This is a genomic window from Rhizobium phaseoli (assembly GCF_003985125.1).
Lineage (GTDB): Bacteria > Pseudomonadota > Alphaproteobacteria > Rhizobiales > Rhizobiaceae > Rhizobium > Rhizobium phaseoli.
Map to the genome: position 1 here is coordinate 57,672 of NZ_ML133572.1, position 56,878 is coordinate 114,549.

At 62.6% G+C, this 56,878-nt stretch carries 53 protein-coding genes and 1 pseudogene (2 of these 54 only partly in view); 29 read left to right on the top strand and 25 right to left on the bottom strand.

The genetic code is table 11. The features are described from left to right. Both EFD56_RS15475 and EFD56_RS15480 read left to right on the top strand, forming a co-directional pair. Positions 1-435, top strand: partial view of an ABC transporter permease gene (locus tag EFD56_RS15475; protein WP_004674679.1) — the 3' portion only. Its footprint begins 393 nt before the window's first position; only the last 435 of its 828 coding nucleotides appear in the window; its start codon lies off the left edge, out of view; the stop codon is at positions 433-435. Further along, the gene (locus EFD56_RS15480; RefSeq protein ID WP_004674680.1) at positions 428-2,059 is read left to right on the top strand and encodes an ABC transporter ATP-binding protein; all 1,632 of its coding nucleotides are present in this window, start codon (positions 428-430) and stop codon (positions 2,057-2,059) included. Before EFD56_RS15475 ends, EFD56_RS15480 begins: the two co-directional genes overlap by 8 nt. A gap of 58 nt (positions 2,060-2,117) precedes the next feature. Here EFD56_RS15480 and EFD56_RS15485 read toward each other — a convergent pair whose 3' ends face one another. After that, entirely contained in the window at positions 2,118-2,903 is a 786-nt protein-coding gene (locus tag EFD56_RS15485) for a helix-turn-helix domain-containing protein (RefSeq protein WP_004674681.1), read from the bottom strand. A gap of 120 nt (positions 2,904-3,023) precedes the next feature. On the opposite strand from EFD56_RS15485, the gene EFD56_RS15490 reads away from it, so the two are divergent. Further along, positions 3,024-4,604, top strand: coding sequence for an ABC transporter substrate-binding protein (locus EFD56_RS15490; protein WP_004674682.1), 1,581 nt, complete (start codon positions 3,024-3,026; stop codon positions 4,602-4,604). 21 nt (positions 4,605-4,625) lie between these two features. Continuing rightward, positions 4,626-6,629 carry a CocE/NonD family hydrolase gene (locus tag EFD56_RS15495; protein ID WP_004674683.1) on the top strand — a complete coding sequence of 668 codons (2,004 nt, stop codon included), beginning with the start codon at positions 4,626-4,628 and terminating at the stop codon, positions 6,627-6,629. Between the two features lie 3 nt (positions 6,630-6,632). On the opposite strand, the gene EFD56_RS15500 is transcribed toward EFD56_RS15495, so the two are convergent. After that, positions 6,633-7,544 (bottom strand): alpha/beta hydrolase, encoded by a 912-nt coding sequence (locus tag EFD56_RS15500; protein WP_126905694.1) that lies wholly within the window; start codon positions 7,542-7,544, stop codon positions 6,633-6,635. Positions 7,545-7,809: 265 nt separating this feature from the next. Between EFD56_RS15500 and EFD56_RS15505 the strand changes: the two genes are divergently transcribed. Further along, positions 7,810-8,334, top strand: a complete 525-nt coding sequence (locus EFD56_RS15505; protein ID WP_126905695.1) for an RNA polymerase sigma factor — start codon at positions 7,810-7,812, stop codon at positions 8,332-8,334. Then, positions 8,331-10,430, top strand: coding sequence for a vWA domain-containing protein (locus EFD56_RS15510; RefSeq protein WP_126905696.1), 2,100 nt, complete (start codon positions 8,331-8,333; stop codon positions 10,428-10,430). Before EFD56_RS15505 ends, EFD56_RS15510 begins: the two co-directional genes overlap by 4 nt. A gap of 101 nt (positions 10,431-10,531) precedes the next feature. On the opposite strand, the pseudogene EFD56_RS15515 reads toward EFD56_RS15510, so the two are convergent. The 3 genes and pseudogenes from EFD56_RS15515 to EFD56_RS15525 all read right to left on the bottom strand — a co-directional run bounded on the left by EFD56_RS15515 (position 10,532) and on the right by EFD56_RS15525 (position 12,688). Then, positions 10,532-11,127: pseudogene (locus tag EFD56_RS15515) on the bottom strand (mobile mystery protein B). Continuing rightward, positions 11,124-11,585, bottom strand: coding sequence for a mobile mystery protein A (locus EFD56_RS15520; RefSeq protein WP_126905697.1), 462 nt, complete (start codon positions 11,583-11,585; stop codon positions 11,124-11,126). The pseudogene EFD56_RS15515 and the gene EFD56_RS15520 overlap by 4 nt, the downstream one beginning before the upstream one ends. A gap of 176 nt (positions 11,586-11,761) precedes the next feature. Beyond that, positions 11,762-12,688: an SMP-30/gluconolactonase/LRE family protein gene (locus EFD56_RS15525; RefSeq protein WP_126905698.1), complete on the bottom strand. Its 927-nt coding sequence runs from the start codon at positions 12,686-12,688 to the stop codon at positions 11,762-11,764. Between the two features lie 180 nt (positions 12,689-12,868). On the opposite strand from EFD56_RS15525, the gene EFD56_RS15530 reads away from it, so the two are divergent. After that, positions 12,869-13,939, top strand: coding sequence for a LacI family DNA-binding transcriptional regulator (locus EFD56_RS15530; RefSeq protein WP_126905699.1), 1,071 nt, complete (start codon positions 12,869-12,871; stop codon positions 13,937-13,939). An 11-nt stretch (positions 13,940-13,950) separates the two neighbouring features. On the opposite strand, the gene EFD56_RS15535 is transcribed toward EFD56_RS15530, so the two are convergent. Both EFD56_RS15535 and EFD56_RS15540 read right to left on the bottom strand, forming a co-directional pair. Continuing rightward, positions 13,951-14,982 (bottom strand): L-idonate 5-dehydrogenase, encoded by a 1,032-nt coding sequence (locus EFD56_RS15535; RefSeq protein WP_126905700.1) that lies wholly within the window; start codon positions 14,980-14,982, stop codon positions 13,951-13,953. 10 nt (positions 14,983-14,992) lie between these two features. After that, the gene (locus EFD56_RS15540; RefSeq protein ID WP_037146593.1) at positions 14,993-15,934 is read right to left on the bottom strand and encodes a 2-hydroxyacid dehydrogenase; all 942 of its coding nucleotides are present in this window, start codon (positions 15,932-15,934) and stop codon (positions 14,993-14,995) included. A gap of 135 nt (positions 15,935-16,069) precedes the next feature. Here EFD56_RS15540 and EFD56_RS15545 point away from each other — a divergent pair, with 135 nt between their 5' ends. The 7 genes from EFD56_RS15545 (at position 16,070) to EFD56_RS15575 (ending at position 22,528) form a co-directional block, all read left to right on the top strand. Continuing rightward, a complete protein-coding gene (locus tag EFD56_RS15545; RefSeq protein WP_064826033.1) occupies positions 16,070-16,834 on the top strand; it encodes an SDR family oxidoreductase in 765 nt (254 codons plus the stop codon). A 13-nt stretch (positions 16,835-16,847) separates the two neighbouring features. After that, complete coding sequence (locus EFD56_RS15550) at positions 16,848-17,402, top strand: gluconokinase (protein WP_126905824.1); 555 nt, start codon at positions 16,848-16,850, stop codon at positions 17,400-17,402. Beyond that, the gene (locus EFD56_RS15555) at positions 17,392-18,285 is read left to right on the top strand and encodes an NAD(P)-dependent oxidoreductase (RefSeq protein ID WP_126905701.1); all 894 of its coding nucleotides are present in this window, start codon (positions 17,392-17,394) and stop codon (positions 18,283-18,285) included. The genes EFD56_RS15550 and EFD56_RS15555 overlap by 11 nt, the downstream gene beginning before the upstream one ends. 107 nt (positions 18,286-18,392) lie before the next feature. Continuing rightward, complete coding sequence (locus EFD56_RS15560) at positions 18,393-19,889, top strand: sugar ABC transporter ATP-binding protein (protein WP_126905702.1); 1,497 nt, start codon at positions 18,393-18,395, stop codon at positions 19,887-19,889. Positions 19,890-19,907: 18 nt separating this feature from the next. Then, on the top strand, positions 19,908-20,948 hold the full coding sequence (locus EFD56_RS15565) for an ABC transporter permease (protein ID WP_126905703.1): 1,041 nt from the start codon (positions 19,908-19,910) through the stop codon (positions 20,946-20,948). A gap of 50 nt (positions 20,949-20,998) precedes the next feature. Continuing rightward, positions 20,999-22,096, top strand: a complete 1,098-nt coding sequence (locus tag EFD56_RS15570; protein WP_126905704.1) for an ABC transporter substrate-binding protein — start codon at positions 20,999-21,001, stop codon at positions 22,094-22,096. Between the two features lie 93 nt (positions 22,097-22,189). Then, positions 22,190-22,528 (top strand): hypothetical protein, encoded by a 339-nt coding sequence (locus tag EFD56_RS15575; protein ID WP_004670767.1) that lies wholly within the window; start codon positions 22,190-22,192, stop codon positions 22,526-22,528. Between the two features lie 32 nt (positions 22,529-22,560). Here the strand turns inward: EFD56_RS15575 and EFD56_RS15580 are convergent, their stop codons facing one another. After that, positions 22,561-24,159, bottom strand: coding sequence for a GGDEF domain-containing protein (locus EFD56_RS15580; RefSeq protein ID WP_245440596.1), 1,599 nt, complete (start codon positions 24,157-24,159; stop codon positions 22,561-22,563). A 653-nt stretch (positions 24,160-24,812) separates the two neighbouring features. Here EFD56_RS15580 and EFD56_RS15585 point away from each other — a divergent pair. Then, complete coding sequence (locus tag EFD56_RS15585; protein WP_126905706.1) at positions 24,813-26,783, top strand: HAMP domain-containing methyl-accepting chemotaxis protein; 1,971 nt, start codon at positions 24,813-24,815, stop codon at positions 26,781-26,783. A 68-nt stretch (positions 26,784-26,851) separates the two neighbouring features. On the opposite strand, the gene mctP is transcribed toward EFD56_RS15585, so the two are convergent. The 5 genes from mctP to EFD56_RS15610 form a co-directional block, all read right to left on the bottom strand. Then, positions 26,852-28,327 carry a monocarboxylate uptake permease MctP gene (gene mctP, locus EFD56_RS15590; RefSeq protein WP_064811896.1) on the bottom strand — a complete coding sequence of 492 codons (1,476 nt, stop codon included), beginning with the start codon at positions 28,325-28,327 and terminating at the stop codon, positions 26,852-26,854. Next, entirely contained in the window at positions 28,317-28,514 is a 198-nt protein-coding gene (locus EFD56_RS15595) for a DUF3311 domain-containing protein (protein ID WP_003591841.1), read from the bottom strand. The genes mctP and EFD56_RS15595 overlap by 11 nt, the downstream gene beginning before the upstream one ends. A 248-nt stretch (positions 28,515-28,762) precedes the next feature. Then, the gene (mctR, locus tag EFD56_RS15600; RefSeq protein WP_085743834.1) at positions 28,763-29,434 is read right to left on the bottom strand and encodes a two-component system response regulator MctR; all 672 of its coding nucleotides are present in this window, start codon (positions 29,432-29,434) and stop codon (positions 28,763-28,765) included. Beyond that, positions 29,431-30,816, bottom strand: coding sequence for a two-component system sensor histidine kinase MctS (gene mctS, locus EFD56_RS15605; protein ID WP_085743835.1), 1,386 nt, complete (start codon positions 30,814-30,816; stop codon positions 29,431-29,433). The genes mctR and mctS overlap by 4 nt, the downstream gene beginning before the upstream one ends. A gap of 81 nt (positions 30,817-30,897) precedes the next feature. Then, positions 30,898-31,362, bottom strand: a complete 465-nt coding sequence (locus tag EFD56_RS15610; RefSeq protein WP_016737033.1) for an Lrp/AsnC family transcriptional regulator — start codon at positions 31,360-31,362, stop codon at positions 30,898-30,900. Positions 31,363-31,519: 157 nt separating this feature from the next. On the opposite strand from EFD56_RS15610, the gene EFD56_RS15615 reads away from it, so the two are divergent. The 5 genes from EFD56_RS15615 to EFD56_RS15635 all read left to right on the top strand — a co-directional run bounded on the left by EFD56_RS15615 (position 31,520) and on the right by EFD56_RS15635 (position 35,583). Then, positions 31,520-32,299 (top strand): ABC transporter ATP-binding protein, encoded by a 780-nt coding sequence (locus tag EFD56_RS15615; RefSeq protein WP_064832007.1) that lies wholly within the window; start codon positions 31,520-31,522, stop codon positions 32,297-32,299. A gap of 47 nt (positions 32,300-32,346) precedes the next feature. Then, on the top strand, positions 32,347-33,120 hold the full coding sequence (locus tag EFD56_RS15620) for a transporter substrate-binding domain-containing protein (protein WP_064832008.1): 774 nt from the start codon (positions 32,347-32,349) through the stop codon (positions 33,118-33,120). A 12-nt stretch (positions 33,121-33,132) separates the two neighbouring features. Then, the gene (locus EFD56_RS15625) at positions 33,133-33,858 is read left to right on the top strand and encodes an ABC transporter permease (RefSeq protein ID WP_064819680.1); all 726 of its coding nucleotides are present in this window, start codon (positions 33,133-33,135) and stop codon (positions 33,856-33,858) included. A gap of 13 nt (positions 33,859-33,871) precedes the next feature. Continuing rightward, the gene (locus EFD56_RS15630) at positions 33,872-34,561 is read left to right on the top strand and encodes an ABC transporter permease (protein WP_020922876.1); all 690 of its coding nucleotides are present in this window, start codon (positions 33,872-33,874) and stop codon (positions 34,559-34,561) included. 113 nt (positions 34,562-34,674) lie between these two features. Continuing rightward, the gene (locus tag EFD56_RS15635) at positions 34,675-35,583 is read left to right on the top strand and encodes a homocysteine S-methyltransferase family protein (RefSeq protein ID WP_085743836.1); all 909 of its coding nucleotides are present in this window, start codon (positions 34,675-34,677) and stop codon (positions 35,581-35,583) included. 91 nt (positions 35,584-35,674) lie between these two features. Here EFD56_RS15635 and EFD56_RS15640 read toward each other — a convergent pair whose 3' ends face one another. Beyond that, on the bottom strand, positions 35,675-36,109 hold the full coding sequence (locus tag EFD56_RS15640) for a MarR family winged helix-turn-helix transcriptional regulator (protein ID WP_016737028.1): 435 nt from the start codon (positions 36,107-36,109) through the stop codon (positions 35,675-35,677). A gap of 206 nt (positions 36,110-36,315) precedes the next feature. On the opposite strand from EFD56_RS15640, the gene EFD56_RS15645 reads away from it, so the two are divergent. Further along, the gene (locus EFD56_RS15645) at positions 36,316-38,130 is read left to right on the top strand and encodes a chloride channel protein (RefSeq protein ID WP_126905707.1); all 1,815 of its coding nucleotides are present in this window, start codon (positions 36,316-36,318) and stop codon (positions 38,128-38,130) included. An 85-nt stretch (positions 38,131-38,215) separates the two neighbouring features. Here EFD56_RS15645 and EFD56_RS15650 read toward each other — a convergent pair whose 3' ends face one another. The 5 genes from EFD56_RS15650 to EFD56_RS15670 all read right to left on the bottom strand — a co-directional run bounded on the left by EFD56_RS15650 (position 38,216) and on the right by EFD56_RS15670 (position 43,347). After that, positions 38,216-38,986, bottom strand: coding sequence for an ABC transporter ATP-binding protein (locus tag EFD56_RS15650; RefSeq protein WP_064836746.1), 771 nt, complete (start codon positions 38,984-38,986; stop codon positions 38,216-38,218). A 9-nt stretch (positions 38,987-38,995) separates the two neighbouring features. Next, the gene (locus EFD56_RS15655; protein WP_037146622.1) at positions 38,996-39,979 is read right to left on the bottom strand and encodes an ABC transporter substrate-binding protein; all 984 of its coding nucleotides are present in this window, start codon (positions 39,977-39,979) and stop codon (positions 38,996-38,998) included. A 39-nt stretch (positions 39,980-40,018) separates the two neighbouring features. Beyond that, positions 40,019-40,870, bottom strand: coding sequence for an ABC transporter permease (locus tag EFD56_RS15660; protein WP_037146624.1), 852 nt, complete (start codon positions 40,868-40,870; stop codon positions 40,019-40,021). 10 nt (positions 40,871-40,880) lie between these two features. After that, a complete protein-coding gene (locus tag EFD56_RS15665; protein WP_126905708.1) occupies positions 40,881-42,233 on the bottom strand; it encodes an LLM class flavin-dependent oxidoreductase in 1,353 nt (450 codons plus the stop codon). A gap of 328 nt (positions 42,234-42,561) precedes the next feature. After that, a complete protein-coding gene (locus EFD56_RS15670; protein WP_004670822.1) occupies positions 42,562-43,347 on the bottom strand; it encodes an IclR family transcriptional regulator in 786 nt (261 codons plus the stop codon). Positions 43,348-43,569: 222 nt separating this feature from the next. On the opposite strand from EFD56_RS15670, the gene EFD56_RS15675 reads away from it, so the two are divergent. Genes EFD56_RS15675 through EFD56_RS15710 form a run of 8 tightly spaced genes read left to right on the top strand, consistent with a single transcriptional unit; the run spans position 43,570 to position 51,757 of the window. Next, positions 43,570-44,643 carry an ABC transporter substrate-binding protein gene (locus EFD56_RS15675; RefSeq protein ID WP_126905709.1) on the top strand — a complete coding sequence of 358 codons (1,074 nt, stop codon included), beginning with the start codon at positions 43,570-43,572 and terminating at the stop codon, positions 44,641-44,643. A 21-nt stretch (positions 44,644-44,664) separates the two neighbouring features. Further along, entirely contained in the window at positions 44,665-46,179 is a 1,515-nt protein-coding gene (locus EFD56_RS15680; protein WP_126905710.1) for a sugar ABC transporter ATP-binding protein, read from the top strand. Beyond that, entirely contained in the window at positions 46,176-47,138 is a 963-nt protein-coding gene (locus EFD56_RS15685; protein ID WP_126905711.1) for an ABC transporter permease, read from the top strand. Before EFD56_RS15680 ends, EFD56_RS15685 begins: the two co-directional genes overlap by 4 nt. Next, a complete protein-coding gene (locus EFD56_RS15690) occupies positions 47,135-48,076 on the top strand; it encodes an ABC transporter permease (protein ID WP_037146637.1) in 942 nt (313 codons plus the stop codon). Before EFD56_RS15685 ends, EFD56_RS15690 begins: the two co-directional genes overlap by 4 nt. Beyond that, positions 48,073-49,029, top strand: coding sequence for an amidohydrolase family protein (locus EFD56_RS15695; protein WP_126905712.1), 957 nt, complete (start codon positions 48,073-48,075; stop codon positions 49,027-49,029). Before EFD56_RS15690 ends, EFD56_RS15695 begins: the two co-directional genes overlap by 4 nt. Continuing rightward, a complete protein-coding gene (locus EFD56_RS15700; RefSeq protein WP_126905713.1) occupies positions 49,022-50,332 on the top strand; it encodes an alanine racemase in 1,311 nt (436 codons plus the stop codon). Before EFD56_RS15695 ends, EFD56_RS15700 begins: the two co-directional genes overlap by 8 nt. A gap of 35 nt (positions 50,333-50,367) precedes the next feature. Then, complete coding sequence (locus EFD56_RS15705) at positions 50,368-50,712, top strand: RidA family protein (protein ID WP_020922890.1); 345 nt, start codon at positions 50,368-50,370, stop codon at positions 50,710-50,712. 31 nt (positions 50,713-50,743) lie between these two features. After that, positions 50,744-51,757, top strand: coding sequence for a succinylglutamate desuccinylase/aspartoacylase family protein (locus EFD56_RS15710; protein WP_126905714.1), 1,014 nt, complete (start codon positions 50,744-50,746; stop codon positions 51,755-51,757). Here the strand turns inward: EFD56_RS15710 and EFD56_RS15715 are convergent. The 6 genes from EFD56_RS15715 to EFD56_RS15740 all read right to left on the bottom strand — a co-directional run. Next, on the bottom strand, positions 51,754-52,938 hold the full coding sequence (locus tag EFD56_RS15715; protein WP_126905715.1) for a hypothetical protein: 1,185 nt from the start codon (positions 52,936-52,938) through the stop codon (positions 51,754-51,756). The genes EFD56_RS15710 and EFD56_RS15715 overlap by 4 nt on opposite strands. Before the next feature lie 96 nt (positions 52,939-53,034). After that, positions 53,035-53,709 carry a 4-carboxy-4-hydroxy-2-oxoadipate aldolase/oxaloacetate decarboxylase gene (locus EFD56_RS15720; RefSeq protein WP_004670866.1) on the bottom strand — a complete coding sequence of 225 codons (675 nt, stop codon included), beginning with the start codon at positions 53,707-53,709 and terminating at the stop codon, positions 53,035-53,037. A gap of 88 nt (positions 53,710-53,797) precedes the next feature. Further along, positions 53,798-54,634, bottom strand: coding sequence for an ABC transporter substrate-binding protein (locus tag EFD56_RS15725; RefSeq protein ID WP_126905716.1), 837 nt, complete (start codon positions 54,632-54,634; stop codon positions 53,798-53,800). Between the two features lie 31 nt (positions 54,635-54,665). Beyond that, positions 54,666-55,430: an amino acid ABC transporter ATP-binding protein gene (locus tag EFD56_RS15730; protein ID WP_126905717.1), complete on the bottom strand. Its 765-nt coding sequence runs from the start codon at positions 55,428-55,430 to the stop codon at positions 54,666-54,668. Continuing rightward, entirely contained in the window at positions 55,427-56,182 is a 756-nt protein-coding gene (locus EFD56_RS15735) for an amino acid ABC transporter permease (protein ID WP_126905718.1), read from the bottom strand. The genes EFD56_RS15730 and EFD56_RS15735 overlap by 4 nt, the downstream gene beginning before the upstream one ends. After that, positions 56,179-56,878, bottom strand: partial view of an amino acid ABC transporter permease gene (locus EFD56_RS15740; protein ID WP_126905719.1) — the 3' portion only. Its footprint extends 8 nt past the window's final position; the window shows 700 of its 708 coding nt (coding positions 9-708); the start codon falls outside the window, past its right edge; its stop codon occupies positions 56,179-56,181. Before EFD56_RS15740 ends, EFD56_RS15735 begins: the two co-directional genes overlap by 4 nt.

Genomic DNA, 56,878 nt, shown 5'->3' on the forward strand with positions numbered 1-56,878 from the left:
ATCATCGTCCTGATCCTTGTCATGGCGATCCTCGATTCCACTCGCGTCTATCGTCTCGGCCGCGCCGTGGCGCTCGATGTCGCGGTGATGGAATTCGTCGAGGCGGCCAAGCTGCGCGGCGAAGGCAAGCTCTGGATCATTTTCCGCGAAATTCTGCCGAACACGCTGTCGCCGCTGCTGGCCGAGTTCGGATTGCGCTTCGCCTTCTCGATCCTGTTCCTCTCGACGCTCTCTTTCCTCGGCCTCGGCATTCAGCCGCCGGCGGCCGACTGGGGCGGCATGGTCAAGGATAACAAGGACGGGATCATCTTCGGCATTTCAGCCGCATTGGTGCCGGGTACGGCGATTGCGGTGCTTGCCATCTGCGTCAACCTCGTCGTCGATTGGCTGCTGAAACGCACATCCAGCCTCAAGGGAGGGCGTGGCGATGCCTGAGCTTCTTTCCGTTCGCAATCTCAAGATCGAAGCGACCAGCTATCCGCCGGGCGAACCGCCCAAGCGGGTAACGATCGTCGACGGCGTTTCCTTCGACCTCAAGAAGGGCAAGGTTCTCGGCCTGATCGGAGAATCGGGCGCCGGCAAGTCGACGATCGGGCTCTCGGCGCTTGCCTATGGCCGCGGCGGCGCCGAAATCACCGGCGGCGAGGTTCGGCTCGACGGCACCGATATTCTGGCACTCGGCAAGCACGGTGTGAGGAAAATCCGCGGCGCCCGCGTCTGCTATGTCGCGCAATCGGCGGCGGCCGCCTTCAATCCGGCGCACCGGCTTGGCGACCAGGTGATCGAAGCCTCGCTTAAACATGGGCTGATGACGAGGGAGGAGGCGCGCAAACGGGCGCTTTATCTGTTCCGCGTGCTCGGCCTGCCCAACCCCGAGACCTTCGGCGAGCGCTTTGCCCATCAGGTCTCCGGTGGCCAGCTGCAGCGCGCGATGACGGCGATGGCGCTCTGCTCCAACCCCGAGCTCATCGTCTTCGACGAGCCGACCACGGCACTCGACGTCACCACGCAGATCGACGTCCTGGCGGCGATCAAACATGCGATCGAGGAGACCCATACGGCCGCCCTCTACATCACCCACGATCTTGCCGTCGTCGCGCAGATTTCCGACGACATCATGGTCCTCCGCCATGGCAAGCAGGTGGAGTATGGCAGTGTTCAGCAGATCATCGAGGCGCCGCGCGAGGACTATACCCGGGCGCTGGTCAATGTCAGGCAGGCCTATCGCGAGGAAGCCGCCGATCAGTCCACGGCCCTTCTCAAAGTGGAGAATGTCAGCGCCGAATATTCCAACGGCTTCAAGGTACTGCACGGTGTCTCGCTGCATGTGCCAAAGGGGCAGACGCTGGCCGTCGTCGGCGAATCCGGCTCCGGAAAATCGAGCCTGGCACGCGCCATTACCGGCCTCTTGCCGCCGAAGAGCGGACGCATCGTCTTCGGCGGCAAGCCACTGGTGCCCGATCTGAAGAACCGGCAAAACGACGACCTCAGGCGTATCCAGCTGATCTACCAGATGGCCGACACGGCGATGAACCCGAGGCAGACGATCCGCGACATCATCGGCCGTCCGTTGACCTTCTATTATGGCCTCAGAGGTGCGGAGAAGACGGCCAGAGTGAAGGAATTGCTCGATCAGATCGAGATGGGCAATGGGTTCATCGACCGCTACCCGGCCGAACTCTCCGGCGGCCAGAAGCAGCGCGTGGCGATCGCAAGAGCCCTTGCCGCCAAGCCCGAGCTCATTCTTTGCGACGAGCCGACCTCGGCGCTCGACCCGCTGGTGGCCGAGGGTATCCTCAAGCTGCTGCTGCGCCTGCAGCAGGAGGAACAGCTGTCCTACATCTTCATCACCCACGACATCGCGATCGTCCGGGCGATTGCCGACAGCGTGGCGGTGATGCATCGCGGCAAGCTGGTGCGCTTCGGGCCGAAATCGACGGCGCTGTCGCCACCCTTCGATGATTACACCGATCTGCTGTTGAAATCGGTGCCGGAAATGGAAATTGGCTGGCTGGAACGGGTGCTGACGACGCGGAAGATGGCAAGCGCCGGGAATTGAAGGCGCGAAATCTTTTGGCACTCATCGGATATGATGGCTTCGTTGGAAATCGGTGTCTTCAATACTCTGCCGGCACCGCATACACTTCCGCGGATGGATCTGCGAGGAACGAGCGCACCGTCGGTGGCAGCTGGCGTGAAGACAGCGGCAGTGGCCCGCAACGCGACAGAAGCTCGCGCAGGTTGGGCTCGGCGCCGACATGCCGCCAGATCATCCGCGACGCATACGGGAGATTTTCCCGTCGCCACGAAACGCCCATTGTCGTCCCGCGCAGATAGACGCGCTGGTACTCATCGAATGGCAGGAGGATCGTCTGTGAAAGTACTGGATTCGGGCCGACGATTCGCTCCGTTATGAAGATCCGGTTTCGATAGAAGGCCGCAAGGCCGACATATTTCGAAAATTGCTGGATGCCGTTTCCAGCGTCCCGCAGACGCTCCATTGATTTGACATGCACAAGCCCACCCTTCTCCACAAAGCGGCTGCACGAACAGACAACCATTCCCGGCCAGGACGGGGAGCGGTGATAGGTCTGGAAATAGCCAATATGGCGCCGGAGCGCGGTCAGATCGCCTGGGAACGCCTTTAGTAGTTCGGAACTTGGATTGAGGTCTAGAGTCGGTTTGCGAAGCCGCTCGCGAAAGAGCCTGGGAGCGAGACCAAAGTCGGCTGCGTCGAGATCGAAATACTTGGCTATGCGCGCGAGATTATGGGCAGACGGCCTCGTCTGGCCGTTGATATATCGATTGAATTGCTGTCGGTTGATGTCGATCGCGCGGCAAAGATGCGAAATGGAACGCTGCGTGGCACAGGCGATCTTGAGGTTCTCGACTAGGTGAGGCATCGGCGGTTCCGTCTGAATGATAGCAGCGTAAACTCGCTCAAAGATGCGTCAAGTCGCGAAATTGCGTGACGCAGCCTGATCTCTACGTTCTCTTCTAATAACGTTGAAAAGGGAACTGAAATGACACGTGAAAAGGATCAATCTTCGCCCCTGAGTATCGGCCGCCGTCACTTCGTTGGCGGTGCCGTCGCGCTGGGTGCCTTGCCAGTCCTCACCTCCGGCCTCTTGATGCCGCGCGATGCCCGCGCGCAGGAAGCGAAGCGCGGTGGTCATCTGAAACTCGGTCTCAAGGGCGGCGCCACCAGTGATGCGCTCGACCCCGCGACCTATAGCGCCTCGGTGTTGTTCGTGATTGGCCGTCTCTGGGGCGACACCCTTGTCGAATCCGACCCTAAGACCGGTACGCCCTTGCCGTCGCTGGCGACTTCCTGGACGCCATCGGCGGACGCATCCGTCTGGACTTTCAAAATCAGGAACGACGTGCAGTTTCACGACGGCAGCAAGATGACGGTCGCGGACATCGTCGCGACACTGAAGCGACACGCGGACAAGAATTCGCAGTCGGGCGCTCTGGGGCTCATGGCCTCGATCACCGGTATCGAAGAAAAAGCGGGCGACCTTGTCCTCACACTTTCGCAAGGCAATGCGGACCTGCCTTTGCTTTTGACCGACTATCACCTGATCATCCAACCGAAGGGCGGCCTCGACAAGCCTGCGGCGGCCATCGGTACAGGTCCTTACATTCTGAAAAGCTTCGAACCGGGCGTTCACGCAACCTTCGAGAAAAACCCGAAGGATTGGCGCTCCGACCGCGGCTTTGTCGACAGTGTCGAAATCCTCGTCATCAACGACAACACCGCCCGCGTTGCCGCACTTGCCTCCGGCCAAGTTCATTTCGTCAACAATGTCGACCCCAAGACAGTCCCGATGCTGCAGCGAGCACCGACCGTCGAAATCCTCCGGAATGCAGGCAAGGGCTTCTATTGTTTCCTAATGCATTGCGACACGGCTCCCTTCGACAACACCGATCTTCGGCTTGCGCTGAAATATGCCATCGATCGTCAGGCGATCCTCGACAAGGTTCTGGGCGGCTACGGAGCCATCGGCAACGACTATCCGGTCAATTCCAACTACGCTCTCGCCCCGACCGATATCGAGCAGCGCCCTTATGATCCAGACAAGGCCGCCTTCCACTTCAAGAAAGCGGGTCTCGACCGCTCCATTCAGCTGCTCACGTCAGACGCAGCCTTTCCGGGCGCTGTGGATGCGGCGATCCTGTTCCAGCAAAGCGCGCGCAAGGCGGGCATCACGATCGACGTCAAGCGCGAACCGGAAGACGGCTACTGGACCAATGTCTGGAATAAGCAGCCCTTCTGCGCCTCGTTCTGGGGCGGTCGTCCGACCCAGGATTCGCGCTATTCCACCTCTTACCTGTCGACCGCAGAATGGAACGACACGCGTTTCAAGCGCCCTGACTTCGACAAATTGGTTCTGCAAGCAAGGTCAGAACTTGATGAGGCCAAGCGCAAGGTGCTTTATCGGCAATTGGCCCTGATGGTGCGAGACGATGGCGGTCTGATCCTGCCCGTCTTCAACGACTACATCATGGCCTCTTCGAAAATGCTGAAGGGATATGTTGACGATATCGGCAACGATATGTCCAACGGCTACATCGGCAGCCGCGTGTGGCTTAATGCCTAAAGCTCTTCTGGATATATGACAATGTCAGACCGCAGCTTCACAACCATCGAAAATCAGTGGATCACCTTGAAGGATCGGACGCGGCTGGCGGCACGCATCTGGATGCCCGACCGCGCTGAGCAGAATCCCGTTCCTGCCGTGTTCGAATTCCTGCCCTACCGCAAGCGGGACGGGACCAGCCCCAGGGACGAGTCGACCTATCCGGTGTTCGCCGCCGCCGGCATTGCCGGCGTGCGCGTCGATATCCGCGGATCGGGCGAATCCGACGGCGTCATCGACGGCGAATATACGGAGCGGGAGCTTGCCGATGCCTGCGAGCTGATCGCCTGGATCGCGGCGCAGCCATGGTCGAACGGCTCCGTCGGGATGATGGGCATCTCCTGGGGCGGCTTCAACAGCCTGCAGGTCGCCGCATTGCGGCCGCCGGCGCTCAAAGCCGTCATCTCGATCGCCTCGACCGTCGACCGCTATAATGACGATATCCATTATAAGAACGGCTGCCATCTTTCCGCCCAGCTCTCATGGGCGGCGACGATGCTTGGCTACCAGTCACGCCCGCCCGATCCGGCACTTGTCGGCGAGCGCTGGAAGGAGATGTGGCTGGAGCGCCTGGCAGGCGAACCCTTTTTCATGGAGGAGTGGCTGGCCCATCCGCGGCGCGATGATTTCTGGCGTCACGGCTCGATCTCGGAGGATTTTTCGAGCGTCGAGATCCCGACGCTCGTGATTGCCGGTTGGGCGGATGGCTACCGCAATACGCCGTTGATGGCGGTCGAGGGTCTGGGCGAGAAGGCGAAGGCACTGATCGGTCCCTGGGTGCACAAATATCCGCACTTTGCCTGGCCGAAACCGCGCGCCGATTTCCATGGCGAAGCGATCGCCTGGTGGAACAAATGGCTGCGTGGCGAGGACAATGGCATCGACAGACTGCCGCAGGTCCGCGCCTATATTCTCGATGCCGTCCGCCCGGCGCCGCGGCGCGACAGCGATCCCGGATTCTGGATCGCGCGGGATGTCTGGACGTCGCCGCACATGCAATGTTTCTACGTCGAGCAATTCGGCAGGCTGACCGAAGGCATGCCGATCCCGCATGCTCCCGAGCATCCCGTCTATGTCAGGTCTCCTCTCGATACCGGCACGGCATCGGGTGAATATTTCACGCTGAAGCCCGACGCCGAAATGGCGATCGATCAACGCTTGGACGATGCCGGTTCGCTGGTCTTCGATACCATGCCGCTTGCCGATGATTGCGACTATCTCGGTCGGCCGGTGCTGACACTGCGGCTGCGGTCCCGGGCGGCGCATGCGAACCTCTGCGCCCGGCTGATCGACGTCCATCCCGACGGCACCGCCATGCGGGTCGCCTTCGGCGTCGTCAATCTCACCCACCGCGACGGCAATGCCGATCCGAAGCCGCTGATCCCGGGCGAGATGGTGTCGATCCGATTGGTGCTCGATGCCTGCGGCTATCGCTTCCGCAAGGGGCATCGCATCCGCCTTTCGCTGTCCACCGCCTATTGGCCGATGATCCTGCCGCCGCCCGAGGACGAAGGGATCGACATCGATATTGCCTCGCTCGGTCTGGGGCTGCCGATGCTCGGCGACCATCGCAGGATCGAAGTCGACGAGCCAGCCAACCCCGATCCCCTGCCGAAATATATTGAGCATGCGGCTGCCGCGACGAAACGGCAGATCGTCCGGGATCTCTCGGCCAATCGGACGGACTATCGCATCCATGAGGAGACCGGGCTTTACGAACATCCCAAGACGGGCCTGTCGACCCGGCAATTGCGCGAGGAAGTCTGGTCGATTTCGCCGGATGATCCGCTGTCGATGACCGGTGTGTCGACCTGGACCTGCGACATGCACCGTCCCGGCTGGTTCGTGCGGACCGTGGCCACGGCGCGGATTGCCTGTACCGCAACCGATTGGATCGTCAGCGCCGTCGTCACGGCGTTCGAGGACGACGTGCAGATCTTCGAAAAGATCGTCGCGGAAAAGAAGATTGGCCGCGATCTGATGTGATCGTCATAGCATCGCGAAATGCCTGACGGCCTCGCAGACAGCGCGGAAGCCGTCGCGCGCGCCATCACTCATGTGGCGGGCGCGCAGCCAGGCATGCACCATCTGCGGCTCCTCCCGGAACCAGACTTCGATACCCTCCGCGGTCAGCCGGGCGGCATAGTGCCGGCCGTCATCGCGAAGCGGATCGAAATGCGCGACGGTGATGAAGGCCGGCGGCAGTCCGACGAGCGAAGCTGCCTGCAGCGGCTCGGCGATTTCACTTCCTTCAGGTGCCCGCAGGATCTCGCGATAATAGGCGACATCGGCCGTCGTCAGGCCGGGTGCCGCGGTCATTTCCACATAAGACCCCGCATTGAGGTCGCCGCCGAGGCTAGGGTAGATCAGCACCTGGCCGACGACGCCCGATAGCTCCTCATTGCGCGCCCGCAAGGCAAGGCCCGCTGCAAGATTGCCGCCGGCGCTGTCACCGATCAGCACGACTTTGTTGCTGGCGGCAAGCAGATGTTTGAGCACGGCGAAGCCGTCATCCGTCTGCGCCGGCCAGCGATATTCAGGGGCCAGCCGGTAATCGACGGAAACGAGTTCGGCGCCGGCAAAATCAGCGATCTCGGCGCAGATGGCGTGATGGCTCTCAAGCGAACCGACAACGAAGCCGCCGCCATGGATATAAAGCAGAACAGTCCGCGTGATGATTTTCCGCGGACGATAGCGCCGGATCGGTATGCGCTGAACCATGCCGTCCGCAAAGAACATATCCGGGGGCAGCGGGCGGTCGAAGCGCGCACAAAGAGCATCGTACCAATGCCGCTGCTGCTCGACCGGCGCTTCGACGGCATCTGCGGGATAGAAGCTATCGCAAATCTGGAGAAACTGCAGAATGCCCTTTTCGGTGGGGGCAGGCGATGGAGCGGACATTGAGGGTCCTTTCGATTTTGGACATGCGGATCATGCCCTTGGCCGACTCTGCGTCCATCATGCCCCTTTGCGGTGGAGGCAATCTGTCTGGCCGCGACCCATGTATGTCGCGATGCCTTCTTATTTTGACTCGCATTTCCAGGGCTTTGCCGCTTTTTCCAAAAAGATCCGATAAATTTTCGGCGACGACCCAAAGGAAAGCCCTCGGAGAAACGTCTCAATCCTGAAATAGCATCTTGCTTGATAGCTTGGGGGTAGGTGCGCATTGGATGCGGAGCTCATAGAACGAGCACAGCGCGGCGACAGGGAGGCCTTCGGGCAACTGGTCTCGCGCCATTATGATTTCGTCCGCGCGACGGCGTGGCGATGGTCGGGCAATTCCACCGATGCGGACGATATCGCCCAGGAGGTCTGCGTCAAAATCGGCGCCGCCATCCGCGGCTTTCGCGGCGCCAGCAGCTTCAGGACATGGCTTTATACGCTGACGCTGAACGCCGCTCGCGATCACAGACGCAAACGCGCACGAGAGCAGCAGACGTTCCGCGCCTATGCGGCCGAACCGCAGGCGGATGCGCCGGGCGGAGACGACAACGAGATATCAAGCGCTTTATGGGCGGCCGTGCGCGCTTTGCCGGAACGGCAATGCGACGCCGTGCTGCTCGTCTATGGCGAAGGCCTCAGCCATTCGGCTGCCGCCGATGTCATGGGCTGCTCGGAGGCGACTGTCTCCTGGCAGGTCCACGAGGCGCGCAAGCGGCTGAAGGCCATGTTCGGCAAGGAAGAGGTATGATGGACAAGGAACTCGAAAAACTCTCCCGCCTCACCCCACCGGCCGTTGATCCGCAGGCGCGAGCCCGCGCCCTTGCCGCGGCGATGCAGGCCTTCGACAGCGCAGAAAATAATGCAGCGGCAGCCCAAGGAAATGCCAAAGGCTGGCGTCCAAGCTCCATCATCAACTGGATATGGAGCCCTGCTGTGAATAAGAAATTCCTCGCCGGTTCAGCCCTTGCGACGCTGCTCGTCATTCCCGCCGCCGGTTATCTCACCTTCGAGCTGGCCCGCAACCAACCGATCGTCGACCAGGAGAAGATCGCCGGCACCGTTTCGAAAAATGAAGTGCCGAAACCGTCCGAACCTCGGCTTTCCGAAGCGCCGGCCGAAGAGAATCGGCCGGCTCAATCGTCGGCGGCTGATAGCGCTCAAATCTTGCAGGACAAGGAGCCTCAGGCGGCAAAGTCCGCTGCGGAGTTGCGCGCTGAATTCGATGCAGGCGAAATCGCCGCTCTCAAGAGCAAGTCGGAGGATTCCGTGGCGGCTCTTGGCATGGCCAAACGTGCTGCGCCGGCCGCTCCTGGTGTGGTTGCTCAGGGCCAGCTGTTGGCTGAACCGATGGCCGTTGCCCCCTCGCCTGTTCCGCCAGCAGATGGGCGTATGCAGATTCAGCTCGATCCCAGCCGCGAACGCTTTGCCAATGCCGCGGCTAATCCGATCAAGAGTGTCGCGACGGATCCGGTTTCGACCTTCTCCGCCGATGTCGACAGCGCTTCCTATTCCTTTGTCCGCCGGTCGCTCACCGGCGGGGCGATGCCGGATCCGCAATCGGTTCGCGTCGAAGAGATGATCAATTATTTCCCCTATGACTGGCCGGGTCCCGAGAAGGCCGACCAGCCTTTCAAGGCGACCGTGACGGTGATGCCGACCCCGTGGAACCACGACACGGAACTGATGCACGTGGCGATCAAGGGTTATGACATCGCGCCGGCGACCGCGCCGCACGCCAATCTCGTCTTTCTGATCGACGTCTCGGGCTCGATGGACGAACCGGACAAGCTGCCGCTGCTGAAGAGCGCCTTCCGGCTGCTGGTCAACAGGCTGAAGGCCGACGACACCGTGTCGATCGTCACCTATGCCGGCAACGCCGGCACGGTGCTCGAGCCGACGCGGGTGGCAGAGAAATCGAAGATCCTGTCGGCGATCGACAGGCTGGAGGCTGGAGGCTCGACCGGCGGCGCGGAGGGCATCGAGGCGGCCTACGATCTTGCCAAAAAGGCTTTCGTCAAGGACGGCGTCAACCGGGTGATGCTGGCGACGGACGGCGACTTCAATGTCGGCCCGTCGAGCGACGAGGATCTGAAACGCATCATCGAGGAGAAACGCAAGGACGGCATCTTCCTGACCGTTCTCGGCTTCGGCCGCGGCAATCTCAACGATTCCCTGATGCAGACGCTCGCCCAGAACGGCAATGGCAGCGCCGCCTATATCGACACCCTGGGGGAGGCGCAGAAGACCTTGGTCGAAGAAGCCGGATCGACGCTGTTTCCGATCGCCAAGGACGTCAAGTTCCAGGTCGAGTTCAACCCGGAACGGATCGCTGAATACCGGCTGATCGGTTATGAGACGCGCGCCCTCAAACGCGAGGACTTCAACAATGACCGCGTCGATGCCGGCGATATCGGCTCCGGCCACAGCGTCACGGCGATCTACGAGATCACGCCCAAGGGAAGCCCCGCGGTCATGAATGATGACCTGCGTTACGGCGTACCCAGCAAGGCGCCGGCCGAGGCATCGGGCAGCGCGCATCAGGGCGAGTTCGCCTTCGTCAAGATGCGCTACAAGCGGCCGGGCGAAGAAAAGAGCGCCCTGATCACCACGCCGGTCGGTGACGGCAACGCGGTCGCCACCATCGACGCCGCGCCTGAGGACGTTCGCTTCTCGGTGGCCGTCGCCGCCTTCGGCCAGAAATTGAGCCGCACCAGCGCCCTCGATGCCTATTCCTATCAAGCGATTGCCGATCTCGCTGCGGCATCGCGGGGGGCGGATCCCTTCGGCTACAGATCGGATTTCCTCGGTCTCATCAGGTTGGCTGACGGACTCAGCCAGCGATAACGGAGGAAGAACCGCAGCAGAAGCCGCCCGAGAAAGGCGGCTTTTGCTGCGGGTTGTTTGAAGATCAAGCTGGATTTTTAGAAGTATGGGAGCTTCGCAGTTCAACTGCGGGCAAATTCGAGAAGAGGACCGATGTCGTGATTGTCGGCGGCCTGAAGTGCTGCGACATAGCACCTGCGCAGCTCGCCCATGTCGCTGAGGCTCCCGCTCCCCAACTAAAGGGCTCTTTGTTCATCTTTCCCACGAGAAGATCGGCCGCCAGTCGCGCATGGCGCCCGTTGCCGTTTGGGAAGGGGTGGATGGAGACCAGACGATGGTGGAATGGGATTGCAATCTCGTCCGCGGCGAAGGCCTCATGCTCGATCCAGTATCTTACGTCGGCAAGCAAGGCCGCGAGCTCGACCGGGATGCGGTAGGCCTCAACACCAATGTTACGCTCCGTCGCACGGAAGTGACCTGCCCATTGCCAAACCTCACCAAACATGCGGCGGTGCAACGTGCGCATGAAGTCTTCCGTCAGCATTCTGTCGACCGGTATGCGTCGTCGTCCGCGGACCCAGGCTGCGCCCTTGACGATGTTTTCCTGTTCGGCCTCGTTGAGGTCGTTTCGATGCGTGACCCAGCTCTGAAGCAGGCCCTCGCGTTCCTGCGGTTCAAGCGGTGTTGCGTCCTCGGGTTCCTGGAAGAGGTCAGTCATTTCTCTGACCAGAGATCGCGCTCGGAAAGCTGGTCACGGATGTAGGCCTGGATACGGGACTCAAGATCGGCGTCGTCGGTTCCCTGCGCCTCCAGGCGCATCGTATGTGCGACCCGCTGAAGTTCGCGCAAAGCGATCTTTCTCGCCCGCGCATTGAGCGCAATCTCGAGCGATGTATTCGGGACCAGCGCGTAGACGAGCGTGCAGTCGAGCGCCTCGGCTGCGCGGCGCAAGGTGCCAAGTTGGATCGTGCCTGATGCCTCCGACTTCTCGATCGTTTCCACTGTCTGCGGCCGGATCCCCATCCTGGAACCGAGTTGCGCTCCGGTCATGCCGAGTGCATCTCGCAATGCGCGAACCCAACCTTTAGGGGGCGCTCGGAAGTTTTCCGCAGGCTGCAGCACACTAAGACGTTCATCAAGCCGTTTCCGCGCTCGTTTCCGCACCTCGCCCTTCATCACGACACTCTTGCCCCGAAATCATATTATAGGCTGATCTGACGTTAATAAATATCAGTCTATAGACTGATGCACAAGGTAAAAATATCAGCCTATAGCTTGAGCAGAGCATACATTAACACAGGTCGTGGGCTGATTTTCCATCAAGCCTACCCAAGAACGGGACGATGCGTGTGCTATCCCGGCCTGGAGCCATTAGCCGTGAGATATACGGCGTAGAGCGACGTGGTTGCGGTGATGAAGAGGCGGTTCCGTTTCTCGCCGCCGAAAGCGACGTTGGAGACGATCTCGGGAATATGGATCTTGCCGATCAGCGTGCCATCCGGGTCATAGCAGTGCACACCGTCGCCGGCGCTCGTCCAGATTCTTCCCTTCCGATCGACGCGAAAACCATCGAAAAAGCCCGCGGTGCATTCGGCAAAAATGCCGAGATCGCTCAGCTTGCCGGCATCGGACACGGCGAGCTTTCTGATATGGCGCGGACCGCCGGACAGGTGCGATGCCCCGGTATCGGCGATATAGAGCACTGTTTCGTCGGGGGAGAACGCCAGCCCGTTCGGCTTGACGAAATCGGACGCCACCCGCTCGGTTGCGCATGTTGCCGGGTCGTGCCGGTAGACGTGGCATCCGCCGATTTCCTCCTCGCCGTAGTCGCCCTCGTAGTCGTGGAGAATGCCGTAGCTCGGGTCGGTGAACCAGACGGTGCCGTCGGACTTCACGGTGACGTCGTTCGGCGAATTGAGCCGTTTGCCCGCGATCCGATCCGCCAGCACGCTGATCCCGCCGTCGAAATCGGTGCGCGTGACACGGCGCGCCAGATGCTCGCAAGTGATCAGCCGTCCCTGATTGTCGACCGTGTTACCGTTGGAGTTGTTGCTGGGTGAGCGGAAGACCGACGTCTGGCCGCTGGTATCATCGTAGCGCATCATGCGATTGTTGGGGATATCCGAGAAGACCAGGTAGCGCCCGGCGGCAAACCAGGCCGGTCCCTCCAGCCAGCGGCCGCCCGTCCAAAGCCGCTCGACGCGGGCATGGTCGACGAAGCAGCTTTCAAAGCGCGGGTCGAGAACCTCGAACCCCGTACCCTCGATTTCCCCGAACATGATGCCTCCTCGTCTCAAATTGTTATCGATACCATTCTGCCCTGCTTCGCGACCTTCGTATAGAGATCGATGGACTGTGGAACGCAGCATTTCAGTAATAATATTGATTGTGCGATGATAGCGATAACTTTATCGTATCCCAAGTTGCCAACTCGGAAGCTGTTTTAAGGGCGGAGACCAGTGAAAAACGAGGATGAGCCAAAAGACAAGCGCCTCAAGGGAGGAGACGCCCAAAAGCTGACGATGGCTGAGGTCGCCAAATATGTCGGCGTATCGGCCATGACCGTTTCGCGCGCCTTTCGCCAGGATGCGAGTGTTTCCGAAGAGACGCGCAAGCGCATCATGGAAGCGGTCGATGCGCTCGGCTACGTGCTCGACCTTTCGGCCGGCAGTCTTTCCTCGCGGCGCAGCGGCTTCATCGCGGCGCTGGTGCCCTCCATCAACAATTCGAATTTTTCCGACACCGCACGCGGCATTACCGATGCGCTGGAGAATACCGGTCTTCAGCTTCTGCTCGGCTATACCGATTATGCCGCCGAGAAGGAGGAAAAGCTGATCGAAGCGATGCTGCGCCGGCGTCCCGAGGGCATCATCCTCACCGGCGGCTCGCATACCGACCGGGCGCGGCGCATGCTTGATAAGGCCGGCATTCCGGTGGTTGAAACCTGGGAAATTCCGGAGGAGCCGATCAATCATGTCGTCGGCTTTTCCAACAGCGAGGCGATGTCGCTGCTGGTGCGGACGCTTGCCAGCCAGGGCTATCGCAGGTTCGGTTATATCGGCGGTACGACGGCGCGCGATACGCGCGGCAGCCAGCGGCGAAGCGGTTTCCTGAAGACTGTCGAAGAACTGGGCCTCGGACCGGGCCGGGCGATTTCCTTCGGTGTGCCGCCGATCACCATGGAACAGGGCGGCCAGGCGATCGTGAGCCTCCTGGAGCGCTGGCCGGACACGGAAGTCGTTCTCTGCGTTTCCGACCTGTCCGCCTTCGGCGCGATCATGGAGTGCAAGCGCAGGGGGATGCGTGTGCCTGAAGATATCGCCATTGCCGGTTTCGGCGATTACGAGATCTCGTCGATCTGTCATCCCAGCATCACCACAATCAATGTCGACTGTTACGGCATCGGCCGCCAGGCCGCCGTCCGCCTGCTGGACGCCCTGCAGGCGGGCAGCGAGACGACCGGCGACGAGATCACGTTGACCAGCTACAGGGTCGTCCTGCGCGAAAGCACGGATCGCGGCGTCCGATAGTCGAGACCTTGTCAGAAGGCGATCTGCACTTTCATCGACTTGCTGCGGTCGCTCGCCAGTTCGAAGGCGGCGACAGCCTCTTCAATGGCAAAAACACCTGTGAGCAGCGGCTTCAGGTCGACGCGGCGCGCGTTGATCAGCTCGACAGCGAGCGCAAATTCCTCGTGAAAGCGGAATGTTCCGCGCATCTCGATTTCCTTGGCGACGATCATGTTCTGCGGGATGGAGACGTCGCCGCCAAGGCCGAGCTGCACGAGGACGGCACGGGGTTTCAGCGCCTCCAGACCGGCGCGCACTGCCCGCTCATTGCCCGACGCTTCGAACATGACGTCGAAATATCCCTTGTCCGCGCCGTAGGCTGCCAGGTCGGCGGCATGCGTGGCAACATTGATCGTTCGATCTGCGCCGCTGGTGCGGGCAATCGCCAGGACGCTGTCGGTCACATCGGTCGCGACGATTTCGCGGGCGCCGAGAACCCGCGCCGCAACGATCGCCAGCATGCCGATCGGGCCGCAGCCGGTGACGAGCACGCGTTTACCCAGCAGCGACCCAGCGCGGCTGGCCGCATGCAGCGTCACGGCAAAGGGCTCGGCGAAGGCCGCCTCGTGAATGGAGATGCCGTCGGCAACCTTGTGGCATTGCCAGCGCTCCGCCACCAGCCGCTGGCGAAAGCCGCCTTGAATATGTGGCATCGGCATGGCGCTGCCATAAAACCGCATGTTGAGGCAGTGGTTCTGCTGTCCCTTCAGGCAATATTGGCAATGATTGCACGGTCGGCTCGGGGACACCGCAACGCGGTCGCCGACGGCAAGGTCGCTCACGCCGGCACCCAGCGCCTTGACCGTGCCGGCGATCTCGTGGCCGAGGATCATCGGCTCGCGCAGGCGAACGGTGCCGAAGCCGCCATGATTGTAATAATGCAGATCGGAGCCGCAGATGCCGCCGGCTTCAATGGCGATCTCCACCTGCCCAGCTCCGGCAACCTCCGGCTCGCGCTCCTCGATCCTGAGATCCTTGGCGGCATGAATGACGATGGCTTTCATAGCGAAACCCTCACACCACGGGAGTTGGAAGCGGGTTGCCGGCAAAATGCGCGGCGAGATTGTCTCTGACCAGCTGGCCCATGGCCTTGCGGGTCTCGACGGTACCGGAGCCATGATGGGGCTGCAACACCACGTTTTGCAGCGTCAGGAAACGCGCATCGATCTTCGGTTCGTTGAGGAACACGTCGAGGCCGGCGGCCTGGATGGTGCCGTTCTGAAGGGCCGCGATCAGCGCCTCTTCATCGACGGTCGTCCCGCGCGAAACATTGATCAACATGCCGTTGGGACCGAGCGCTTTGAGTACCTCGGCATTGATGATCTTCATCGTCGCCTGCCCGCCGGGGACGATGACGATCAGGAAATCGGCCCAATCGGCAAGCGCCACCAGGTTCGGCTGGTAGGCATAAGGAACATCCGTGTGCTCGTTGCGGGCGAAGTAGGTAATATCGCAGCCGAAAGCGGCAGCCCGCCTGGCGATCGCCTTGCCGATCCGCCCCATGCCGGCGAGTCCGACTTTCTTGCCGGCGACGCGCGTTACCAGCGGCATGGCGACATTGCCCCACTGGCCGGCGCGGACGAAAACGTCGGCCTGCGGAATCTGCCGCGCCGTGGCAAGCAGCAGTCCGATGGCGATATCGGCGACGTCTTCGGTCAGTACGTCAGGCGTATTCGTCACGCGAATGCCGTTGGCGCGGGCATAGGTGAGGTCGATGGCATCGGTGCCGACGCCATAACAGGAGACGATCTCCAGCTTCGGCAATTGCTTCATCAGCTCGGCGGAGGCGCCGAGTTCGCCACGCGTCGCAATGGCGCGAACATCCTTGCCGACGTTCGCAATCAGTTCCTGCTTGTCGGCCGCTTCCCACAGGCGGTGAACGCGATACTTCGCCTCCAGATCGACCATATCCCATTCCGGATAGGCTCCGGTCATCAAGATCTCTACCTCAGGCATTCCGTCTCCGTCCCGCATTTTGACAGTTGATTATGTTATCGATAACATATAATCCGGAAAAGCGATGTCAAGTGAGTTTCACCTGAAGTGGCGGTATAAGCCGTCATTCGCAGCGACACCGGAGGAGTTATTTGCATGAAGAACCTGTTTGATCTGACCGGGCAGCTTGCCCTGATCACCGGCTCGAGCCAGGGGATCGGTTATGCGCTGGCCGAGGGCCTGGCGCAGCATGGCGCCGCGGTGGTCATCAACGGCCGGACGCCCGAAAGCGTTAAACGCGCGGTCGAGAGCCTCAAGGCGCAGGGACTGACTGCCCATGCGGCCATCTTCGACGTAACCAGCAAGGACGCCGCCAAAGCGGGTATCGACGCGATCGAGGCCGATATCGGCCCGCTCGACATCCTGATCAACAATGCCGGCATGCAGTTTCGCACGCCGTTGGAAGATTTCCCGGCGGACAAATGGGAGCTGCTGCTGACCACCAATATTTCGAGCGTATTTTACGTCGGCCAGGCGGCTGCCAAAGCCATGATCGCCCGCGGCCACGGCAAGATCATCAACATCGCCTCGGTGCAGAGCGAACTGGCCCGCCCGGGCATCGCCCCCTATACCGCGACAAAGGGCGCGGTGCGCAACCTGACGCGCGGCATGTGCGCCGACTGGGCCAAACATGGCCTGCAGATCAATGCGATCGCGCCCGGTTATTTCAAGACGCCGCTCAACCAGGCGCTCGTCGACAATCCCGAATTCTCCTCCTGGCTGGAGAAACGGACGCCGGCCGGACGCTGGGGCAATGTCGAGGAACTGGTGGGGGCCGCCGTTTTCCTCTCGGGCCGCGGCTCGTCTTTCATCAACGGCCACACGCTTTATGTCGATGGCGGCATCACCACCTGCCTCTGACAGGGACGCGACGATGGAGCTCGGGAAAGAAGTGCTGCCTCTGGCCGTCGTGGTCATGGGCGTCAGCGGCTGCGGCAAATCCTCGGTTGGAGCGGGCGTCGCCGCGCGAAATGGCATGCGGTTTGTGGAAGGCGACCAACTCCACCCCGCCGCAAATGTCGAGAAGATGGCGAAGGGCATACCGCTCACCGACGACGACCGCCTGCCCTGGCTCGACCGGATCGGCGCGGATATAAAGACCGCGCAAGGCGCATCGCAGGGATTGGTGATTTCGTGTTCGGCGCTGAAAAGAAGCTATCGGGACAGGCTGCGGCAGGCGGCTGGCGGACGGCTGGCCTTCGTATTCCTCGAAGGATCCCGCGATCTGCTGCTGTCGCGGATGCAGGCCCGTCAGGGCCATTTCATGCCGGCCTCCCTGCTCGACAGCCAGCTGCAGACGCTGGAGCCGCCGACCGGTGAAGTCGGTGTTGTGACGGTGGCGATCGACATGGCTTTGGATGATATGGTGGCGCTGGCCTGTGAGGGGCTGAAAAGCGCGGCCATCAAGGGAGGGTTTCATGCAGGATGATTATCGAGCAGACGTCGCCGTCATCGGCGCCGGCATCATGGGAACGGCGATCGTCACGCGACTGATCGAAACCGGCCACAAAGTCTCCGTCTTCGATCTCGATGCCGAAAAGGTCGCGGCATTGACGGGCAAAGGCGCTCACGCGGCGAGTTCCGTGGCGAGTGCCGTCTCGGCGTCGCAATTCTGCATTCTCAGCCTCAATCACGCCAGCATCGTGCGCGCCGTCGTCTTCGGCCAAAAGGGGGTTGCGGCGGCGGCGAGTGCCGACAAGCTGCTGATCGACATGTCCTCTATCGACCCTGCCGAGACCGCCGACATGGCGAAGCGGCTGCGTGGGGAAACGGGAATGGCATGGGTGGATTGCCCGCTGTCGGGCGGCGTGCCTGGCGCGCTTGGCGGAAAACTGACGATCATGGCCGGCGGCAGCCCCGAGGATTTCGAGCGTGCGCGGGTGGTGATGCGGCATCTTGCCGCCAATTATACGCTGATGGGCGCCTCCGGCGCTGGGCAGACCACCAAGCTGATCAATCAGTTGTTCTGCGCCGTGCTGTTCCAGGCGGTGGCGGAAGCCGTCAAGCTCGCCGAGGCCGGCGGCGTCGATCCCGCAGCCATTCCGGCAGCGCTTGCCGGCGGCAGGGCGGACAGCCGGATATTGCAGGAATTCATGGCAAAATTCGCCGCCCGGGATTTCTCACCGACAGGCAGGATCGACAATATGCTGAAGGATCTGGATTCGCTTCAGGCCTTTGCGCTGAAGACCAAGACGCCGCTGCCGATGACGGGCGCGGTGGTCGAGATTCACCGCCTGCTTTGCGCCGCCGGTCTTGGGCCGAAGGACTCGGCCGAGATGATGCGCCTTCTCGATGGATTGCAGGCCGACTGACATCATCTTCGACGGCGTTGGAGATTGTCACTTTCCGCTTGACTATCGATGAATGTTATCGATAACATATTTTCATCAGGACAGCTGCAGCTTTGGGAGGAGCCACAGTGGAAGCCAAGAGACTGCTGGAGTTCCAATCGATCACCAAGAGCTTCGGCGGCACGCAGGCGCTGCGTGACGTATCGATCGATCTGCGCGAGGGCGAGATCCTGGCGCTGCTCGGCGAAAACGGCGCCGGGAAATCGACGCTGATCAAAACGCTGGCCGGCATCTACAAACCGGATCATGGCGACATCCTCTTTCGCGGCCAGAGCTACCATCATCGCCCGCCGAAACCGAACGAGCGCCAGCCGGTCGCCTTCATCCATCAGGATCTCGGTCTGATCGAGTGGATGACGGTCGGCGAGAATATGGGCTTGTCGCAGGGCTTCTCGATGCGCAGCGGCCTGATCGACTGGGGAAGGACGCAGGCGCGGGCCAAGGAAGCGCTAAAACTGGTCGGCTGCGACTTCGATCCGACGACGCGCGTCTCGGCCCTGTCGCGCACCGAAAAATCGCTCGTCGCCATCGCCCGTGCGCTTGCCGTCGAAGCCGATGTTCTGGTGCTCGACGAGCCGACGGCGAGCCTGCCCGCCGATGAAGTCGATCGGCTGTTCAACGCCATTCGCCCCCTGAAGGAGCGCGGCGTCGGCATGATCTATGTTTCCCACCGGCTCGACGAGATTTTCCGCATCGCCGATCGTGTCGCCGTGCTGCGCGACGGATGCATGGTCGGGCAGAAGCCGGTCAGCGAGACCACCCCCGACGAACTGGTGACGATGATCATCGGCCGCAGCAGTGACAGCCTCTTTTCCAAAGCCGAGATCAAACCCGGCAAGGCGATCGCCGAGGTTCGCGACCTCGTTTGCACCGGCACGAGCCCGATCTCCTTCGATATCCGCGAGGGTGAACTGCTCGGACTGGTTGGATTGCGCGGCGCCGGCCAGGAAAGGATCGGCCGGGCGCTGTTCGGCTGCGAGCCCTTCAACGGCTCGGTTCTGCTGCGTGGCGAGGCGCCGGATCTTTCCAGTCCGCGGCAGGCGATGGCCTCGGGCATCGGTCTGATTGCCCGTGACCGGACGGAGGAATCCGTCGCATTGTCGCTGTCCATTCGGGAAAATACCTATCTCAATCCGGGCGCTGTCGGCCGCGGGATTTTCTCCTTCCTGTCGCCGCGTGGCGAAGCCGATCTTGCCCATGCGATCGGCCATTCCGTCGGCCTCAGGCCGAACGATCCGGATCTGCCGGTGGAGGCGCTGTCGGGCGGCAATCAGCAGAAGGTGGTCGTCGGCCGCTGGCTGGCGACCGGCCGCAAGCTGCTGGTCGCCGAAGACCCGACCGCCGGCGTCGACATCGGCGCGCGCGCCGAAATCTACCGCCTGATCACCCAGGCTCTGGAAGCCGGTCTCGCGGTCGTCGTGGTCTCGACGGATTTCGAGGAAATCGCCCATATCTGCCACCGCGCGCTGGTTTTCTCGCGCGGAAAAATCGTCAGCGAACTGAGTGGAAGCGCTCTGACCACGGAGGCGGTCATCACGGCCGCCTCGGCGTCGGAAGCGGCTTGAGCCATCGGGAGAACAGCCATGCAATCCATTGAATCCACCGCGCTGGAGCCGACCAAGAGCGAGATGGCCGGCCTGTCCACCGGCCAGAAGATCGGCCGCCTGATCCCGGTTTACGGGCTCGTCATCCTGACCGCCGGTCTGATCGTGCTCTTTTCGATCCTTCTGCCGGATACGTTTCCGACGGTGCTGAACGTCCGCTCGATCGTCTCGGACAAGGCGATCATCGCGCTTCTGTCGCTCGCCGCGATGATCCCGATGGCATCGGGCCGCATCGACCTGACCGTCGGCTACGGCATCGTGCTCTGGCACATTCTCGCCATCAGTCTGCAGACGGCCTACGGCCTGCCCTGGCCGGTCGCCGTCCTCATCGTCCTCGCGCTTGGCGTCCTCACCGGCTTCATCAACGGCCTGCTGGTCGAGGTCGCCAAGATCGACAGCTTCATCGCCACGCTCGGCACGGGAACCGTTCTCTACGCGCTTGCGCTTTGGCATACCGGCGGTCGGCAGGTGGTCGGCGTCCTGCCGGACGGCTTTTATGCGCTGAACGGCACCATGCTGTTCGGCCTGCCGATCACCGGCTTCTATGTGCTCCTGATCGCGATCTGCATGTGGATCGTGCTCGAATATCTGCCGATCGGCCGTTATCTCTACGCCATCGGCGCCAATCCCAAGGCCGCCGCCCTCAATGGCATCCCGGTCCGCAAATTCGTGATCGGCGCCTTCGTCACATCGGGCCTGTTGGCGGCTCTGACCGGGGTCCTTCTCGCCTCGAAGCTGCGCATTGGCCAGGCGAGCGTCGGCCTCGAATATCTGCTGCCAGCGCTTGTCGGCGCATTCCTGGGATCGACGACGATCAAGCCGGGCCGAGTGAACGTCTGGGGTACGCTGATCGGCGTTATCATCCTGGCGGTCGGGATATCTGGAATTCAGCAATTCGGCGGGTCGTTCTTCGTCGAACCGCTGTTCAACGGCGTGACCCTGCTGATTGCCATCGGCATTGCAGGCTACGCCCAGCGCAAGCGCGGAGCTGTGAGGAGGATCACACCCGCATCCAAATGAGGATGCCGGCTCACCCGGCATTTCAGAACAAACAAAATGGAGGAGTGAACATGAAGCGCAGGACTTTATTGCAGGCAACGGTCGCAACCGTCGCCCTTATGCTGAGCGTGCCGGCCATGGCGGATTCGATGGCTGACGCCAAGGCAGTGGTCGACAAATATGCGTCCAAGGTGAGCGCCTGGGACGGCCCAACGAGCGGCCCGAAGGGTGCGAGCGGCAAGAACATCGTCATGCTTGCTGCCGATATGAAGAACGGCGGCATTCTCGGCGTCGTCAACGGCGTTCAGGAAGCGGCAGGCGCTTTGGGCTGGACGGTGAAGGCGCTTGACGGCGCCGGCTCGATCGGCGGACGGACGGCGGCCTTCGGCCAGGCCATGGCGTTGAAGCCCGATGGCATCATCATCAACGGCTTCGACGCCGTCGAGCAGAAGCCGGCGATGGAAGCGGCCAAGGCGGCCGGCATTCCGATGGTGTCCTGGCACGCCGCCTCGGCCGTCGGCCCGGTTCCTGAGGTCGGTGTTTTCGCCAATGTGACCACCGACGCGATGGAAGTGTCGAAGTCCGCAGCCGATTGGGCCTTTGCCGATGCCCGCGGCAAGCCGGGAGTCATCATTTTCACCGACTCGACCTATGCGATCGCGATTGCCAAGGCCGACCGCATGAAGAAGGAGATCGAAGATCTCGGCGGCACGGTGCTCGAATATGTCGACACGCCGATCGCCGAAACCTCGCAGCGCATGCCGCAGCTGACCACCTCGCTGCTGCAGAAGTACGGTGCGAAGTGGACGCATTCGCTGGCGATCAACGACCTCTATTACGATTTCATGGGCCCGTCGCTCGCTTCGGCCGGCATTGCCGGCGACGGAAAGCCGGTGAATGTCGCGGCCGGCGACGGCTCGGAGAGCGCCTATCAGCGGATCCGCGCCAAGCAGTATCAGGCCGTCACTGTCGCCGAGCCGCTCAACCTGCAGGGCTGGCAGCTCGTCGACGAGCTGAACCGCGCCTTTGCCGGCGCCCCGTGGTCGGGCTATGTGTCGCCTCTGCATGTGGTGACCAGCGCGAACGTCGAGTTCGACGGCGGACCGAAAAACAGCTTCGATCCCGATAACGGCTATCGCGATCAATACAAGAAAATCTGGGGCAAATAAGCCTATCAAGCAGGGCGTATCGACCGGTACGCCCTGACTCCCGACATCAATCAATACCGATCCGGCTCCGGCGAGTTTTGGAAGAGAGAACCTATGATCATTCGTTATGCTTTGTTTGAGGGCGAAATCCATCCCGGTCGGGAAGAGGAATTCCGCGACTTCGTGCGACAGCGGCTCGTTCCTCTCTGGACGCAATTTCCGGGGGCGGAGGAAATCCGGGTGCTGGACGGCATGGAGCGCGACGAGGGTGCCCCTGTTTATGCGATGGCCCTGGCTATTCGCTATCCTCACATGGAGGCCGTGAACGCGGCACTTCTTTCCGACGTCCGGTTCCAGAGCCGCGAGGTGACCGGCGAGCTTCTGCAGCTTTTCACCGGCAAGGTGCATCATCACGTTTTCTCGGCCAGCGAATACTCGCCTGCCATTGCCTGACATCCGGCGGGGTAATGGGTGAGCGTCAACCGTTACGCCTGCGTCGCCATGCAGCGGTTACGGCCGGCATTCTTGGCGGCGTAAAGATTTGCGTCCGCGATATGCAGCGCGGCCTCCAGCTTGTCGGTCACGGACCAATCCGCCAGGCCGATGGAGCAGGTGACTTCGAGCCTCGGATCTATCTCAGACCAGTCATGGTCTTGCACCCGCAGGCGCAGCCGCTCGGCATCGGCAAAGGCATCGCCGGCTGTCGTGCCGGGGAGCAGGAGCAGGAATTCCTCGCCGCCCATGCGGATCGCCAGACTGCCTGCCGGCCCGATGCCGCCCAGCAGTCCGGCAACGTGCCGCAGGACGACATCGCCGACCGCATGAGACAAGATGTCGTTGATGCGTTTGAAGTGGTCGATGTCGAACAGCAGCAATGCTGCATGGGTGACGCCGGATTCCACCCAATTCCTGCATCTAAGCTGCAGTTCACGCCGATTGCCGAGGCCAGTCAGCGGGTCGGTGCGCGAGGCTAGCACCGCCTCGCGCTGTTCGGCGGCAAGCCGCAGATTTTCCTCGAGCAGGCGCTCACGCTCCAGCCGGGCGCTGTCTTCCTTGCGGCGCATCGTCTCCAGGTCGAGCGCAAGCTTCATTGTATAGGCGCGCGCCGAGGCAAGCCGCCGGTAATCCTCGATCACCATCTCATGATAGATCTTGTGATAGTCGAAGGCTGCCTTCCAATCGCCGGCCATTTCGGCAATCCGGAAGCGCATGTCGAAATGGCGCAGTTTCATGCGGGGCGTGGCCAGAGCGGCTTCCATCGCCTCGATGGCTGCAAGCAGCGACACGGCTTCGGCGAAAGCGCCCTGCCCGGCCAGAAGATAGGCGTACCAGTAGGAGGTTTCCGCCAGCAGCACCTCGTCCTCGGCGACGCGGCAGGCGGCGATGGCGGCAATATAATGGGCGGCGGCCGCGGCGTCTTCGCTGCGCGTCCATGCCAGGAGCCCGAGATAGCAATGGCACTCGGCAATCTCATAGGGCAGGTTTTCCGCCTGGGCGTCGGCCAGAATGGACCGCAGTTGGGCTTCCGTCCGCGACAGCAGGATGGTGTCGAGCTCCTGCCCTGCCAGACGATGCTCACCGAGTGCGCGCGCCGCCATGCGGCTGGCGATCGAGCGGGCGATCAGCACCGAGCCTTTTGCAAGACTGCTGGTCTCCGCATAGTCCAGACTTTCGGCCGCGGCCTCCGCCGCGCGGTCGAAATCCTTCGTATCGAACAATGCCACGGCATAGGCCGTGCGCGCCCGCCAGTTGGCGAGCGGATCCGTGCAGGACTTGGTGCGCTTCTGGCAATCGGTCAGCAGGGCGAAGCCGGTTTCCAGATCGCCGAGCGCCACCAGAAGGCCGCCATGGATCGACTGCAGGGAAATGATCGCGGCCTGATCCTGGCAATAGCGCAGCCAGGTTTCGGCGCGGATGCAGATCTTCAGGCCTTCCGCCAAGCTCTCCTTGTTGAAATGGATAAGTGCCAGCCGATGCGAGGCGCGCAGGGCCCCGGCAACATCGCCTGCCTCGAGCGCGGCCTCATAGGCGGCCTCGCCTGCCCCGAGCGCTTCGCCGGTGCGGCATTCCCAGTCCAGACGCACGGCACTATCCAGCAGCACCTGCCAGTGCGCTGCCAGGTTCTCATCCTGCCTTGACTCGGAAGACGCCCGTCGTGCCACCTCTGCTCCATTTTTTCCGGCGCATGGTCCATGAGAACTTCTAAAACTTCTCAAAGAGTTTCGCTTAACAAGCCACGAACATCGGCTCGCGCTTCCGCAGATCATGATTCGGGCACCGCTCCCGCGAACATTCTGCGGTCTTTTTTGCAACAGGTGATATGCTTCGTTTCATCACAGCAACTCCACATGTTCTTCCCTGTGGAGAAAATCAGACATTTTGCGCGGAAATACAGTCGAAATATACAAAAAGCGCGACAGAACGATGCCCTTTCGGCGTCGTTTACATTCTCTAAAATATATCACTTTATTTTTAAGCTATCGGGCCGACGTTCCCAGGGATCGTCACCACGCCATGACGGCGGCCGGGCATCCGAATCTCGTATGAAATCGACATGTCACGACGCAGGCGCCTCACGCCTTGATGCGCTGGCTGCGCTCAGGCGACAACGTGCGGCGCGCGGGGTGCCTTATCGGGTGCTCGGGACAACGGGGTCCCACATTTGAACGAGATGCGACGAACGATCCTGGCAGTCCAGACACCTGTATCAAAACCTCCCATACGACGGAGAGTGGTAATGAAGAGCATTCAGAATTTCGGGATCGCGGTGCGTCTCGCCCTTGGCTTCAGCTTCCTGATCTTGCTGATGGCCGGCCTTAGCATCTATTCAACGGTCAAGGTCGCAGAGATCAACAGCAATCTCCAAACGATCAACGACGTTAACAGCGTCAAGCAACGGTTCGCCATCAATTTTCGAGGCAGCGTGCATGATCGGGCGATCGCCATTCGCGACGTGACCCTGGTGACGTCTGCCGATGAGCGCAAGACGGCCGAGGCGTTGATCGAAAAGCTGGCGGCATCCTACGCCGAAAACGAAAAGCGCATGGCTGATATGGTCGCCTCCCCGGCTGGCGCCACGGACCAGGAAAGGTCGATCCTGAAGGAGATCGCCGACATACAGGCGAAAACCAATCCCCTGGTCGCCCAGATCATCGCGCTGCAGGAGAAGGGTGACGGTGAGGCTGCCCGCAAAATTCTGCTCGAACAGGCGCGGCCGGACTTCGTTGCCTGGCTCGGCGCCATCAATAAATTCATCGACTACCAGGAAGCACTGAACAAATCGATCGGCGGAGACGTCCGCGGCACGGCGAGCGGCTTCAAGCCGATCGTTCTGACGGCGCTGGGCATCGCGGCTGTTCTTTCCGTCCTCGCCGCGATTATTACCGCACGCACGATCGTCGGTCCGCTGGCAAAACTGCAGCTGTCGCTGAAGGCGATGGCAGAAGGCAATCTCGATGGTGATCGTCGCCTCGAAGCACGTGGCGACGAGATCGGCAGGCTTGCCCGCGCCGTAGCGGGATTGCGCGACGCCATTTCGGCAAAGGCGGAGCGGGAAGCCGATGCGGAAGCCAGACGGGCTGTGGCGGAACGGCACCGGCTCGAACAGGATGCCGACGAACGCCGCACCCTTGCCGAGCAGACGGACCGGGCTGTCGGCCAGCTTGGCAGTGCATTGCAGGCGCTGGCCGATGGCGATCTCACGCAGCAGATCGGTACGCCGTTCATCCCGTCTCTAGAAAAACTCAGAGCTGACTTCAATTCAGCGGTCGAAAAGCTCCGCGCCGCCATGCAGAAGGTTGCCGAGAACGCCAGCGCCATCGCAGCCGGCGCACAGGAGATCCGCTCCGCTTCGGATGACCTCGCCAAGCGGACCGAGCAGCAGGCTGCATCCGTCGAGGAGACCGCCGCGGCTCTGGAAGAGATCACGACCACCGTCGCCGACTCCAGCAACAGGGCTCAGGAGGCAGGCCAGCTCGTCCGCAAGACGAAAGACAATGCGGAGCGCTCGGGCAGTGTCGTCCGCGACGCGGTCGATGCGATGGGCAAGATCGAATCCTCCGCCACCGAAATCGGCAGCATCATCGGCGTCATCGACGAGATCGCCTTCCAGACCAACCTGCTGGCGCTGAACGCCGGCGTCGAGGCGGCCCGCGCCGGTGAAGCCGGCAAGGGTTTTGCCGTTGTCGCCCAGGAAGTGCGCGAACTGGCGCAGCGTTCCGCCAAGGCGGCAAAGGAAATCAAGGAGCTGATCAACGCGTCGAACGGCCATGTGAAAAACGGCGTCGCGCTGGTTGGCGAAACGGGGAAGGCCCTGCAGGAGATTGCGATCCAGGTGCAGCAGGTCGACGGCAATGTCGGCGCCATCGTCGGCGCCTCGCAGGAGCAGGCGACCGGGCTGAAGGAAATCAATACTGCCGTCAACAGGATGGATCAGGGCACCCAGCAGAACGCCGCGATGGTGGAAGAGGCCACGGCCGCCGCTCACAAACTCGCCAAGGAAGCCGACGCATTGTTCCAGCTCCTGGGTCAGTTCAACATCGGTGGAGCAGTGGCATCGAGGCGCATTTCGCAGCCGGTCGCCGCGGCACAGCATGCTCAGACCGTGGCTTCGCCGGCGCGCCAGATGATTGCCAAGGTCGGCAGGTCGTTCCAGGGGAATGCTACCCAGGGGAACGTGGCATTGGCCGGCGATTGGGAAGAGTTCTGAACCGCACGCGCAATCTGCGGAAAATGAAGTGATGAAGGGCAGCGATTGCTGCCCTTCGTATTTTTGGTTTACGCCCGGGCCGGGACCTTGGCCGGTAGCAGGGCGTTGACGATGACGGCGACGCCGATATTTGCCGCGAGCGCCAGCAGTCCGGTGTAGACGGTGAAGGGTTCGCCGCCGAGGCTGATCAGGTGCAGCGGCTTCCAGCCGGCGTCCCAGACGAGGAAGGTGCCGCCGCAGAACCCGACGAACCAGCCGGCCAGCAGCCCGGGCGCACGGAACCAGTTGGTGTAGAGGCCGAAGACCAGGGCCGGAAGCGTTTGCAGGATCCAGATGCCGCCGAGCAGCTGCAGGTCGAGGGCGAACTGAGTCGGCAGGAAGATGATGACGAGCAGTGCGCCGACCTTCACCACCAGCGACGTCACCTTCGCGACCTTGGCTTCGCCCGCATCGCTGACCTTGGGATCGACATAGGCCTTCCAGAAATTGCGGGTGAAGAGGTTGGCGGCGCCGATGCTCATCACCGCTGCCGGCACCAGTGCGCCGATGGCGATCGCCGCAAAGGCGAAGCCGGAGAACCAGCCCGAAAACAGTGTCTTGAACAGGGTGGGAACGACGTCATTGGCGCTGTCGAGCTTCAGATTGGCCGCATGGCCCATATAACCGAGCAGCGCCAGCAGGCCGAGCAGCAGCGTATAGGCGGGCAGCATGATCGCGTTCTTGCGGATCGTCTTGCCGCTGTTGGAGGCAAAGATGCCGGTCAGCGTGTGCGGATACATGAAGGCCGCGAGCGCCGAACCGAGAGCGAGCGTGGCATAGGCGACATACTGGTTGCCGCCGAGCAGCAGGTTGCCGGCGCCCTTGGCCTGAAAGGCCGCATCGGCCGAGGCAAAGACATTGGCATAGCCGCCGAGCTTCGACGGGATGAGCGCGACCGCTGCAATCACCACGATATAGATCATGATGTCCTTGACGAAGGCGATCAGCGCCGGGGCGCGCAGGCCCGCCGAATAAGTATAGAGCGCCAGCACGATGAAGGCGATCGCCAGCGGCAGTTCGCCATGCAGCCCGAGCGCCTTCAGGACCGCCGTCATGCCGACGAGCTGGAGGGCGATATAGGGCATGGTGGCGATGACGCCTGTTGCCGCGACCGCGAGTTCGAGACCGCGCGATCCGTACTGGCCGTGAACGACGTCGGCGGCCGTGACATAACCGAAATCCTTGGCGCGTTTCCACAGGACCGGCATGACCATGAAGACGAAGGGATAGACAACGATCGTATAGGGCAGTGCGAAGAAGCCGTAGGCGCCGACCGTATAGACCAGCGCCGGGACGGCAATAACGGTATAAGCGGTATAGAAGTCGCCGCCGACGAGGAACCAGGTGATCCAGGTGCCGAAGTTGCGTCCGCCGAGGCCCCATTCATCGATGTGGGCGAGCGTCTCGGGCTTGCGCCAGCGGCTGGCGACGAATCCCATGACCGTGACGAGGGCGAAGAAGAAGATGAAGACGGCAAGCGCCGTGCCGTTGATGTCAGTCGTCATGGCGAACGCTCCGATAGGCGATCCAGGTCAGCGTCGCGGTGATCGGCACCCAGAGAAGCTGATACCAGTAGAAGAAGGGAAAGCCGAAAAGCGACGGCTCGCGGAGATTGTAGAATGCCGGCCAGAGCAGACCTATGTACGGAATGATCAGCAGCCACAGCGCTGCCTTGCTACGTGGTTTTTCCATGTCGGAGTACCTTTCAGGCGCCGCAATTGGCGGTCGCCATGTTCCAGTTGTCGGCGTGGAAGGCAGGTCTGTCAGCCGGCGGCGGCAGCAGGCCCGGTTCGGGTCGCTCGAGCTTTTCCGGCGGATCGGATGCTGATGTAACGCATGTGAATTCCTCCCAACGGCTTGGCACTTGGCCGGCCGCGAATGGAGTCCTAGGGCGTCGGTTTTATCCCCACAAGATGGGCGCAGTGCCGAAATACCGGGGCCTACCCAGAAGTGGGTAGGTGCGAATTCGCGCCGATTTTCGAGGCGATGCCGTGATCGAGCGCGTAGCGGATCAGGCCTGCGGTGGTGGCGATGCCAAGTTTCTTCTTGAGATTCTTGCGATGGGTTTCCGCCGTCGCAGCGCTTATCCCGAGCACTTCGGCGATCTCGCGGTTGCTCCGGCCGGCAACGATCAGCCCGAGCGTGTCGCGCTCGCGCGGCGTCAAGGGATCGCTCCCCTCCTCCGCCCGTTCCCCCATCAGCGCGTCGAAGACGCCGGAGGAAAAATAGGTGCCGCCATCCGCGACGGTTTCGATCGCCGCGACGATCTCCTCTGTGGAGACGTCTTTGAGAACATAACCGGCGGCGCCGCGCATCACCGAGGAGGAGATATACTCGCGGCTGTCATGCATGGAGAGCATCACGACGCGGGTCTGCGGAAGTTCGCTCCTGAACAGCTCGATCGCATCGATGCCGCTGAGCTTCGGCATGTTGATGTCCATCAGCACCACCTGCGGCTGGATCTGCCGGGCGATATCGAGCCCGGTCTGCGCCAGCCCGGCGGTGCCGGCGACTTCGATATGATCGAAGGTTTCGAGCACGGCTTTCAGCCCGTCCAGCACCAGCGGATGGTTGTCGATCAGCAGCACCCTGATTCTCGAGCGTTCCGTCATGCGGCTTCCGCCTGCTTGCCGGCGGCAAGATTGGCCGATCTCGGCATCATCGCCGTCAGCGTCGTGCCGGCCTCGCTGCTGTTGATCAGCAGCAGGCCCCGGAAGTGCGCCATCCGCTCCTGCATGTTGCGCAGGCCGAGGCCCGAGGCGCCGGAGGCGCCATCCCTGGCGCCATCGAAGCCGCTGCCGTTGTCGGAGATGGTCATGCGGGCACGGCCGCCGTCGCTCCAGAGCTTGACCGAGAGCTTCGAGGCGCCCGAATGCCGCTCGACATTGTTGAAGGCCTCCTGGGCGACGCGATAAAGGGCGGTGCTGGCTTCCGCCTTCAGCGTGCCGGTAAAGCCTGAGGCGTCGATCTCCGTCTCGATCCCCGTCCGCTCGGCAAAGTGATGACACAGTGCCTCCAGCGCAGCCGTCAGGCCAAGATCGTCGAGCACGCGCGGGCGCAGATCATGCGAGAGCAGGCGGATTTCCTTGATCGCCCCATTCAGTGCCTCAACGCCGCGCTCGATGGTCAGCGCCGCCTCGTCGACATTGGTCCTGACCTTGCGGCCGGCGAGATCCATCGCATAACGCACGCCGAGAAGGGTCTGGGAGATGCCGTCGTGCAGCTCGCGCGCCAGCCGCGTGCGCTCTTCTTCCTGGGTGTCGATGACCCGCTGCGTCAACTCCTTCAGGCGGCTGTCGGCCATGCGGCGCTCATGGAAGGTGAGCAGCATGCAGGTGGTGAACACGACCAGCACCGAAGGCACGGCGATCAGCGCGACGATGACGAAGGTCCGTCTGATGTTGGCGCGCGTTACCGCATTGGCGGCGGCACTCTGGGCAAAGACGTCATCCAGATAGACGCCGGTGCCGACGACCCAGTGCCATTTGTCGAGGCTGACGACGAAGGAGAGCTTGTCGGCGATCTGCCCGGTTGACGGCTTCTGCCATTTATACTGGTGCAGGCCGCCGCCCGCCTTGGCCGTGGCGATCAGTTCGGCGATGACCTTGTCGCCATCCGGGTCGGTGAGATCGAGCCAATTGTGCCCATGCCGGAAACTCTGGCGCGGATGGACGATATTGTTGCCGTCGTAATCATAGACGAAGAAATACCCGTCCTTGCCGTAGTCGAGCGAGGTCAGAATATCAGCCACCTGCTGCTTGGCGGCCTCGTCGTCGGCCCCGGCCTTGTCATAGATCGTCTGGATGGCCGAGAGGGCAAGATTGGTCAGATTGAGGATCTCGGCTTCCTTGGTCTTCAGCATGTTCTGCTCGAACGTATCGATGCTGTTCTTGGCGAGGTTTGCCGATTGCCAGGTGATGAAGGTGGTGATCGCAAGGATCGAAATGACCAGCGGGACGATCGCCAATGCGATGATCTGGTGTCGTAGCGTCAAGGGTCATTCCTCCCAAGGATCTGCGCCCGGAATTATGCCCTTTGTCCGATATGAGTCCAGCCGCTTGCGCCGGCGCGATCGCTATTCCAGCGGCACGAACAGGCCGAGCTTGACGTCGCGCAGCACGACATTGGTATGCATGCGGCGGATCTGCGGATTGTCGGCCATGATCAGGGCTGCAATGTCGTCATAATGCTCGACGTCACGGGCGGTGACGATCGCGATCAGGTCGACCGCGCCGGTGACGTAATAGACCTGCTGGATATGATCCTGCTTTTCCGCCCAGACGCGAAATTTCGCCAGCGCATCGTAATTGTCCCGCTCGATCTCCATTCCGACGATGAACACCATCGATGTCGCCGTCGCCTTGCGATCGAGTATGGCCACCTCCGCCTTGATGATCCCTTCCTCGCGCAGCCGCTTCAACCGCCGCTGCACGGCGGAGACCGACAGTCCGATTCGTTCGGCGATCGTTTCAGCTTTCAACTGGCAATCGCGCTGCACGATATCGAGAATGTCCCGGTCAAAACGATCCAGTTGCTCCATGGTCCAGTCCGATCCTTGCCGCAGCAAACATTGCGCCGCATTCGCGGCGTTGAAAAGATTATTTTGCTCATAATATGCAAAAGAGATGGAAATTGCGCGAAAAAACCGCGTTATTTTATCATTATCCTTCGCAGATTGAATTCAGCCGGACCCATGCATGTCGGATCAGCCCTTTCCTGCTCTTCGCGTCGAAGATCTCCATAAAAGCTTCGGCTCGCAACAGGTTCTCAAGGGTATCTCGACGGAGGCCCACAAGTCGGATGTGATCTCGATCATCGGCTCGTCGGGCTCCGGCAAGAGCACTTTTCTCCGATGCATCAATTTCCTGGAAACCCCGGATCACGGCCGTATCGCCGTCAACGGCGAGGAAGTCGCGCTGAAAGCCGGTCTTGGCGGGCGGCTGCAGCCGCAGAGCTGGCGGCAGATCGAACGGCTGCGGACGGGGCTCGGCATGGTCTTTCAGAGTTTCAATCTCTGGGCCCATCGCACCGTGCTGGAAAACGTGATCGAGGCGCCGGTGCATGTCATGGGCATTTCAAAGCGCGAGGCGATCGAGAAGGCGGAAGCCTTGCTCCACAAGGTCGGGCTGTTCGACAAGCGCGACACCTACCCCGCCTTTCTCTCCGGCGGTCAGCAGCAGCGCGCGGCGATTGCGAGGGCGCTCTGCGTCGATCCCGCCGTCATGCTGTTCGACGAGCCGACATCGGCGCTCGATCCGGAGCTGGTCGGCGAGGTCCTGAAGGTCATCCGCGATCTCGCCGAGGAAGGCCGGACCATGCTGATCGTCACGCATGAAATGCGTTTCGCCCGGGATGTGTCGAGCCGCGTCCTCTTCCTGCATCAGGGACGGATCGAGGAGGAGGGGCCGCCGGAGCAAGTTTTCGGGGCGCCGGTCAGCACCCGCTGCCGGGAGTTTACCCGTCTCAGTGCCCATTGATCCACATAGCCATCATCGACAACACACGAACCAGGAGAATCCTGCGAATGAAACTGCTCCCCACGCTCCTTGCCGGCGCGGCACTTGCGCTTTCTGCGGTCGCCGCACAGGCCGAAGTCCGCTTCGGCGTCATGAATGAATCCTATCCGCCCTTCTTCGCCAAGGACGCCTCGGGTGAGTGGCACGGGTGGGAAATCGACCTGATGAACGCCGTCTGTGCAGAGATGAAGGAGAAATGCTCGATCGTGGACATTTCCTGGGATGGTCTCATTCCGGCGCTGCAGAGCAAGAAGTTCGACGTGATCTGGTCGTCGATGTCGAACACCGCGGAACGCTCGAAGGTAATCGACTTCACCGACAAGTACTACAACACGCCGAGCACGCTGATCGGTCCCAAGGACCAGAAGCCGGGTGCGACCGCCGAGGACGTCAAGGGCAAGACCATCGGCATCCAGGTGTCGACGATCCAGTCTGAATATTACAAGAAGTATTTCGCCGGCGCCGCCGAGGAGAAGACCTACCAGACGCTCGACGAGGCTTTCCAGGATCTGGCCTCCGGCCGTATCGACTACGTCTTCGGCGATTCGCTGGCGCTCGACGCTTTCCTGAAGAGCGACGGCGGCAAGGATTGCTGCGGCAAGATGGGTGATGTCGCCGACGACAAGGAAATCCTTGGAGCGGGTGTTTCGGGCGGGTTGCGCAAGGAAGACACGGAGCTGAAAGCCAAGCTGAATGCGGCGATCGCTGCGGTTCGCGCCAACGGCCAGTATGACGCCATCACCAAGAAATATTTCGACTTCGACATCTACGGCGCGAAGTAAGCAGTCTCGGCGATGGCGACCGCACAACAAGGCATTCTGGACCTGCTGTCCCCCTATCCTCCGGGATGGGGCGGCGTTCTTTTGGCAGGTGCGGTCTCCACGGTCGCCATCTCGGCCTGCGCCTTCGCGGTCGGCCTGTTGCTCGGCACGGGCGGCGCGCTTGGAAAGCTCTCGGGCAATCGCGCGCTCCGCCTCATGCTCGATCTCTACACCACGGTCATTCGTGCCGTTCCCGAGCTGATCCTGATCGTCGGGCTCTATTATGCCGGCACCGACGGCCTCAACCGGCTGCTGGCGGCATTGGACCTGCCGCCGATCGATGTGAACGGTTTTGTTGCGGCGGTCGCGGTGCTCGGCTTCGTGCAGGGCGCCTATATGACCGAGGTGCTACGCGGCGCGATCCTCGCCATTCCCGCCGGCCAGATCGAAGCGGCCAAGGCCTTCGGCATGGGACCCGTACTGCGGTTCCGCCGCGTCCTGCTGCCGGCGCTTTTGCCGAACGCGCTGCCGGGGCTTGCCAATCTGTGGATGTCGGTCACCAAGGACAGCGCGCTGGTCGCGGTCGTCGGCTATCAGGAACTGGCGCTCGCCACCCGCCTCGCTGGGGCAAGCACCAAACACTACTTCGTGTTTTTCCTTGCTTCCGCCTTTCTCTACCTCGCCATCACACTCATTTCCAACGTTGCTTTCAAGCTGATCGAGGGACGGGTGCGGCGGGGACAGCCGCGTCTCGCCTGAGGAGCCGCGCCCCATGAGTTTCACTTGGATCTCTTCCTATTGGCCGCTGCTTCTGACCGGCGCCTGGCAGACGGTCGCGCTGCTGGTCATCTCAGTGGTGTTCGGTTTCATCATTGCTATAGGCCTCGCCTTCGCGCAGGTCAGCGGCGGCAGGCTGACGCGGCTGCTGGCCCGCGGCTATTGCACCTTCTTTCGTGGCACGCCGCTGCTGATCCAGCTGTGGCTTCTCTATTACGGTGTCGGCTCGCTGCTGCCGATGGTCCCCGGCATCCGGCAAAGCCTGTTCTGGCCGATCCTGCGCGAGGGCTTCTTCTTCGCCGCAGTCAGCTTCACGCTGAATTATGCGGCTTACGAGGCAGAGGTCCTGCGCGGCGCCCTGCTCGCCGTTCCCAAGGGCGAGCTCGAAGCCGGGCGGGCCTTCGGCCTGTCGCCCTGGAAGCTGACCCGCCGCATCTGGCTGCCGCGCGCCATCCGTATCGCCCTGCCGACCATTGCCGGGGAGATCGTCATGCAGCTGAAGGCGACGCCCCTCGCCTTCACGGTGACGGTGATGGATCTCTATGCCGTGGCCAACAAGGTTCGCCAGGACACGCTGCTCGTCTACGAACCACTGCTTGTCGTCACCCTCTTCTATCTCGCCCTGACCGCCGTCATCGCCCGCGTCTTTCGAGGTCTCGAAGCGCAGGTGCCGGTGCGGCGTTAGCCGAGAGAAGGGACCAGCCATAAACCCCTGCGCGTATCGACGCGCACCTCGCCCCGCCTGTTATGAAAAGCCCGCCGCCGGCAACGGCGCGGCGGCCTGAATGGAGACCCTTCATGAGCACGACACGAATCCTCGATGGCGGCATGAGCCGCGAGCTGCTGCGGCTCGGTGCCGAATTGAAACAGCCGGAATGGTCGGCGCTGGCGCTGATCAATTCGCCGGAAATCGTGCGCGAGGTGCATAAGGAATTCATCGCCGCCGGCTCTGAGATCATTACGACCAACAGCTATGCGCTGGTGCCTTTCCACATCGGCGAGGACCGGTTTCAGACGGAGGGTGCAGCGCTGATCCGTCTTGCCGGCCGCCTGGCGCGCGAGGCGGCCGATTCCGTCCCTGGTCGCAAGGTGCTGGTCGCCGGTTCGCTGCCGCCGATCTTCGGCTCCTACGAGCCGCAGAATTTTCAGCCTGAGCGGGTGCAGGATTACCTCAAGGTGCTGGTCGAAAACCTCGCCCCTTTCGTCGACATATGGCTCGGCGAGACGCTGAGTCTGATCGCCGAGGGCGAGGCCGTCCGTCAGGCGGTGGCGGAATCGGGTAAACCGTTCTGGATTTCCTTCACGCTGGCCGATGACGGAGCGGATATCGAAAGCGGCGAGCCGAAGCTTCGTTCCGGCGAAAGCGTCGAGGATGCGGCGTCCTGGGCGGCGTCATCGGGCGCCGAAGCCTTCCTGTTCAATTGCAGCAAACCGGAAGTGATGGAGGCGGCCGTCGCGACGGCAGCCGCAGCATTCCGCAAGATGGATGCCGGTATCGAAATCGGCGTCTATGCCAATGCCTTCGAAGGCGAACAGGGCGAGTCGGCCGCAAATGAAGGCCTGCACGAGACCCGCGACGATCTGAATGACGACGTCTATTCGCGTTTTGCCTGCTCCTGGGCCGAAGCCGGCGCGACGATCATCGGCGGCTGCTGCGGCATCGGTGCTGCCCATATCCATCGTCTGGGTAAGACGCTTCGAAGCTGAGGTTGAAGCTTGATCGTCCGAGAGGGAGCTGCCGGCGCTCCCGCAGCGCTTGAGCTCTTTCTGTGGCCTCGCCTGCGGGCGACGAAACCAATTACTCCGCTTTCGGCGCTGTCTTCTGAAGCTCGAGCAGCAGCTCGATCAGCTTCGGCGCCATCACCCTGATTTCCGACAGATGGACGGCGCTCAGCCTGGTCAGAAGCTCGTCGGCCTTCTCGGTCAGCAGCAGCGTCTGACGGCGCCTGTCGGCCGGATCGGCATGGCGCTCGACCAGCCCTGCATCCGACAGCCGTCCGACGAGTTCGGTTGCCGTATGCGGCGCGATGATCAGCCGCTCGGCCAGCATGCCGATGGTCATCGCTTCGCCGCGTTGTCCCTTGATCGCCAGCAGCGCCTGGTGCTGCTGGACGGGCAGTCCTTCCGACTGGGCGGCTGAGGCGCTGAAGTCCATGAACTGGCGAAGCGCGAACCTGAGGTCGGCCAGCGCCTCGTAATCCTCCTGTCTCAGCGGCGGCGGGGTTTTCTTCACACTCGTTCTCCTCTGCCGCTTGGTTCGCAGGAAGCGATCCTTGCGCGCACTGTTGCCGATCTCGAATAGATGGGCAGCCGCAAGCAGGTCAAGTGAGGCACCTGGCGAGACATTTTCGCCTCCCCATATTCGTCCATTGATTTATATCGTATTACGATATAATTACGCTGCACAAACCGACCCGTTTTCGCGTAGCAGAGGCTTCCATGGCGCAGCATCAACCAAGCAACCGGCCGCATGATTTCACCGGCGGTCTTTCCCGGCGCGAAGCCGGCGATTTTACCACCGACAGGCGGGTCCTCCTCCTGGTCGGAATGGCCGTCATCGTCGGCACGTCAGGGGCCTTTGCAGCCTGGTGTCTCGTCAGCCTGATCGCGCTCGTGACCAATGTCGTCTGGTTCGGAGAGATCGGCATCGAGCCGGCTTCCCTGGCCGCCGTACCGCGCTCGGTCTGGGTGGTGCTGGTGCCGCCGTTCGGCGGGCTCGTCATCGGGCTGATGGCCCGTTTCGGGTCGGAAAAAATCCGCGGCCACGGCATCCCCGAGGCGATCGAAGCGATCCTGATCGGCGGCAGCCGGATGTCGCCGAAGGTCGCCGTGCTGAAGCCGCTGTCTTCGGCAATCTCGATCGGAACAGGCGGGCCGTTCGGCGCCGAGGGGCCGATCATCATGACCGGCGGAGCGATCGGCTCGCTGTTTGCGCAGTTCTTTCACATGAGTGCGGCCGAGCGCAAGACGCTGCTCGTCGCGGGTGCCGCCGCCGGTATGACGGCGATCTTCGGCTCGCCGATCGCCGCGGTCATGCTGGCGGTCGAACTGCTGCTGTTCGAATGGAAACCGCGCAGCTTCATTCCCGTCGCGGTCGCCGCCTGCGTGTCGATCTGCTGGCGCCCGCTGCTCTTCGGCGTCGGCCCGCTGTTCCCGACGCATTTCCAGGTGACGCTGCCGTGGTGGGGGATTTTTGCCTGCGCGGCGATGGGCATCATTTCGGGGCTGCAATCGGGGTTGCTGACGACGCTGCTCTACCGGATCGAGGATCTGTTCGAGGCGCTGCCGATCCACTGGATGTGGTGGCCCATGCTCGGCGGTCTCGTCATCGGCCTCGGCGGCCTGATCGAGCCGCGGGCGATGGGTGTCGGCTATGACATCATCGACGGCCTGCTCAACAACCGGCTATTGGCGCCGGCAGTTCTGTCGATCCTGCTGGTGAAGACCATCATCTGGCTGTTTGCGCTTTCGTCGGGCACCTCCGGTGGCGTGCTCGCTCCGCTTCTCATCTTCGGCGGCGCTCTCGGATGGCTGGTCGGCATCGTCATGCCTGGCAATGATCCCGGCTTCTGGGCGCTGCTCGGAATGGCGGCGATGATGGGCGGAACCATGCGCGCCCCGCTCACCGGCACCTTCTTTGCGATGGAGATTACCGGCGACGTCAGCACGCTGGTTCCCCTGCTCGCGGCAACGGTGGTCGCCTATGCCGTCACGGTACTGCTGCTGCGCCGCTCGATCCTCACCGAGAAGATCGCGCGCCGCGGGCAGCACATCACCCGCGAATATGGTGTCGATCCCTTCGAACTCTCGCGAGCCAGGGATATCATGATCGGCGATGTCGACACGCTTCCCGTCACCATGACAATCGGCGAGGCCTGCGATTTGTTCACCTCACGGGCGAAGACGCACCGGATCTATCCAGTGATCGACGCGGCGGGCAGGTTGGCCGGCGTCGTATCGAGGGCCGATATCCTGCTTTGGCAAGGAAAACCGGACATTGCCGCCCAAACGCTTGCAGACAATGTAACGGACGCTTCGGTTCCTGTGGGACACCCCGATGATACCGTCGCCTTTATCGCCGATCTGATGCTGTCGACGGACAATGGCCGCATACCGATCGTCGAACCGGCGTCGGGGCGATTGTGCGGTCTGATCGCCCGCAAGGATCTTCTGCGACTGCGAAGCTCCCTGAGGTCCGCAGAGCTGGACCGGCGGCCTTACCTCGCCGCGGGGCCCAGGAGTAGGTTGCAGTAGCGCGCCGGTTCTCCGTATCGCTTTCCGCAACTGCCGCGCGTCGCATGATCAGGTCCCATGCGGCGCGCGTTTGCGTCTGCGGGCTTCAATGCAGTCCGAACAGGTTGAGCAGCTCCTCGCGGTGCCGGACGAATTCCGGTGCGCTGCGGTCGCGCGGACGCGGCAGATCGATGTCGATCAGGCGCGGCTCGCCTCCCTTCTCGCGCGGCAGGATCAGGATCCGGTCGGCGAGATAGATCGCCTCCTCGAGATCGTGGGTGACGAGAATGGTCGTCACATCCTCGTCGCGCCAGATCCGGGCGAGCTCCTGCTGCATGCCGATCTTGGTCATCGCATCGAGCGCGCCGAGCGGTTCGTCGAGCAGCAGGATTTCCGGCTGCACGGCAAGCGCCCGGGCGATGCCGACGCGCTGTGCCATGCCGCCGGACAGCTGCCGGGGATAGGCCGCCTCGAACTGCTGCAGGCCGACGAGCTTGACGTAGTGACGCGCACGCGCCCTCGCCTGTTCACGCGACAGCCCTCTCGTTTCCAGCCCGAAGGCGACGTTGTCGAGCACTGTCAGCCAGGGAAGAAGGCGCGGCTCCTGGAAGATGACGGCGCGTTCCGCGCCGACGCCGCTGATCGCCTTGCCGTCGACGAGCACATCACCGGTGTCGGAATCTTCGAGACCGGCCAGAACCCTAAGCAGGGTCGTCTTGCCCGAACCGCTGGCGCCGACGATCGCAAGGCTCTCGCCGGAGCGGATGTGGAGATTGATATCTTTCAGAACCTGCAGGCGGCTGCCGTTCAGCTTGTAGGATTTCGAGAGGTGACGGATCGTCACCTCCCCGCGGCGGATGTCTGGGGCGACGCTCATCATAATTCCTCAGTTGCTTGCCGGCTTGGCGTCGGCCGCAAAGATGATGTCCTTCGCCGCCAGCTGGCCCTGCTTCAGCTTGCCTTCGCGAACCAGGACGTCGATCCAGAACTGGATGTCGCGTTCAACCGGCAGGCCGCCGGCACGTACGCCGTAGCCGCGGAAATACTGTGCGATATCAGGGTTCTCGCCACGCTCGCCGAGCGCCTTGGCCAGGATCTTCTTGGTTTCCTCGGGATGCTCGCGGGCATAATCGAGGGCGCGGGCCGACTGCTCGACGAAGATCTTCGCGGCTTCGGGATGCTTCTGAATGAAATCGCGGCGCAGGACCACGAAGCCGCCGGCAATGTCGCCGAGCACGTCGGTATCGTCGAAGACCGCACGCAGGCCGCCATTCTTCAGCGCCGCACCTTCGAAGGTCGTCTGCCAGTAGCCGAAGGCGGCGATATCGACCTGCTTGGAGCGCAGCACCTGCTCGAGCTGCGGCCCGGGAACGACGACCTGGTTGGCGGAGTCGCTCGGCAGTCCGACGGAATGCAGGGCTTCGCGGATGGTGTAATCGAGGTGGGCACCGAGCGTGTTGACGGCGATGCTCTTGCCGGCAATGTCCTTGATGCTTTTGATCGGGCTGTCTTCCAGCACGTAGAAGGTCGACTGCACATCGTCATTGATGCCGTTCGATGGATAGGCGGCGACGAAGTCGTTGCCGCCGATGATCGAATTCAAAACAGCTGAGGTGGCGGCGCTGCCGATCTCCACGTCCCCGGATGCAAGAGCGATGAGAGAGGCCGGGCCGCCCTGGGCATAGCCGACATTCTCAAACGTAATGCCGGTGTCTTTGAAATAGCCGAGTGCGTCGGCGAGTTCATGGGCGGCAAGGCCGCCCTGGCTCGCGAGATAGCGCAGCTTCACCGTGTCGGTGGCGGCGGCCGGGGTGGCAAGACCGAGAGCGATCACGGCAGGCAGGAGAAGGTTGCGGGGATGGAAGGTCATGGGAGGTCCTTTCGGGAAGAGGAAAATCGGTGGAAGCGGTCAGGCGTTCGGCTGAGACCAGCGGCAGAGGCGGCGCTGCAGCAGAACCAGCAAGGCATTGGCGGCAAGGCCGAGGAAGGCGAGCAGCAGGATCGCCGCAAACATCAGCGGGATCTGGAAATTGTACTGGGCGTTCATGACCTGGAAGCCGATGCCCTTGTTGGCGCCGATCATCTCGGCGGCGATCAGCAGCAGAAGTGCCGTTGTCGCCGAGAGGCGCAGGCCGACGAAGATTGCGGGAACGGAGGCCGGCAGGATGACGCGGCGGAAAACGGTCAGCGATCCGGCGCCGTAAGTTCGCGCCATCTCGATGAGCTTCTGGTCCACCTCCTTGACGCCGCCGATCGTAGCGAGCAGCACCGGGAACAGCGTCGCCCAGAAGATCACGAAGATCTTCGATGTTTCGCCGAGGCCGAGCAGCAGGATGAAGACCGGATAGAGCGCCAGTGCCGAGGTCTGGCGGAAGAGCTGCAGGATCGGGTCTAGCGCCTGCTCGACGGCCCGAAACTGGCCCATGAACAGGCCGAGCGGAATCCCGACCACGACGGCAAAGGCGAAGGCGGTGCCGGATCGCTGCAGGCTGATGGCGATGTCGTCGAGCAGCGCGCCATTGGCAAGGTTGGTCCAGAGAGCCGACAGGATCACGTTCAGGGGCGGGAAGATGGCCGGATTGATCCAGCCCCTGGTGCTCGAAACCTGCCAGAGTGCGAGGAAAGCGATCAGCAGGCCATAGCGCGGCAGAAGCGATGCGAGCACACCGCGCACATGCGACGCGAATGTGGGCCTGTTGCTTTCGCTGCTCTTCAGGCGGCCGAAGCTTCTTGGGAGGACCTGATTGATTTCATAAGCCATGGATCGCTCCTCACTCTGCTGCCTGGAGAGCTGCGCGCTCCGCAGCCCATCGGTTGCTCGGGAAAGGCAGGCCGAGGTTTTCCCGGAGCGTCTTGCCTTCATAGGCCGTGCGGAACAGGCCGCGGCGCTGCAGTTCCGGAATGACCAGATCGACGAAGTCGTCAAGCGCCGTCGGCAGCCAGGGCGGCAGAATGTTGAAGCCGTCGGCGGCTTCGTTCTCGAACCATTGCTGCAGCGTGTCGGCGATCTGTTCGGAGGTGCCGACGATGGTGTAGTGGCCGCGGGCGGATGCAATCCACTGATAGAGCTGACGGATGGTGAAGTTGTTCTCGTCGGCGATCTGACGGATCAGCGCCTGGCGGCTCTTCATGCCTTCGGTCGGCGGCGCCGGCGGCAGTGGCCCGTCGAGGTCGTAGCCGTGCAGGTCGAGCGTGCCGCCGGTCAGGCCGTTGAGGAGGCCGATCCCGTCCTCTTCGACGATGAGTGGGGTCAGGCGATCATATTTCTCCCGCGCCTCGGCTTCGGTCCTGCCGACGAAGGCGGAGACGCCGGGCATGACGAGGATGTGATCGGGATTGCGGCCGAGACCGCGGGCGCGCGCCTTGATATCGCGATAGAATTCCTGGGCGGTTTCGATGTGCTGATGGGCGGTGAAGATAACTTCGGCCGTCGCGGCGGCAAGCCCGCGCCCGTCTTCGGACTGGCCGGCCTGTACGATGACGGGATGGCCCTGCGGCGAGCGCGAGACGTTGAGCGGGCCGCGCACGCTGAAGTGCTCGCCGCGATGGTCGGTGTCGTGCAGCTTCGACGGGTCGAAGAACACGCCGGTCTCCTTGTCGCGGATGAAGGCGTCGTCCTCGAAGCTTTCCCAGAGTTTTCGGACGACCTCGACGTGCTCGGCGGCGCGGCGATAACGCTCGGCATGCGGAAGCTGGGTATCGCGGTTGAAGTTCTGCGCCGTGAGGTCACCTGTCGTGGTGACGACGTTCCAGCCGGCGCGGCCGTCCGAGATCAGGTCGAGCGAAGCGAACTTGCGGGCAGTGGTATAAGGCTCTTCATAGGTGGTCGAAGACGTCGCGATGAAGCCGAGATGGGTGGTCAGAGGCGCAAGCGCGGAGAACAATGTGACGGGCTCGAAGCCGGCCACGCGGGCGTTGCCGCCTTCACGCGCACCGCCAAAACCGACAGCCAGGCCGTCGGCCAGGAAATAGGCGTCGAAGAGACCGCGTTCGGCTGTCAAAGCAAGCCTTTTGTGAAATTCGAAACTGGTGGCACCGTCGGCCGGCTGGTCGGGATGGCGCCAGGAGGCAACATGCTGTCCACCGCCAGGAAGAAATGCCCCAAGCCTGATTTTCCGTGTCATTTCGCGTCCTCTCCGTTTGCCGCCAACGGCTCCGTCGTTTCGGGGCCGAGGTCAGTTTGGCTGTCAGGACGTTAGAGTACGTTCTCCATAGATTTTATAGAGAAACTTCATTTCCAAATTGCGGTAGAAGAGTGAATAGTTTTGCGGGATCAGTGTGAATCTGGAAATCGGAGATCAGCGCCGGCTGCAATATGGCGTCTTGCGCTCGGTCACTGAGCGGCCTTGCGAGCCGGGTCGGTGGCGTTTTAGCGGGTGTCGCTGGACGCCTGCGGACGCGCCGGCTTGCCGACGAATGCCCGCGCCGACAGATATGCCTTGATATAAGGCGTCAGCCCCGTCTTGGCCGGGCCGGGGCATGCTCCAGGCCAGCGGCCGCCTTCTTCAGGCAGTCGAGGTAGCGGTCCCGGTTGGCGATGCCGTCGTCACGGGGCGTGACGAGGCAGAGCGTTGCGGCAGCATGGCCTTCCTCGCCGCGCACCGGCACGGCAAAACAATGGGTGAAGCTGTCGACGATGCTGTTGAAAGTGAAGAGACCTTCGCGCTCGGCCTGGCGTACCTCGGCGAGGAAGGTTTGCGGCTCGAGCCATTCGCCGCCCGGCAGGCGGAAATCCTGTGGCGGAATGAAATTCAGGATGTCCTGATCGGATAGATGCGCGACGAGCAAGCGGCCCGACGCCGTCCACGGGATCGGCACCGACTGGCCGATATCCGTCGAAATGCGGAAGGGTCGCGCGCCCTCGCGCATACGCACGACCGTATATTTGTTTCCATCCAGCATGCAGAACTGCGCCGTTTCCCGTGTCTCGTCGGCAAGCTGTTCCAACGCCGCCTCGCATTCGCGGGTGAAATCGAAATGATTTTCATAGGCGGCGCCGAGGAAATAGAGTTTGCGTCCGAGATAGACCCGTCCCTCGCCGCCGGTGAATTCCAAAATGCCGTTGCTCAGTAGCAAGTTGACGAGCTCGTAGACCGAGGAGCGCGGCGCGCCGATCTGCGCTGCGATTTCGTTCGGCTTCAGCGCCTGCCGTTTCTGGCGCAGGAAATCGAGGATTTCGAAGGCGCGGTCGAGCCCGCGGGCGCGTTTGCCGGCTGCTTCGTCCTGAACTGCATCCATTGCTGTCGATCCCAATTTCTGTTCGGCCAAGCTTTTCAAATCCTCCGCCGCATCTGTCAACCGACCTCCGTGATTTCACAGCAGACGAAAATTTTTTTCACCCCTCTTGCGAGGTGGAAAAATCGGCATAAGATCGCCTCGTCCGTTATAAAGGTCATATGTACAATATATTGGACATAGATGGCAGGCCGTCAAGGCTGCCGCACAAAAAAGGGGATCGACATGAAGAATTTTGAAAACAGCATTTCCGCTTCACTGCGCCGCCGCCTTCTCGCCGGTGCTGCCGCTGCCGCGGCCCTCCTCGTCTTTTCCACGGGCACGGCCTCGGCCGCCGCCAATTGCATCAAGGGCGACCGGAAGGCGCCCTACACGATCGGCTGGGCGAACATCTATTCGGTGCCGACCTGGATGAAGCAGACCGAAGGCACCATCAAAGCCGAGGTGGATGAACTGAAGAAGGCCGGCCTCGTGAAGGACCTGATGATCACCGACGCGCAGGGCAATGCCCAGACGCAGATCCAGCATATCCAATCGATGATCGATGCCAATGTCGATGCCATCGTCGTCATCGCCGGCTCCTCCAACGCGCTCGACCGCGTCATTTCGGATGCCTGCGACAAGGGCATCGCCGTCGTCAATTTCGACAGCCTTGTGAACACCGACAAGGTGACAGCGAAGATCAACACCGATTCCAATGAATGGGGCGCGACCGCTGCCAAGTGGATGGTCAGCCAGCTCGGCGGCAAGGGCAAGATCATCATCATGAACGGCCCGGCCGGCATTTCGGTCAGCGATGATCGCCGCAAGGGCGCCCAGCCGGTCCTCGATGCCAATCCGGGCCTCCAGGTGATCACCGAGACCAATACCGAATATAACGTCGCGCCCGCTCAGGAAGCGATGACCAGTCTGCTCTTCGCCAATCCCGAGATCGACGGCGTGCTGTCGCTCGGCGGCGCGCTGTCGGCCGGCTCCGTCCTCGCCTTCGAGCGCCAGGGCCGCGACCAGGTGCCGACAACCGGCGAAAATGCCCGGCAATTCCTGGAACTGTGGAAGGAGAAGGGCCTGAAGGGCTGGGCGACCATGCAGCCGAACTGGCTTGGCGCGCTTTCCGTATATACTGCTGTGCAGGCGCTGCAAGGCAAGGATGTTCCCGCCTTCGTCAAGGTGCCGCTGCCCGTCATCGACGAAAGCACCATCGGCAGCTACCTCGCCCGGGCCGACAAGTTCCCGGCTGACGGTTATATCTATTCGGATTACGACAAGGCGCTCTTCGACAAGCTGCTTGCCACCAAGTAATCCGGATTGAGGGATGCCGTCATGACGGAAGAAAGGCCCCTGCTGGAAGCCCGGCAGGTGTTCAAGGGATTTTTCGGCAATCCCGTTTTGAAGGGCGTCGACATCGCCCTTCTGCCGGGCAGGGTTCACGCCCTGCTCGGTGAAAACGGCGCCGGCAAGTCGACGCTGATCAATCTCCTGTCCGGCGCCCTGCAGCCGGACAGCGGCTCCATCCTTGTCGACGGCAAGTCTGTCGCGCGCTTTAGCCCGGCGGCAGCGCGCGCGGCTGGCATCGCCGTGGTTCAGCAGGAGCTGAGCCTGACGGCCAGCCTGTCGATTGCCGAAAACATCGGAACCGGCGCCTTTCCGCGTCGGTTCGGCCTGATCGACTACGCAGCGCTGCATCACGGCGTGCGAGAGGTCTGCGATATGGTCGGGCTCACCGAACCGCTCGACATGCCGGTCGCCGATCTGGCGCTTGGCCGCCGTCAGATGGTCGAGATCGCCAAGGCGCTGTTCCGCAAGCCGCGCGTGCTCATTCTGGACGAACCAACCTCGTCGCTCTCCGCCCATGAAGCCGGCATCCTTGCCCGCCTCATCGAAACGCTCAAGGGTCGCGGCACCGCCCTTCTCTATATTTCCCACCGCCTCAATGAGGTGCAGGCGCTCTGCTCGCATGTCACGGTGCTGAAAGACGGCGGCGTCACGGCCGACCAGTCGCTCTCCGGCATCGATGGCGAGGGGCTGGTCCGCCTGATGGTCGGTCGCGAGACTGGCGACCTGTTCCCGCCGCGTGTCGCCGCCAAGCCCGGCGCGATACGCATCGACGTCGAGGATTTTTCCGCCGGCATGGTGCGCCATATCGGCTTCTCCGCCCGCGCCGGCGAGATCGTCGGCATCGGCGGGTTGGTGGGACAGGGGCAGGAAGACCTGCTGCTCGGGCTCTATGGCGCGATTCCCGCGTCTGCTGCCCGGGCGGAAGTATCGGGAAATCCCGGTCTGCCGGCAAGTGTCGGCGCGGCGAATGCGGCGGGCATCGTCTATGTGCCGGCCGACCGCAAACATGAGGGACTGGTGCTGCCTCACGCGATCGCCGCCAATCTCATCCTGCCCTCGCTCGGACGGCTCGCCCGCAATGGGCTGCGCGACCTGACGGCGGAAAGCGGCCTGGTCGCCGATCTCGCCCGCCGCCTGACGATCAAGGGCGATACCGCTCGCCCGGTGCAGGCGCTTTCCGGCGGCAACCAGCAGAAGGTGGCGCTGGCCAAGTGGCTGCCGCTCGATCCTTCCATTCTGCTCCTCAACGATCCGACGCGCGGCGTCGACATCGAGACCAAGCGGGAAATCTACCTGATGCTGCGGGCCTTCGCCGCCGAGGGGCGGCTCGTCATTCTCGTCAGTTCCGATACGCCGGAGCTCGTCCATCTCTGCGACCGCGTCGTGGTTCTGCGCGAGGGGCGGGTCGCGGCAACACTGTCGAGCGATGCGATCAGCGAAGGCGCGATTGTCGGCGCGGCCATGGGTATTGCGGCTACGCCGCAGGGAGAGGCGGCATGAGCACGATTTCGTCCGCTCGGCTCTACGGTTCGATCCAGCTCCGCCGCAACCGCGGCCTCGCCGGCCTCTATCTCGTCGTTGCCGGCTTTCTCATTCTTTATGCGGTGCTCTTTCCCGGCATCCTGTCCGTCGGCGGCTTCTCCAAATTCACGCAGAACTGGTTTCCGCTGGCGCTCGTCACCATGGCGCAGGCGCTGCTCATGCTGAACGGCGGCATCACCCTGGCGATCGGCCCGCTCGTCAGCCTCGGCGCCGTGATCGCGGCGACGACGATGCAAGGGGTGCTCGGTGTGCCGGGCGGCATTGTCGCTGTCGCGCTCGCCGGCCTTTCGATCGGCGCCGTCATCGGCGCCATCGTGACGCATCTGAGATTGCCGGCGATCATCGTCACGCTGGCCGGCTCCTTCATCATCAGCGGCATCGCGCTGATCCTGCTGCCGCGGCCGGGTGGGTTCATTCCCGATTGGCTGTCGACGGTTCTTGCCGGCCACACGCCCGTCGCCTTCCTGCTGTTGGTCGTGATCCTCGTGCTCTGGAAAGCCTTTCTGGCCACGCCGCTTGGCCTCGGCATCTATGCAGCCGGCGACAACCCGGTCGGCGCCTTCCGCTCCGGGGTCCCGGTCGAGCAGGTGAAGGTCGCAGCCTTCGCGCTCTCGGGTCTGCTTGCGGCGCTGACCGGCCTTTTCGTCGCGGCGCAGACCGGCTCGGGTGATCCCGTGATCGGCACACCCTTCACGCTGAACTCCATCGCCGCCGCCGTGCTCGGCGGCGTCGGCTTCCTCGGCGGCAAGGGCACGATGCGCGGCGCGATCTGCGGCAGCCTGCTGCTCTCGGTGATGATCAACGTGATGTTCTTCCTCGGCTTTCCGCCGGTCGCGCAATATGTCGCGCAAGGGTTGATCATTGTCGGCGCGGTCGCCGTTCCGGAACTTCTCAAGGGCTGGAGGGCAAGGCGATGAACATCATCCGGTCCGCGTTTCGCAATCCGCCGCTGCTGACCTTCCTTCTGGTCGCGCTCGTCTGGATCGTCGCAAGCTTCACGCTGCGTGGTTTCGGCGCCTATGGCCATCTGCGCTACCTGCTTGAACTCGCCGCGGTGATCGGCATCGTCGCGGCCGGTCAGACGCTCGTCATTCTGATGGGCGGCATCGATCTTTCAGTCGGCGCGGTTATCACAGTCACGGCGATCCTGCTGCCGCTGATCTCGCCGGCCTGGGACCCGACCGGCCTTGCCGGCATCGCGGCGGCCCTTGCCATCGCCACCGGCATCGGCCTGATGAACGGCGCGGGTGCCGCCTATCTGCGCGTGCCGCCGATCATCATGACGCTTGCGATGGCGACCTTCCTGCAGGGGCTGCTCGTCATCGTCGCCGGCGGCAGCGCCGTCACCGTCAGCAATCCGGCCGTCATCCTGCTCGGCCAGGCGCGGCCGCTCGGCATTCCCTCGGGCATCATTCTGTGGCTCGGCGTCTCAATCGTCGTCCTGCTGCTCGTCCACCGCATGCCGATCGGCGCCCGGTTCCTGGCGCTCGGGGCCAACCCGCTCGCCGCCCGGCTTTCCGGCGTCAGCATCACCGGCAATACGCTGATCGTCCATACCCTGTCCGGCTTCTTCGCCGGGCTTGCCGGCATTCTTGTGCTCGGTATGAACCGGCAAGGTTATGTCGGCATCGGGGATCCCTATCTGCTGACCTCGATCGCCGCCGTCGTGCTCGGCGGCACCTCCATCCTCGGCGGCCGCGGCACCTATGCCGGCACCATCCCGGGGGCGATCCTGCTCGTCACCACGACGGCGCTGATCACCGTCGTCAACGCCTCGCCCGGCTGGCGCTCGATCATGTTCGGCACGCTGATCCTCGCCCTGCTGCTCGTTTCCGGCCGCGAGGCGCGCCGATGACCGAGCGCTATGACGGGCCGGTGATCGACCCGCACCACCATCTCTGGGACCTTAGCCTGCAGCGCCATCCCTGGCTTCAGAAGGCGCGGAAGACTGGCGAGGAGGCGGCGGTCGGCAGTCTCGCGCCGATCTTGCGTGATTACGGCATCGACGATTATCGCGCCGATGCCGCGCGACAGAACATCGTTGCGACGGTGCACGTGGAGGCCGGCTGGTCGGTTGCCTACCCGCTGGAAGAGAGCCGCTGGCTGGACGGCCTCGACCGCAGTTCCGGCGTGGCCCGCCGCTATGTCGCCCGCGTTCCGCTCGACGGTCCGGATGCCGCGCGCCTGCTCGAGGCGGAAGTGGAAAATCCCAGCGTCGTCGGCATCCGCGATATTCTGAGCTGGCATCCCGATACGGCGAAGCGTTTTGCGTCGCGTCCGGATCGCATGGCCGATCCCGCCTGGCGTGCTGGGCTTGCCCATGCCACGCGGCTCGGGCTGGTCTTCGACCTGATGCTCTATCCCTGGCAGATGGACGAGGCGCTCGATCTGGTGCGGGCGTTTCCGCAAACGCTTTTCGTCCTCAACCACGGCGGCAGCCCCATCGACCGGACGGAGGACGGGATGGCCCTGTGGCGCCGCGGACTGCGGGCGCTCGGCAAAGAGCCGAACATTCGCTTGAAGATTTCCGACCTCGTCGCCTATGACCACGCGTGGACGCCCGAACGCCTGCGGCCGGTGATCGACCATTGCCTCGCTTGTTTCCGCCCTGAACGTGCGATGTTTGCCAGCGACTTCCCGGTCGCCGGTCTGCATGCTTCTTTCGACGAGGTCTATCAGGTGTTCCGCACGGTCGCCGCCGAGCTCTCTCTCGACGAGCAGCGCGCTCTGTTTTTTGCCACCGCCAACGACACCTATCGCCTTGGTTTGGCCGATCCGGCCGAGATCGGGAGAGGGCTCCATGTCTGATCTTCAAACTTCGACCGAAAACGTCCTGATCGACGAGCGGGTGCGGGGCTTTCCGCCCGGCCATCCGCCGCTGCCGCTTGCGGCCATCGGAACCCGGGGATGGAAGCCCTATGACGGCACAATGGCGCTGCCGCTGATCTCGCTCGACCGGCAGGCCTTCGCCGGGAACGTCGAGCTGATGATGGCCTATGTGAAGAGCAATAGCGCCGAGATTGCGCCGCACGCCAAGACGCCGATGTCGACGGCGCTGGCGGACATGCTTCTTTCGGCGGGCGCCTGGGGCACGACGGTTGCCGACATCCGCCAGGCCGCCGTGCTGCTCAAGGCCGGACAGCGCCGCCTGATCCTCGCCAACGAGATCGGCGGGACTGCCGCCGCTCGCCGGCTTGCGGCGCTGCTTTCGGATTATCCCGACGCGGAAGTCCATGTCTTCGTGGATTCGACGGCGCTGGTCGAGGCGCTTGCCTCCGCCTGGCAGGAACGCGGAGACCTGCCGCCGCTCGGCCTGCTGGTGGAATTCGGCGCCGGCCGCGCCGGTCTCCGCAGCGCCGATACCGCGGTGGCAATTCTCGACGCGATCCTGGCCGCGGAGACGCCGGCCTTCCGGCTGAGCGGTATCGCCGCCTATGAGGGTGCGGCCGCGACCGCCGATCCGGAAGAAACGATGCATCGGATCGACGCGCTGATGGCGATGACATCAGATTTCCTGCCGAAGATCCGCGCCCGCATCGGAAGAGAGCGGCCGCTTCTCGTCACATCAGGCGGTTCGGTGTTTTTCGACATTGTGGTGGCGCGGCTTGCAGCTGCCGTCGCGGCCGATCCCGCCTGCCGGCTCGTGCTGCGAAGCGGCGCCATCTTCTTTCACGATCACGGCGTCTATGAGCGCGGCCTTGCCGGTCTCGATGCGCGCGGCGGCTTTCGCATCGGCGGCGACATCGTTTCCGCGGCGGCGGGTTTCCGTCCGGCGCTCAGGGTCTGGGCCGAGGTCCTGTCGCGGCCGGAGCCAGGGCTTGCGATTTCGGGCATGGGCATGCGCGATGTGGCGATGGACCAGGACTTGCCGCGGCCGCTGGCGCTTTATCGCAATGGCGCGCGCCTCGCCGATCTCGACGGCGCCAGAGTTTTCCGCCTCAACGATCAGCATGCCTTCCTAACGCTTGCCGATGACAGCGACGTCGCCGTCGGCGACGTCATCGAGTTCGGCATCTCGCATCCCTGCACCTGCCTTGACCGGCATGCGATCCTTTATGGCCTCGATCCGGATCATTCGGTGACGGCAGCCTATCTGACCAGCTTCGGCTGAATTCTCCCTGTAAAACCAAGAAAAGGAAAAGCTGCATGATCCAGCGTTATCAGAAGGGCTCGCGTATGAGCCAGGCCGTCAGCTACGGAGGTCTCGTCTATATTGCCGGCCAGGTCGCGGAAAATCGCAAGGCTGATATCGAGGAGCAGACCCGCGATGTGCTCGGCAAGATCGACGCCCTTTTGAAGGAAGCCGGGACCGATCGCTCGCGTCTCCTCGCCGTCAACGTCTTCCTGCCGGCGATTACCGATTTCGAGGCGATGAACGGCGTTTATGACAGCTGGATCGACATCGAAAACCCGCCAGCCCGCGCCTGCACCGAAGCGCGCCTGGCCGACCCGGACCTGCGCGTCGAAATGACCGCGGTCGCGGCGCTGTAACTGCGCGGCACCGCCCCGCACTGGAGGGACCATGCATAGCGGCCTCGTCAATCCGATCGACTTTTCGCGTGAGGGCCGGCAGGCCGGGCATCTCGCCATTCCCTATTCGATCGACCGTTCACCCTATTATCAGATCCGCATTCCGATCCTTCGCCTCAAAAATGGCGAGGGACCGTCTGTGCTGCTGATGGCCGGCAATCACGGCGACGAATACGAGGGCGAACTGCAGCTTGGCCGGCTGATGCGCCTGCTTGATGTCGCTGAGATTCACGGCGCCGTCACCATCCTGCCGATGGCGAACCTGCCGGCGGTGATGGCGGCCAAACGCTGCTCGCCCTTCGACGGCGGCAACCTCAACCGGGCCTTTCCCGGCGATCCCGCGGGGGCGCCGACGGCGCGCCTGGCGCATTTCCTCGAACACGAACTTTTTCCGCGCCATGACGTCATGCTCGACCTGCATTCGGGCGGCACGTCGATGGCGCACCTCCCCTGCACGCTGATCGAGCGTCAGGCCGACGCCGCCCGCTTCGAACGATCGGTCGCGCTGATGCGAGCGATGGGCGCGTCGCATGCCTTCATCGCCGACAATGGCCCGGCGGCGCCGACATCGATGGGGGCTGCGGCCAGGGCGGGGATTATCGGTCTTTCCGGTGAATTCGGCGGCGGCGGAACCGTGACGCCCGCGACGATGGCCTTCACGGCGGCGGCAATCGACCGGTTGCTCGTGACGCTCGGCATTATCGAACGCCCGGTCCTCTGCCGCACGCCGCTCTCGGAGCCGTGGCCGCTGCAACTGCTTTCGTTATCCCGGCACAGCCAGGGCATCTACGCCAACCGCAGAGGCTGGTTCGAGCCGGCCACAGTCCTCGGCGCCACTGTTGCTGCCGGCGATCTCGCCGGATGGTATCACGATCTGGAACGCCTGGAGCAGCCGGAGGAAGAGCTGCGCTTTGCCGAGAGCGGCATCGTCATTTCCCACAGGCTGAATTGCGACAGCCAGGCCGGCGATTGCCTGATTCAGGTTGCCGAGCCAATCGCGGCTTAGGTGATAGAGGCGACTGCCGCCCTGACCCAGTCGAGCCGCTTTGCCGGGATGAGGCCGTAATTGTAGAAGTTCACACCATTGGCGCCGGCATCGACGGCGGCCTTCGCGCGGGAGGTTAGCACCGCGGCTTCGCCGACCTCGGGATAGAAGACACGCAGGCCGACGCCCAGGAATTTTTCCGATCCAAGTGCCGCCCGGCCTATGCGGATGACTTCGCCGACGGCATTGGGCTCCATGTCGTAGCAGCAGAGAATGGCGCCGTCGCAGAGCCTGCCGACCGCCGCGAGATCGACGCCGCCGAGCCAACCGTCCTTCAGGTCGATAAGCACGACCCGGCTTGCCGGATCAGCCGCCGCCTTGATCTCGCCGATTAGGCTGGTCACCGGTTCGCTGCGCCAGGCGAGAAAGGCATAGAGATCGGGATGGTCGCGGAAGGCATCGATACCGGCCGCCGGAAAATCCGGGAACTGGCGTTCCGGCACGGCGCGGTCGCAGAATTCGGCGATGAAGCGCGCCACCGATTGGCGTGCGCCTTCGACCGGTACACCGGCCTTTGCCGCGCGCGCCGTGCAATGATCGCAGAAGCAGAGCGACAGCAGGAAATCGTCTTCGGCATTGAGGCCGACGCCGTCTTTCTCGTGATGGTATTCATGCGCGAAGCCCATGAAGTTCGGGCTTTCGAGCTCGACCATATCCGGCCGATAGTTGGTGGTGATGTCGCGGACAAGGGTGACGGCATAGGCGCGCGCCGCCGGGCTGGAGGGGCAGAGATTATAATAATTGGGATTGCCGAAGGCGTTGTGCGTCACGTGATCGGGATGCAGCATGCCGAGGCGGCTATTGTGGAGGCAGACCGTCCAGCAGGAGACCCGGAGACCGGTTGCGTCGCGTCCCCTGGTCAGCGCCTCCAGCATGTCGCCGCGCTCGGTGACATTCTCCGCCATCAGCGGCCGGATCAGCTTGTCCTGCCACAGGCTCTCGTCCGGCCGGAAGTAGACCGTTCCGTCCTCCGGAAAATAGGCCTTCTGCTGCGGGCTGCGCGGCTGGAAAAAGCGGCCGGCATGATAAGAGGTCGCCATGCTGATCGTGTTGAGGCCTGCCCGGTTGCGAAGCTCGGCGGCAATCGCATCAGGGCCCTGGTCCTGGATATCCCAGGGGTAAGTCCACATCGAAAGATGCATGGCGCGCTCCGCTCAACTCTGTCCGCTTTATAGAACATGTGTCCATAATAGTGTCCAGAGTGACTTTGGCGCGCTCAGGCCTTTTGCTGTTCCTTCTCAGATGTCGACGACCAGGCCCTTGGCCTTCAGCACCGGCGCCAGATTGCTGACCTCGATGACCGACTTGCCCGCCTTGTAGGCGGCGATATAGCCGGCTTCGGCATCTTCGCGAGCCTGCGACAGCCGGGCGGCTTCCTGGGCTTCCTGCCTGCGCACGACCACCAGACCGTCGGCATCGCCGACGATGATGTCGCCGGGATTGATGGTTTCGCCGCCGACGATGATCGGGTCGTTCACCGCCGCAATGGTTTCCTTCACCGTGCCCTTGATGCAGACGCTGAGCGAGAAGACGGGGAAACCGAGTTCTCTGAGCTGCAGCGTGTCGCGCACGCCGGTGTCGGTGACGAGGCCGCCGATGCCCTTGGCCAGGCAGGCATTGGCGAGCACGTCGCCGAAGGATCCGGCCTCTTCGTATTCGCCGGCGGAGACGACGATGATATCGCCGGGCTTTGCATAGTTGATGGCGAGCTGCAGCATGATGTTGTCGCGCGGTGCGCATTTGACCGTAAAGGCCGGACCGCACAGCTTCATGCGGTAGTCGACGGGCTTGAGGCGGGAGGAAAGTGCGCCGCGGCGGCCCTGGGCTTCGTGGATGGTCGCCGGCGAAAATTTCGAAACGGCCTCGATGTCAGCTTTGCTGGGCCGTTCAGCGATGTCTTTTATATGAATCATGGGTGCCTCACATCGTTGGTAGACGGCGGGCAAATCCCGCCGTCTTATCTCAGTTGAATGTCTTCGGGAGGTTCCGAGACCGGTCGGTCTACGGGATCGGGTCGAATTTCAGCTGCGCGAGCGGCACGACTTTGTCGGTGCGGGTCATCTTGTACTCGGTGTCCGGACCGAGCCACTTGTCCCAGATCTTGTTGATTTCACCTGAAGCGTCGAGCTTGTGCAGGATCTCGTTGATCTTGGCGGTCAGCGCCGGCTGATCCTTGGCCATGCCGATGCCGATCGGCTGGTAGAGCATCGGCTCCTCGATCATCCGCATTTCCTTGCCCTTGCTCTTCGATTCATTGACGAACTTGGTCGTCGTCATCGTGTTGGCCACCATGCCGCGCGCTTTGCCCTGCTGAACGGCGAGATAGGCCGAGGCGGTATCCTGGAAGGTCAGCGGCTCGGACTTATTGAGCTTGATCGACATTTCCGAGGTTGAGCCCTTGGTCGAGGCGATGCGCTGGCCGGCATAATCGGCCTTCGTCTTGCCGGCATCGTCGGCCGGCACGATCAGCATTTCCTTGGCGAGATAATAGGGATCGCTGAACTGGATCTGCTCGGCGCGGCTCAGCGTATAGGCAAGGTTGGCAACGGTGATGTCGACGCGGCCGAGCTTGACTTCGGGTACGCGCGCTTCGACCGAAACCGGCTTGATCTCGGCCTTGACGCCGAGTTCCTTGGCGATGGCGCCGCAGAGGTCGACGTCGAAACCGGCCATCTCACGGGTCTTCGGATCGGGCGAGGCAAAGGGCGGAACGTCGGCGAACGTCGCGCAGCGCAGGGTCTTTGCCGACATGATGGTGTCGAGCTGATCGGCCTTTGCGGGCATAGCGGCCGCCATGCCGGCAAATGCGACGGTGAGGCTCAGGTATTTCCAGTTCATTGCTGTTCTCCTTTGTTTTTGATCGTTGGTATCAGTGCCTGAGATCAGCGAGGAAACGCTGAGCCCGGGGATGGCGCGGATTGCTGAAGAAGTCTTCGGGGGTCGCCGTTTCGATGATCTGGCCGGCATCGATGAACCAGATCCGGTCCGCGACCTCGCGCGCGAAACCCATTTCGTGGGTGACGCAGAGCATGGTCATGCCTTCGGAGGCCAGGCTCTTCATGACGGCGAGCACCTCGCCGACCATTTCCGGATCGAGCGCGCTCGTCGGCTCGTCGAACAGCATCACCGGCGGTTCCATCGCAAGCGCACGGGCGATCGCCACCCGCTGTTGCTGGCCACCCGACAGCTGGCCGGGATAGGCGCGGGCCTTGTCGGCAAGCCCGACCCGATCGAGCAGCTTGAGCGCTTTCTCGTGCGCGACGTCGGGCGCCACGCCCTTCACCCGGACCGGCGACATCGAGACGTTTTCGGCGACCGAAAGATGCGGAAACAGGTTGAAGTTCTGGAAGACGAAGCCGATCCGGCTGCGCATCGCGTTGAGTTCTCTTGCCCGCATCGAGGCATGAATATCTTGCCCGTCGAGCGTGATCGATCCGCTGTTGATCTCCTCGAGACGGTTGATCGTGCGGATCAGTGTCGATTTCCCCGAACCGGACGGTCCGCAGATGACCACCACCTCGCCGCGCGCCACCTCAGCATCGATATCCTTCAGAACCGGATAGTCGCCATAGCTCTTGCAGACCTGCGAAAGCCGGATCGTCTGCGATTCCTGCGTTGAAACGGACATGGTCATAGCTGCTCCGATACGATTTTCGACGGCGTGACCACGGCGGCGGGGACGTTGAGAAGTCCCGCACGCCGCCGGGTGATGCGCCGCTCGAGGCGATTGGCGAAGTAGGTCAGCGTCCAGCAGATGGCGAAGTAGACGATCGCCAGAATGAGGAAGACTTGGAAGGGCTGAGTGAGGAGCTGGTTGTTGACCTGGCTTGCCGCAAAGGTCAGATCAGGCACGTTGATCACGTAACCCAGCGTCGTATCCTTGATCGTCGAGACGAAGGTGGAGAGGATGCTCGGGATCATATTATAGAGCGCTTGCGGCAGGATGATATAGCGCATTGCGCCCATATAGCTGTGGCCGAGCGCGCGTGCCGCATCCATCTGGCCGGGCCCAAGGGCGACGATGCCGGCGCGGACGACTTCGCTGAGGAAGGCGCTCTGATAGACCACCAGCGTCGTCAGCATGGTGACGAAGCTCGGCACGTCGGCGCCTGTCAGCAGCGGCACCAGGAAATAGCTCCACAGGATGAGCATCAAGAGCGGTACGCCGCGGGTGAAATAGACAAGGGCCGTGACCGGCCAGCGCAGCACCCGCGACTTGGAAAGCCGGGCCAATGCGAAAAGAATGCTCGCCGGAAAAGCGAGGGTGATGCTGAGCGCCGACAGGATAAGCGTATTGGCGAGCCCGCCGAGCGGCCCGTTCGGATATTGGCCGATCAGGAGCAGCAGCCAGTAGTCGCGGACGATGGCGATCATGTCCTGGATCATGCGCGCGCACTCCTGGCAGGATCGGCGCGCATCGACAGATAGGCGCCGATGCTCATGATCACGAGCGAGAAGAAGAGGTAGAGAACCGTGCCGATCAGGTAGATCTCGAAGGTGCGGAAGCTGAGGTTTTCGATTTCCTTGACGGCATGGGTCAGTTCCGACGCGCCGATGACGACGGCGAGACTGCTGTTCTTGAACAGCGAGACGCTGTGATTGATAAGTGGCGGCAGCGCGTTGCGCACGCCCTGCGGCATGATGACGAACCGCATCGCCGAGACATAACCGTGGCCGAGAGCGCGGGCTGCCTCCATCTGGCCGGGGCCGACCGAGCGCACGCCCGAACGAAGGTCCTCGCTGAAGTAGGCTGCCTGGCAGAGCCCGAGCCCGATCACCGCGAAAATCGCCTCGGCATTATGGCTGGCGAGCCATGTCGCCACCCCGTTCGGCATCAGGGTGAAGATCCCGAAATACCACAGCATCAGCTGAACCAGGGTGGGGACGTTGCGGTGGTAGGATACGTAAGCGGCGACCAACGGATCGCCGAAGCGGAAGGGCGACAGGCGTATACCGAGCAGCAGCAGGGCGAGTGCCATCGCCAGCGACCATGAGCCGGCATAGATGATGAAGGTCATCTGGATGCCATGTAGCAGCATGGCGGCATATTCGGGATTTCCGAGGATTGCCGAAAGGTCGAAG

Coding starts and splice junctions, on each gene's coding strand:
- EFD56_RS15630 (WP_020922876.1), top strand. CDS start 33,872: ATGAGTTTCACTTGGATCTCTTCCTATTGGCCGCTGCTTCTGACCGGC.
- EFD56_RS15495 (WP_004674683.1), top strand. CDS start 4,626: ATGTCAGACCGCAGCTTCACAACCATCGAAAATCAGTGGATCACCTTG.
- EFD56_RS15705 (WP_020922890.1), top strand. CDS start 50,368: ATGATCCAGCGTTATCAGAAGGGCTCGCGTATGAGCCAGGCCGTCAGC.
- EFD56_RS15685 (WP_126905711.1), top strand. CDS start 46,176: ATGAGCACGATTTCGTCCGCTCGGCTCTACGGTTCGATCCAGCTCCGC.
- mctR (WP_085743834.1), bottom strand. CDS start 29,434: ATGACGGAACGCTCGAGAATCAGGGTGCTGCTGATCGACAACCATCCG.
- EFD56_RS15720 (WP_004670866.1), bottom strand. CDS start 53,709: ATGATTCATATAAAAGACATCGCTGAACGGCCCAGCAAAGCTGACATC.
- EFD56_RS15575 (WP_004670767.1), top strand. CDS start 22,190: ATGATCATTCGTTATGCTTTGTTTGAGGGCGAAATCCATCCCGGTCGG.
- EFD56_RS15585 (WP_126905706.1), top strand. CDS start 24,813: ATGAAGAGCATTCAGAATTTCGGGATCGCGGTGCGTCTCGCCCTTGGC.
- EFD56_RS15655 (WP_037146622.1), bottom strand. CDS start 39,979: ATGACCTTCCATCCCCGCAACCTTCTCCTGCCTGCCGTGATCGCTCTC.
- EFD56_RS15615 (WP_064832007.1), top strand. CDS start 31,520: ATGTCGGATCAGCCCTTTCCTGCTCTTCGCGTCGAAGATCTCCATAAA.
- EFD56_RS15635 (WP_085743836.1), top strand. CDS start 34,675: ATGAGCACGACACGAATCCTCGATGGCGGCATGAGCCGCGAGCTGCTG.
- EFD56_RS15535 (WP_126905700.1), bottom strand. CDS start 14,982: ATGAAAGCCATCGTCATTCATGCCGCCAAGGATCTCAGGATCGAGGAG.
- EFD56_RS15710 (WP_126905714.1), top strand. CDS start 50,744: ATGCATAGCGGCCTCGTCAATCCGATCGACTTTTCGCGTGAGGGCCGG.
- EFD56_RS15680 (WP_126905710.1), top strand. CDS start 44,665: ATGACGGAAGAAAGGCCCCTGCTGGAAGCCCGGCAGGTGTTCAAGGGA.
- EFD56_RS15610 (WP_016737033.1), bottom strand. CDS start 31,362: ATGGAGCAACTGGATCGTTTTGACCGGGACATTCTCGATATCGTGCAG.
- EFD56_RS15485 (WP_004674681.1), bottom strand. CDS start 2,903: ATGCCTCACCTAGTCGAGAACCTCAAGATCGCCTGTGCCACGCAGCGT.
- EFD56_RS15690 (WP_037146637.1), top strand. CDS start 47,135: ATGAACATCATCCGGTCCGCGTTTCGCAATCCGCCGCTGCTGACCTTC.
- EFD56_RS15715 (WP_126905715.1), bottom strand. CDS start 52,938: ATGCATCTTTCGATGTGGACTTACCCCTGGGATATCCAGGACCAGGGC.
- EFD56_RS15520 (WP_126905697.1), bottom strand. CDS start 11,585: ATGAAGGGCGAGGTGCGGAAACGAGCGCGGAAACGGCTTGATGAACGT.
- EFD56_RS15625 (WP_064819680.1), top strand. CDS start 33,133: ATGGCGACCGCACAACAAGGCATTCTGGACCTGCTGTCCCCCTATCCT.
- EFD56_RS15650 (WP_064836746.1), bottom strand. CDS start 38,986: ATGAGCGTCGCCCCAGACATCCGCCGCGGGGAGGTGACGATCCGTCAC.
- EFD56_RS15675 (WP_126905709.1), top strand. CDS start 43,570: ATGAAGAATTTTGAAAACAGCATTTCCGCTTCACTGCGCCGCCGCCTT.
- EFD56_RS15730 (WP_126905717.1), bottom strand. CDS start 55,430: ATGACCATGTCCGTTTCAACGCAGGAATCGCAGACGATCCGGCTTTCG.
- EFD56_RS15670 (WP_004670822.1), bottom strand. CDS start 43,347: ATGGATGCAGTTCAGGACGAAGCAGCCGGCAAACGCGCCCGCGGGCTC.
- EFD56_RS15525 (WP_126905698.1), bottom strand. CDS start 12,688: ATGTTCGGGGAAATCGAGGGTACGGGGTTCGAGGTTCTCGACCCGCGC.
- EFD56_RS15550 (WP_126905824.1), top strand. CDS start 16,848: ATGGAGCTCGGGAAAGAAGTGCTGCCTCTGGCCGTCGTGGTCATGGGC.
- EFD56_RS15565 (WP_126905703.1), top strand. CDS start 19,908: ATGCAATCCATTGAATCCACCGCGCTGGAGCCGACCAAGAGCGAGATG.
- EFD56_RS15480 (WP_004674680.1), top strand. CDS start 428: ATGCCTGAGCTTCTTTCCGTTCGCAATCTCAAGATCGAAGCGACCAGC.
- EFD56_RS15540 (WP_037146593.1), bottom strand. CDS start 15,934: ATGCCTGAGGTAGAGATCTTGATGACCGGAGCCTATCCGGAATGGGAT.
- EFD56_RS15725 (WP_126905716.1), bottom strand. CDS start 54,634: ATGAACTGGAAATACCTGAGCCTCACCGTCGCATTTGCCGGCATGGCG.
- EFD56_RS15660 (WP_037146624.1), bottom strand. CDS start 40,870: ATGGCTTATGAAATCAATCAGGTCCTCCCAAGAAGCTTCGGCCGCCTG.
- EFD56_RS15620 (WP_064832008.1), top strand. CDS start 32,347: ATGAAACTGCTCCCCACGCTCCTTGCCGGCGCGGCACTTGCGCTTTCT.
- EFD56_RS15545 (WP_064826033.1), top strand. CDS start 16,070: ATGAAGAACCTGTTTGATCTGACCGGGCAGCTTGCCCTGATCACCGGC.
- EFD56_RS15665 (WP_126905708.1), bottom strand. CDS start 42,233: ATGACACGGAAAATCAGGCTTGGGGCATTTCTTCCTGGCGGTGGACAG.
- EFD56_RS15555 (WP_126905701.1), top strand. CDS start 17,392: ATGCAGGATGATTATCGAGCAGACGTCGCCGTCATCGGCGCCGGCATC.
- EFD56_RS15570 (WP_126905704.1), top strand. CDS start 20,999: ATGAAGCGCAGGACTTTATTGCAGGCAACGGTCGCAACCGTCGCCCTT.
- EFD56_RS15510 (WP_126905696.1), top strand. CDS start 8,331: ATGATGGACAAGGAACTCGAAAAACTCTCCCGCCTCACCCCACCGGCC.
- EFD56_RS15735 (WP_126905718.1), bottom strand. CDS start 56,182: ATGATCCAGGACATGATCGCCATCGTCCGCGACTACTGGCTGCTGCTC.
- mctP (WP_064811896.1), bottom strand. CDS start 28,327: ATGACGACTGACATCAACGGCACGGCGCTTGCCGTCTTCATCTTCTTC.
- EFD56_RS15695 (WP_126905712.1), top strand. CDS start 48,073: ATGACCGAGCGCTATGACGGGCCGGTGATCGACCCGCACCACCATCTC.
- EFD56_RS15490 (WP_004674682.1), top strand. CDS start 3,024: ATGACACGTGAAAAGGATCAATCTTCGCCCCTGAGTATCGGCCGCCGT.
- EFD56_RS15595 (WP_003591841.1), bottom strand. CDS start 28,514: ATGGAAAAACCACGTAGCAAGGCAGCGCTGTGGCTGCTGATCATTCCG.
- EFD56_RS15700 (WP_126905713.1), top strand. CDS start 49,022: ATGTCTGATCTTCAAACTTCGACCGAAAACGTCCTGATCGACGAGCGG.
- EFD56_RS15500 (WP_126905694.1), bottom strand. CDS start 7,544: ATGTCCGCTCCATCGCCTGCCCCCACCGAAAAGGGCATTCTGCAGTTT.
- EFD56_RS15645 (WP_126905707.1), top strand. CDS start 36,316: ATGGCGCAGCATCAACCAAGCAACCGGCCGCATGATTTCACCGGCGGT.